This window comes from Microbispora amethystogenes, assembly GCF_016863015.1.
Lineage (GTDB): Bacteria > Actinomycetota > Actinomycetes > Streptosporangiales > Streptosporangiaceae > Microbispora > Microbispora amethystogenes.
Genome location: NZ_BOOB01000002.1, coordinates 1 through 57,671 on the forward strand (window position 1 = coordinate 1; position 57,671 = coordinate 57,671).

Here is a 57,671-nt window from a genome sequence, read left to right on the forward strand (position 1 = left end):
TGCGGGAGCTTCCGCCGGGGTTTCCCGGCCGCTCCAGGCTCCCGCCCGGGCGCCGTCCGGCGCAGCGACGGAGCCACTACTCCCGATCTTGGGTGAGCCCCCGCCTCCGGGGTGGGGCCTGCCCTACCATCCCGGCCCACAGGCGGCGGCCGGGCCTCGGCGACAGGGGGAGGATGAGGGCGCGGCGGGGGAGTTGGTACCGTTGCGTCCGACGCGCGCAGCGCAGCGAAGTCCGGTGTGAACCCGGCGCTGTCCCGCAACTGTGGTTCCCCTCCCCGGGGACAAGCCAGGTCGCCTGCGTTGTGCGCCGACGCCATCAACCCTCGTGGAAAAGGGTGATCCGTCATATCCCGCGGGTCTCTCGATTTCCCGGCTTCCCCCCCTTGGAGGACCCTCGTGAGGCCCCTGCGTACGGTCGTCGCGGGTGTGGTGCTGGGTGTGCTCGGACTGGCCGGCTGCGGCCAGAGCGACGGCGCCGCCACGTCCGCGTCCCCGCCACCGTCTGCCCCCTCGAACGCCGCCGCTTCGAACACCGCCGGTTCGAACACCGCCGCCTTCCCCGTCACCATCCAGGCGGGCAACGGCGCGGTGACCATCGACAAGCGGCCCGAGCACATCGTGTCGCTGTCCCCGACGGCCACCGAGATCCTGTTCGCGATCGGCGCGGGCGGCCAGGTGAGCGCGGTGGACGACCAGTCGACCTACCCGCCCGAGGCGCCGAAGACGTCGCTGTCGGGCTTCAAGCCCAATCTCGAGGCGATCGCCGCCGCCAAGCCCGACCTCGTCGTGCTCGCCAACGACCTGAAGGGCGTGGTCGCCGGCCTGGGGAAGGTGGGCGTGCCGGTGCTGCTGGAGCCCGCCGCGACCAAGCTGGAGGACACCTACGACCAGATCAGGGACCTCGGCGCGGCCACCGGCAACGTGGACAAGGCCGAGGAGGTGGCCGACGGTGTCAAGCAGAAGATCGACGCGCTCGCCGCGGCGGCGCCCAAGGGCAAGAGCCTGACCTACTACCACGAGCTGGACACCACGCCGTACGCCGCCACGTCGAGCACGTTCATCGGGCAGGTCTACGCCCTGTTCGGGCTGAAGAACATCGCCGACGAGGCGCCCGACGCGGCGGGCGGCTACCCCAAGCTGTCGGCGGAGTTCGTGGCCAAGGCCGACCCCGACCTGATCTTCCTCGGCGACACCAAGTGCTGTGGTCAGAACGCCGCCGCGCTGGCCAAGCGGCCGGGCTGGTCCGGCCTGGCCGCCGTGAAGCAGGGCCGCGTGGTGGAGCTCGACGACGACGTCGCCTCCCGCTGGGGGCCGCGCGTCGCCGACCTCGCCCAGGTCGTCAGCGACGCCGTCCAGAAGGCGGCGGGCTGAGCCGGTGGCGACGCGCACGCCCCCGGTGGCGGTGAGACCGCTGCCGTGGTGAAAGAGGTGTGGTGAAAGAGGTGCTCCGATGAGAGCGGTCCGGCGGCGGGGCCGGGTGGCGGGGTGACGGCGCCGGGCCGTCCGCGCCGGGCGCTCCTCGTCGTGTCCGTCGTGCTGCTGGTGAGCCTGATCGCCGGGCTGGCGGTCGGCGCGGCGGTCATCTCGCCCCGCGCCATCGCGCTGGCCCTGCTCGACCGGCTGCCGCTGGTGTCCCTGCACTCCGGCCTCCAGCCGAACGAGGAGGGGATCGTCTTCCAGCTCAGGGTGCCCCGGGTGCTGCTGGCCGCCGTCGTGGGCGGCCTGCTCGCCCTGGCGGGGGCGGGCTACCAGGGCGTCTTCCGCAACCCGCTGGCCGACCCGTACCTGCTCGGCGCGGCGGCCGGGGCCGGTCTCACGGTGACGCTCGTCGTGGTGTTCCTGGGCGGCGACGCGGGGGTGGCGGCCGTGCCGGTCGCCGCCTTCGCGGGGGCCGTCGGCGGGGTCGCCCTCGCGTACGCGCTGGGCCGCACGGCGGGCCGGGCCGGGGGCACCGCGACGCTCGTGCTCGCCGGGGTCGCGGTCACCTCGTTCCTCACCGCCATCCAGACCTTCGTGCAGCAGCTCAAGGTCGACGAGCTGCAGCGCATCTACTCCTGGATCCTCGGCGACGTCGGCGGCGGGTGGGAGCAGCTCCGCATGATCGCGCCGTACGCCGTGGTGTCGACGGTGGTCATGCTGCTGCACGGGCGGCTGCTCGACGTGCTGTCGGTCGGCGACGAGGAGGCGGTCAGCCTTGGCCTGCACGCGACGCGCGTGCGGTTCGCCGTGCTGCTGGCCGCCTCGCTCGCCACCGCGTCCGCGGTGGCCGTCAGCGGGCTGATCGCCTTCGTCGGGATCGTGGTGCCGCATGTCGTGCGGCGGCTCGCCGGGTGGTCCTACCGCGTCGTGCTGCCGCTGTCGTTCCTCGGCGGGGCGGCGTTCCTCGTGCTGGCCGACACCGTCGCGCGTACGGTGCTCGCCCCGGCCGAACTGCCCATCGGGGTGGTCACCGCGTTCGTCGGGGCGCCCTTCTTCGTCGCCGTCCTGCGGATGACCCGGCGGGTGGAGACGTGAGCGGCGACACCGCCCGCCCCGGCGCCCCGGCGGTGGAGACCCGCGGCCTGGGCGTCACGCTGGGCGGGCGGCAGGTGCTCGCGGACGTCACCCTGTCGGCCGCGCCGGGTCAGTGGCTGGCGGTCATCGGCCCCAACGGCGCGGGCAAGTCGACGCTCCTGCGGGCCGTCGCCGGGCTGATCCCGCGCCAGGGCGAGGTGCTGGTGAACGGCGCGGCCGTGGAGGGCCTGCGCCCGCGCCGGCGGGCCCGGCTGGTCGCCTACGCCCCGCAGACCCCGGCACTGCCGCCCGACATGACCGTGTACGACTACGCGTTGCTCGGCCGCACGCCGTACATCTCCTATCTCGGCAGCGAGAGCGCCCGGGACCGCGAGGTGACGCGGTCGGTGCTGGACCGGCTCGACCTGGACGGCTTCGCGGCCCGGCCGCTCGGGCACCTGTCGGGCGGCGAGCGGCAGCGGGTGGTGCTCGCCCGCGCGCTGGTGCAGCAGGCGCCGGTGCTGCTGCTGGACGAGCCGACCACCGCCCTCGACCTGGGACACCAGCAGCAGGTGCTCGAACTCGTCGACCGGCTGCGCCTGGCAGACCGCCTGACCGTCGTGACGACGCTGCACGACCTCAGCCTCGCGGGGCAGTACGCCGACGCGCTGGTGCTGCTCGCGGAGGGCCGCGCGGTCGCGGCGGGCCCGCCCGGGCGGGTGCTGGCCGAGCCGCTGCTGACCGAGCACTTCGGCGCCCGCGTCCGGGTGGAGCCCGGCGCCGACGGGCGGCCGGTCGTCCACCTGGTACGCCCGCCGCTGCCTGCACCGATCTCCGCGGTGGAGGAGGGGTGACCGGCCTGCCGCGGCCCTTGCTGACGCACCGTGCCGAGGACGGCGCGCGCCTCGGCACGCTGGTGTGGCGGTTCGGGCCGGGCTGGCGGATGATCTCCTCGGCGATGCTGGGCGGCGGGATCGGCCCCCGGGAGTGGGTGCTGAACGCGCAGGTCGCGAGCGGCTACGCGCGGATGGACCCGGTGGAGCACATGGCCTCGCTCGGCCCGGAGGGCCCCGGAGTGGGCATGATGACGGCGGCGCTGGTCGAGCGGTTCCGCGTGGCCGCCGACGGGGGAGCGGAGGCCGTCGCCACGGTCGGCCTGGGCGTGCCCACCTGGGCGGCGTCACCCGAGGGCGTGCCCGACCCCGGCCTGCCCACGGTCCCGGAGCCCGATCGGGGCCCCGCACGGGAGGCGGCGGCAGGCGGGGACGCTCCGGAGCGCGGGCCGGAGGCCGCGCGGGAGGCCCTCGGCGCGGGCGGCGCGGGGGCGTGCGTGCCGCGCCCGGGGACGGTCAACATCCTGGTGGCGGTGCCCGTGGCGTTCTCCGACGCGGCGCTGGTCAACGCCGTCATGACGGTGACCGAGGCCAAGACCCAGGCGCTGCTGGAGGCGGGCTTCCCCTGCACCGGCACCGCGTCGGACGCCGTCTGCGTGGCCGTACGGCGGGAGGACCCGGCGGAGCCGTTCGGCGGCCCACGCTCCGTCTGGGGCGCGCGGATCGCCCGGGCGGTCCACCGGGCCGTCCTCGACGGCGCGCGTGACTGGGGGGACCGTGCTACGGCGTGAAGGCCGCCGTCACGTGATGGTCGCCGTCATTTGAAGGTCACGGTGTTCACCATGTGGTCGATCAGGCCGCGGTCGCACTTGCCGGATGGGCAGAAGAACGTGATCAGGACCGCCTGGCCGGAGTCGCCCTGCCGCACGAGGTAGGCGTAGAAGTCGAGCCGGCCGCCCTGCTGGGGGTCGCTGAGCACGCCCTCGACGAGGAACGCCGGCTTGGCCCCGACCGTCGTGGGGGACGGGACGCCGGTGTAGGCGACCGTGCCGGGGAAGGCCGTCTGCAGGCTGTCCTGGAGCTCCATCGGTGAGTCGGAGAGGCTCAGGGTATTGCTGACCTGGGCGAACACCCCTCTGGCGCGATCCGGCTGACCGGTGATGATCGGGTCCACCTTCGACCAGTCGGTGTTGCCCGGCACCGCGAACAACGCGTCGAACTCGTCGACGGCGGGGGAGGCGATCATCCACTGGTCGGCGTTGGTCCTGGCCTCGCCCCAGGTCGAGGGGTAGGCCATGGTGAACGGCGCGGCGGTGCTGCCCGGGTAGGTGTTCCACGTCGCGGCGGTGTCCCCGCCCCGGGTGAGCAGCAGCGTGGCGGCGACGGCGATGGCCGTCAGGACCGCCAGGCCGCCGATCAGCGGTCCGAGCGGGAGCCTGCGCCGGGCCGGCGCCGCCCCCGCCGCGACCGTGGCCTGGGTGTGGGACGACCCCGGCGGATACGACCCGTGATGCGAGCCCTGATGGGAGCCCGCGGAGTGCGAGCCCGGAGGATACGACCCCTGATGCGAGCCGGGGTGAGAACCGGGGTGCGATCCGGCGGGGCCGCCGGAGTACGAGCCGGGGTGCGTGTCGGGGTACGAGCCGTGCTGGGCGCCGGGGTGCGTGCCCGGATACGAGCCGGGATACGAGCCGTGCTGGGCGCCGGGATACGAGCCCGGCTGCCCGGCCGAGGGCCGGGAGACCGGCGGCACCGAGGAGGGTGGCACCGACGACGGCGGGACGGAGGACGACGCCGGGGGATAGGACCCCGCCTGATGGGACTGTGCTGGATGGGACTGTGCTGGATGGGACTGCGCTGGATGGGACTGCGCTGGACGAGATTGGGCGGGATGGGAGCCGCCGGGATAGGAGACCGGTGGGTGGGAGGAGCCCGCTTCGGCCGGGCCGCCCGCCCCGCCGCTGATCGCGTCGCGCAGGGCCGACACGAAGGCCAGGCAGGTCTCGTACCGGTCCTCGGGCGCCTTGGCGAGCGCCCGCGTCAGCACGGCGTTCACCGCGTGCGGCAGGTCCGGCCGGTACGGCGTGAGCGGCGGCGGGTCGTGCGAGACGTGGGCGTAGAGCAGGGCGAGCTCGGTGTCCCGCTGGAACGGCGGCTGCCCGGCGAGCGCCTCGTAGACGACGCAGGCGAAGGCGTACAGGTCGCTGCGCCCGTCGACCGGCAGGCCGCGGATCTGCTCGGGGGCGACGTAGCGCGGGGTGCCCATGAAGTGGCCGTGGCTGGTCAGCCCGGCCTCCGCCGACGAGCTCTTGGTCAGCCCGAAGTCGGTGAGGTAGACGTGCTCGGACCGGGTGACCAGGATGTTGGCCGGCTTCACGTCCCGGTGCACCAGGCCGTTGGCGTGCGCGGCGTCCAGCGCGGAGGCGATCTGCGCGAACAGCGGATTGGCCCGCCCGACCGGCAGCGGCCCCTCCGACTGCACCAGCTTGCGCATGTCGCTGCCCTCGACGTACCGCATCGCGATGAACAGCAGCTCGTCGCGCTCGCCGGCCTCGTACACGGGGATGATGTTGGGGTGGTCGATGCTCGCCACCAGCCGCGACTCCCGTACGAACCGGTCGCGGAAGCGGTCGTCCTGGGCGAGCTGCGGCGCGAGAACCTTCAGCGCCACGGCCCGACCGAGCCGCTGGTCGCGCGCCCGGTAGACCGTGGCCATCCCCCCGCGACCGACGATCGCCTCGATCGTGTAGTCGCCGAGTCGCCGCCCGATGAGCGGAGGCATCACCGGCCCCTCCGTCATTCGGATTCCCCCCTGAACGTTCTTCGGATCACTGATCGACCGGGTTCCCGCAGAAGCCGCAGAAACGGTGTCCCTGGCCCAGTCGCATGCCGCACTGCGTGCAGAACTTCAGCTGTGCCTGCCCCCGTGGCGGCGAGAGGTCCGGCGGGTACGACCGCCCCTGCGGATGCGACGGGTCCGGGGGGTGGGAGTGCCCGCCGGCCGGGGACGGGTCCACCGGCGTATGGGCGGCCGGTCCGCTCGTGGGCGGCGGCTGCATGACCTCGGGCGACCGGGCGGCCTCGGCTCCGAAGACCCGGGTGACCGCGTACGGCGGCCACGAGGGCCCGGCGTCCCCGGTCCCGCCCGCCGGCCTGTCGCCGTGCTGGTGCGCGCCGGGATGGCTGACGGGATAGGCGTCGTGATGGGCGTCAAGGTGGGCGCCGTTGGCGTGGGCGAGGTCCTGGGCCTCGGGAGCGGCGCGGCCCGCGGCGTTCCTGCGGCGCAGCAGCACGACGCCCGCGACGAGCAGGACCAGGACCACGACGCCGCCCGCGGCCCAGACCAGCGGCGACACCGAGGACTTGCGCTGCTCGGCCTGCACGGGCTGAACCGACGGCTTGGCGCCCGAGTCCTCCGCCGTGCCCGCCTTGGCCTTCGCGACCCGCAGGTGGTCGGCCGCGACGGCGTGGTCGGGCCGGAGCTTGAGCACCTGCTCCAGCACCGGCGCCGCGTTCGAGTAGAGCTTGTTGTGGTAGGAGGCGAGCGCGTTCTCGAAGACCACGTCGACCGGGCCGCGGCGGGGAGTGATCCCGACGCCGACGAGCGCGGTGCGGATCTCGTCGGCGGGCGTGATGGTCAGCGGGACGTCGCCGCCTCCGGCGAGCAGCCCCACGACCTCGCTCCTGCCGTCGTCGATGAGGGCCGCGCCGGGCGCGCCCTCGGCGAGGAGCCCGGCGAGCTTCTCGCGCTCGTCGTCCTTGAAGGTCCGGCTGCCCGGCGGGTCGAGGTGCGCGGTGTCGAGCTTGGGCGGCAGCTTGGCCGACGGCCTGCCGGTCAGCGTCATCACGTCGAGCGACGCGATGGTGCCGGCGATCGCGGTGCCCAGCGGCGCCGTGGGCAGCGACTGCTTCTCGCCGCCCTTGGTGACCTTGAGCACGGCCGGGGCCGCCGGGGAGGTCCCGGTCGTCAGGATCTGCGCGGGCAGTCCTCCGGTCGGCGGGTCGAGGTAGGGGTAGACGGTGACATTGGTGGTGACCGTCGCGATGCAGGTCGAGTCGCTCTTCTGCGGGGGGTAGCACCCCTGGAGCCGCCGGTCGAGGTCGGCGTCGTCGAGCGTGTGCCGCTTGAAGTCCGCCGGCACCTTCACCTTGAAGTATTCGGCGAACACCCGGTTGGCGGCGTACACCCGGGGGTCCTGGGCGGACTGCACGACCTGGGTGGCGGTGACGATCACCCCGTCGGGGGTGACGGTGAAGCCGCTGCCTCCGTCGAGGTCCACGTCGTACTTCCGGGCGATCTGCTTGATGACGCCGCGGTCGTCCAGCAGCGTGATGGACACGGTGGAGGACGACTCGACGCGTACGGCACCCGGGGTGACGCGGTCGGTGGAACCGCTCGGGTGTGGGTGGAGCATGGGCGCCGCGAGCACGGCGAACGCGCCCAGCCCCGCGACAAGGGAGTGCAGGCGGGGCATTCTGCGTCTCCTCGGCCTTCTCGGATCGGTTTAAAGCGTCTCAGTGCGGACGGTGCTCGACAAGGTGAGCACCGTGACCGACATCCACTTGATACAGGCCAATGATCAGGCAGTCACTTGACAACCGCTTGCAGGGCGATTGCGGGGCAGATTCGACTGATGCGCGTTATGCCGGATAAGAGTTACGCTGCGCGTCATGCGCGTTTCCCCCCTCCGCTCGGTCCCCCGTGTCGACCTGTTGATCGGTCTGGCCATCATGGCACTGGGCACCCTTGAGGCGTTCACGGTCGCCGAGAGCTACGGCGCGGCCGAGACCCCCGAGCTGTGGTGGGTCGGGCAGGCGGTGGTCACCGGCGTGCTGGTCTGGTACCGCCGCCGGTCGCCGGTGACGGTCTTCATCCTGATGATCCTCGCGCAGTACATGTGGCACCGGCAGGGCTACGAGCAGTGCCCGGTCTGGCAGCTCGCCGCGCTGCTCATCGTCTTCCACACGATCGGCGCGCATCTGCCGGTGCGGCACGGCGGCCCCTGGGGGCTGGCGGGCATCCTGATCTTCGACTCGGGGGCCGTCGACCATCGGTTCCTGCCGTTCGACGAGGTCATCTTCCTCACCGTGATGTTCGGCTCGGCGTACGCCACGGGCCTGGCCCTGCGCGGCTATCTCCTGCGCGCGCACCGGATGGCCGAGCGGGCGGCGCGGCTGGAGATGGATCGGGAGCGCCGGGCCGCCGAGGCCGTCGCCGCCGAACGCAACCGCATCGCGCGGGAGCTGCACGACGTGGTGGCCCACAGCGTGAGCATGATGGTCATGCAGGCCGGGGCGCTGCGGCGCAGGATGGCCGTGGCGCGGGAGGACGGCCCCGGCCCCGAGGCGACGATCCTCTCCGGCATCGAGCAGGCGGGCCGCGACGCGGTGGAGGAGCTGCGGATCATGCTCGGCGCGCTGCGGATGCCGCAGGACGAGGCGCTGCCCCAGCCGGGGCTCGACATGGTGCCCAACCTCATCGCGACCGTCGCGTCCTCCGGCCTGCGCGTCACGCTGGAGACCGAGGGCGACCCCGTACGGCTCGCGCCCGGTCTCGACCTGTCGGCGTACCGCATCGTCCAGGAGGCGCTCACCAACGCGGTCAAGTACGCCGGGGAGGCCGACGCCCGCATCGTCGTCGCCTACCGTCCCGACCGGCTGGAGCTGGAGATCGCCGACAACGGCGGGCGGGCCGCGACGGCGCTGTCCACGGGCAACGGGCTCATCGGCATGCGGGAGCGGGCCGAGCTGTTCGGCGGACGCCTGGAGGCGGGGCCGCGGCCCGAGGGCGGCTTCCGCGTCCACGCGACGCTGCCGATCGCGCAGGCGGCGCCGATGAGCGAGGCGGCGAGTTGACGATCCGCATCGTCCTCGCGGACGACCAGGCCATGATCCGGGCGGGGCTGCGCATGGTGGTCGAGAGCGAGCCCGGCATGGAGATCGTGGGCGAGGCCGCCGACGGCGCCGAGGCCGTCGCCCTGGCGAGCCGGGTGCGGCCGGACATCGTGCTGATGGACATCTCCATGCCGCGCATGGACGGGCTCGCCGCGGCCAGGCGGGTGCTCGACGCGCCCCATCCGCCCAAGGTCATCATGCTGACCACCTTCGACACCGACGAGAACCTGTACGCCGCGCTGCGGGCGGGCACCAGCGGCTTCCTGCTGAAGGTGTCGCCGCCCGAGCAGCTCGTGGAGGCGATCCGGGTCGTCGCCGGGGGAGACGGCCTGCTCGACCCCGCCGTCACGACGCGGGTGATCGCCTCGTTCGCGGGCCGGCACGAGCCGGTGCGGCCCCCGCAGCTCGCCGAGCTCACCCCGCGTGAGCTGGAGGTGCTGCGGATGCTCGCCCGCGGCCTCACCAACGCCGAGATCGCCAAGGAGCTCTTCGTCGGCGAGGCCACGGTCAAGACCCATGTCGCCCGCGTGCTCATGAAGCTGAACCTGCGCGACCGCGCTCAGGCGGTCGTGTTCGCGTACGAGTCGGGCGTGGTGACGCCGGGGTCGGCGCTCGGGTAGTACGACCGCCACTGGGCGTTGGTCATCTTGAGCACCTTGAGGCCGAGGTAGCCCATCGCGATGACGGGGGCGACCCAGAACGGGATCGTCAGCGGGCCGTAGGGCACCGCCACCGCGCCGAGGTAGCCCACGGCGACCACGGCCGGTACCCACCAGTGGACGAACCCGGTGCGCGAGACGGCCAGCAGGAGCAGCGGCAGCCCGACCATGCCGAAGTAGATCCACGGCAGCGTGAAGCCGAAGATGACGCCGGGAAGCTCGAACACCTGGTCGAACATCTTCTGGCCCTGCTCGACCGGGTAGTGCTGCCCGAACCACCACTCCACGGGGTCCATGAGGAGCAGCGCCGAGACGCTCATGTACCCGATGACCGTCATGCCGCCGGCGACGTGCCCGAGGACGACGGACTTCCTGCGCACGAGGTGCAGCAGGCCGAAGGCCGCGATCGGGACGAGCAGCCAGCTCCAGTGGTAGAGCGCCGACTCCAGCTGGGCCAGGGCCGGGTTGTCGCCGTAGCTGACCATCTCGCGGTCGTCGCCCCACGTGCCGGGGTCGACCAGGAGCGCGACGAACTGCAGCAGCGGCGCGACGAACAGCAGGACTCCGGTGACGCTTCGCCGGAAGGCCACCGAGTCGGACAGTTTGAACATCGATCATTCCCCTTCGGGTCCGTCTTCCTACAGCCGGGACGGTAGGTGACGGAACGCGGGGGACTCGTCCGCCGTCCGGATGATGCCTCCTCATCCGCTGGGGCTACTTATCGCCACCAGGGTAGGTATGTGTATATTTTCCGGAAGACGGCTCACACAACGGGAGATTTTACATGAAGGCATTCCCGTCGGTCCTGTTCGACGAGGCGCACAGCGAGGCCTGGACCATCCGGCGGGAGGTCGCCGAGGCCATCAATCCCGCCCACCCCGACGACAACAGCTACGCGGAGGCCGCCGGGACGCTGCGGCGGCTCGGCCACACGGTCCGCGCGCACACCGAGGGCCCCGTCACCCCGGCCGTACTGGACGGGTGCGACGTCTTCGTGCTGGCGCATCCCTCCGACGCCCGATGGGAACGCACGACCGGCGCCGGCAGCCCGGTCTTCACCGACGGGGAGATCGACGCCGTCGAGGCGTACGTCGCGGGCGGCGGCGGGCTGATCGTGCTGGCCGAGCACGAGCAGGACAAGTACGGCAGCAACCTCGCCGCCCTGCTCGCCCGCTTCGGGGTCACGGTAGAGCACGCGACCGTGCAGGACCCCGGCAACTGCCACAACACCGTGGCCACCTGGGTCCTCGGCGTGCCCTCCGCGCAGGCCGTGAGCGAGCCCGGCGGCGTGGCCCAGGACCTGCTCGCCGAGGTACGCCGGGCCTGCTTCTACCGCGCCGGGACGCTCGGCGTCCCCGCCGGGGGGAGCGTGCTGTTCGCCGCCTCCGCGTCCGCCGACCCCGCGGGAGCCCCGCTCGCCGTCGCCGTACGGCACGGCAGGGGCCGGGTGGTCGTGCTGGCCGACTCCGACCTGTTCGGCGACGACTCGATCCGCGACTACGACCACGAGAAGCTGTGGGGCAACCTCGTGACCTGGGCCGCCCGGGTGCCGGAGGCGTCCGGCGCGGCGGCGCGCGGCGCGCGGCACGAGGAGGTCGCGGCCGGGTTCGCCGCGCTCGCGGCCGCCGTCGAGCGGCTGCGCCCGCTGCAGGCCAAGGACGGCTCGGTCACCGGCGACCACGACGAGGCCGTGGCGTGCATCAGCGAGATCGTCGACGGCGTCGCGCGGCTCGCGCCGCACTTCCCGCACGACGGCGAGTATCTCGACGCCGTCATGAAGGACTTCCGGGCGTGGGTGGCGGCGGGGCTGGGCGTGCCCGACTTCCTCGACTCGCTGAACGCCTTCCACCCCGACACCCAGCGGACCGACGGCCTGGAGCACCTGGTCGTCTTCCCGATGTACACCCAGAACGGCAACCCCAACCGGAACGTCGAGGCGGTCTGGATCCGGGTCGTCTGGCCGGAGTGGCTGGCCGCGCTGGAGCGGAACGGCTACGACAACCCGATGTTCGTGCCGATCGCGTTCGAGGGCTTCACCTCCGGCTACGACACCAACTCGGCCGTGCTGTTCCCCGAGACCGTCGCCGTGCGGCAGACGCCGCCGCGCTTCACCTGGGGCGGCATCTTCTGCGACCGCGAGGCGGCCCGGTTCCGCCGGGTCAGCGAGGCGGCCGCCGCCACGCTCAAGCTGGAGCTGCCGCCGGACGCCGCCCGGCTGCTGGCCTCCCAGGACCTCGCCCAGGACACGTTCGTGCTCTGGGACCTCGTCCACGACCGCACGCACAGCCACGGCGACCTGCCGTTCGACCCGTTCATGATCAAGCAGCGCATGCCGTACTGGCTCTACAGCCTGGAGGAGCTGCGCTGCGACCTCACGGCGTACGGCGAGGCCGTGAAGCTGGAGGCCGCGGGCGTGCCGCACGCGCGGTACGTGCAGTACGCCATCCTGTTCGACCGGCTGTTCCGGTTCCCGATCACCGGGGAGCGGGTGCGCAACTACGACGGGCTCGGCGGCCAGCTGCTGTTCGCCTACCTGCACCGGCAGGGGGTCGTCCGGTGGACGGACAACCGGCTCTCGATCGACTGGTCGAGGGTCGCGGACGGCGTCGCCGACCTGCGCGCCGAGGTGGAGAAGCTCTACCGGGACGGCATCGACCGGTCCAAGCGCGCCCACTGGCTGGCCGCGCACCGGCTCGTGGCCGCGTACGTCGAGCCCGACCCGGCCTCGGTGTGGCAGCGGGGCGCCGAGGCGCTGCCCGCCGAGCAGAAGGCCGCGGTCGACGCCGTGCTGCCCGACGAGTTCCCCCTGAGCATGTTCTACGAGGCGCTGCGCCGTAAGCTCACCGACGTGGTGGAGTCGACCCGGGGCATCCGGGCGTGAGCGCGGACAACGTGGACAGCGTGGACGAGATCGGGAGGCACGTGCGATGAGCAGGGTGATCGTGGTCACCGGGGCGGGCGGCCCGGCCGGACGCGCCGTCGTCGGGCGGCTCACCGCCCGGGGCGACACCGTCGTCTCCGTGGACAAGACCGGGGCCGACGGAGCCCTGGCCGTCGACCTGCTCGACCGGGAGGCCGTACGCGGCCTGGCCGAGCGGGTGCGGGCCGAGCACGGCCGGGTGGACGGCGTCGTCCACCTGGTCGGCGGCTGGCGCGGGTCGAAGAGCTTCGCCGAGACCTCGCTCGACGACTGGGACCTGCTGCACGACCTCCTGATCAGGACCCTGCAGAACGTCTCGCTGGAGTTCGAGCCGCTGCTGCGGGCGAGCGGGGACGGCCGCTTCGTGATCGTGTCGGCGCGGGCGGCGGGGAAGCCCACGAAGGGCGGCGCGGCCTACGCCGCCGCCAAGGCCGCCGCCGAGGCGTGGACGCTGTCGCTCGCCGACGCGTTCACCGGCACCTCCGCCGCGGCCGTGATCCTCGTCGTCACCGCGCTGGTACACGACGAGATGAGGGCGGCGAACCCGGAGAAGCCGTACCGTACCTTCACCGACGTGAAGGACCTGGCGGCGGCGGTCGCGGGCCTGTGGGACGAGGATGCGGCGGAGGTCAACGGCCGGCGCGTCGACCTCACGCCCGATCCGGCCGCCTGATCCGGGCTGCCGCTGTTCCGCCTTCGCTGAACTGTTGTGGGGAGAGATTTCGTGACAACCGATGCCGTGCGGCGGCACGACCCGGCGAGGCGCACCTTCGCGAGCGACAACTACGCGGGAGTGCACCCGGAGATCCTGGAGGCGATCGCCCTCGCCAACGAGGGGCACCAGGTCTCCTACGGCGACGACGTCTACACCGAGGCGCTGCAGGGGGTCTTCCGCCGCCACTTCGGCGAGCAGGCCGAGGCGTTCCCGGTCTTCAACGGCACGGCGGCCAACGTGGTGTCGCTGCGGTCGATGTGCGCGCACTGGGAGGCGGTGATCTGCCCGGAGACCGCCCATGTCAACAGCGACGAGGGCGGCGCCCCGGAGGTCGTCGGCGGGTTCAAGCTGCTGACCGTGCCCACCCCGGACGGCAAGCTGACCCCCGATCTTCTCGACCGGCAGGCGTGGGGCTTCGGCGACGTGCACCGGTCACAGCCCCGGGCCGTGACGATCTCCAACGCGACCGAGGTGGGCACCGTCTACACCCCGGCCGAGATCAGGGCCCTGTGCGACCACGCCCACGAGCTCGGCCTGGTCGTCCACCTCGACGGCTCGCGGCTCACCAACGCCGCGGCCGCCCTGGACGTGCCGCTGCGCGCCCTGACCACGGACGCCGGCGTCGACGTGCTGTCGTTCGGCGGCACCAAGATCGGGCTGATGCTGGGCGAGGCCGTCGTCGTGCTCAACCCCTCGGCGGCCCGGGGCCTGCCGTACCTGCGGAAGACGAGCATGCAGCTCGCCTCCAAGATGCGCTTCGTGTCGGTGCAGTTCGAGGCGCTGCTCGCGGGCGACCTGTGGCTGCGCAACGCGCGGCGGGCCAACGCGATGGCCCGGCGGCTCGCCGCGGCCGTACGGGACCTGCCCGGCGTGACCGTGCCGCGTCCGATCGAGGCCAACGGGGTCTTCGCGATCCTGCCCGCGGACGTGGCCGACCGGCTGCGCAAGCGGTTCCGGTTCTACAACTGGGACGAGCAGATCGGCGGCGGGATGATCGAGGTGCGGTGGATGTGCGCCTTCGACACCACCGAGGCCGACGTGGACGCCTTCGCCGCCGCGCTCACCGAGGAACTGCGCGCCTAGGGGAGTGCGTCCCCCCGGGATCAGGGCCCCGCACTGCCGGCCGACGGGAGATCCGGTCTGGCGGGAGTCTCCCGGCTGGGCCATGCGATGTCGTCGACCGCCAGAAACGGCTCGCCTGCCACGTTCGCCGGGGTCACCCCGACGAACTCCATGACGTCTCGATGCAGATGGGACTGGTCGGCGTAGCCGGCCTCCACCGCGACCCGGGCCGCGCTGCCGCCCGCGACCAGGCGGTGGGCGGCGTGATCGAAGCGGACCAGCTTCGCGGCGCGCTTGGGCGGCAGGCCGATCTGCGAGTGGAATCGGGACCACAGGCGTTTACGGCTCCATCCGAGCTCGGCGGCCAGCCGGTCGACCCGGACCAGGCCGCGACCTCCGGCGATCCGGCGCCAGGCCCAGGCCACCTCAGGGTCCACCGGCGGCCCCGCCTCATGCCGGCGGGCGAGCAGCGCGCCGGTCAACGCGAAGCGATCCTCCCAGGAGGAGACGCCGGCCAGCCGCTCACGGATCCGCGACGCCTCCCGGCCCCACAGGTCGTCGAGGGCCACCACGGCGCCGTCGAGGTCGGCGGGGGAGACGCCCAGAATCGCGCGCGCGGTGACCGGGGACAGGCGTACCTGCACGCACTCGACGTTCTCGCCCCGTGCCCAGGCCGCGCCTCCGGACCCGAGCCCGGGCCCCGCGACGAGGCTTCCGCGCTGCCGCCGCCCGGCGGCGTAGTCCACGACGGGCGAACCGGCGCCGAACTCCAGCAGCAGCGTCACGGCCGGGTGCGGGACCATCCGGAGCGCGTCCAGGTCGCCGACGCGGAACCCGGCCATGGTGACACCGGCCACCCGGCCGGGCCCCCGCGGGGAGGCGACGTCCCACACCGCCTCCCCGTGCACGAAAGTCGACACGGCCGCCAGGCTATGCGAGCGCCACGCGGAACGACCGAAGGGAACGACCGGAGGGAACGACCGGAGGGAACGACCGGAGGGAACGACCGAGGGGAACATTCGTTCAAGACGCCCGCGCGCACCGGCGGCGACAGTGGGCGCATGACTGTTTCCGAGGGTGATCGGCATGCGGAAGCCGAGACCACCGAAAGTTCGACGCTGTCCCTGGACGACGGCGACATCCACGTGTGCCAGGACGGCCCCCGCGACGCCCCGGCACTCCTGCTGATCCACGGGTCCGCCTCCTCGGCCCGCTCGTGGGACTCCCTGGTTCCGCTGCTGACCGGATCGCATCGCGTCATCCGGATCGACCTGCTCGGGCACGGGCGGTCGGCCAAACCGGCCGGCCCGAGCTACGCGACCCCGGACCAGGGACGCCGGGCCGGCGTGGCACTGGACCGGCTCGGCGTCGAGCGCGCGATCGTGGTCGGTCATTCCAGCGGCGGCGCGGTCGCCACCGCTCTCGCCGAGCGACGACCCGACCTGGTGATCGCGCTCGCGCTCGTCAACACCGGACCCGGCATGGCCGCCTTCATCGCAGCCGAGTCCGCTCCGATCACACCGTCGCAGTGGCCGCCTGCCGACGAGCGGATCTGCCGGTTCGCCAGCACCGGTTTCAGCCGCGCGGGCTATCGGATCCCACAGGAGCTTCTGGACGAGGTGCGCATGATGACCCACCACACGCTCACCGCGACGATGGCGGGCACCCGCGCCTACCTGGAGGAACAGGCGCTTCCGGAGCGGCTGACGGCCCTCGGCAAGCCGCTTTTGGTGATCTTCGGCGAGGACGACCGCAGATGGCGATCCTCGTCCGCCGCCGACTACCGGACGGTTCCAGGCGCGAAGGTCGAGTTGCTGCCCGGCCTCGGGCACTCGCCCATGCTCGAGGACCCTGTGAGGACCGCCGGCCCCCTGCTGGCCTTCACCGCGATCCACGCCGAGAGGGGCTGACGGCCCGGCCCGCCGTCACCCACAGCCGACGGTGGGCCGGCCGGAGAGGGTCACGGCGCGGGCAGGGGCTGGGCGCCGCGGGCGGCCAGGAACTCCTTCATCGTGCGGATCTCGGCGTTCTGGCTGTCCACGATGTGCTGGGCGAAGGCCCGCACCTCGTCCCGGGACGACAGCCGGAGCAGGCCCTCGGCCATCTCCACCCCGCCCTGGTGATGCCGGATCATGAGCTGGAGGAAGAGGATCTCGGCGTCCCTGCCGGCGGCCGCCTTCAGCTTGTCCATCTCGGCGGGGGTGGCCATGCCGGGCATGGTCCCACCGGGCGCCGTCGCGGTGGCGGCCCCGCCGCCGTGACCGTGCCCGGACATCCAGGCCATCGGGGGGCGGCTCGCGCTCTGGTCCAGCCCCCACTGCTGCAGCCAGCCCATGAAAATTCCACGCTGCGTGCTCTGCGTCGTGATGATGTCGTACGCCAGGCCGCGCAGCGCCTGGTCGGAGGTCTTGTCGCGGAGGACGAAGGACATCTCGACCGCCTGGGCGTGATGGACCCCCATGTCCCGCGCGAACCCCGCCTCGGGGGAGGAGTCCGAGGGCGTTCCCGACCTGGTGAAGAACAGCACGAGCACCGCCGCCGCGAGCAGTACGGCGATCAGCCCGAGCAGGGGGAAGGAGCGCCGGGGCGGGGAGGCGGTCTCCACCGCGGCGTCGAGGTCAGTGCTCATCGCCCACAGGGTACCGCCGCCAAACAAGATCTACCCGAAGTGGTAGGTATAACCACTATTCTCCATACCCAGCGGGGGCGTCAGTGATCAGTGCTTGGAGGAGCGATGACCAAGGAGAAAGCGCAGGCGAGGCGTGAGCACCTCGCCCGCATGCGCGCCGACCAGAAGCGCAAGGAGCGGCGCGCCGCGCTTCTCATGTGGGGCATAGGTGGCCTCGTCATCGTGGTCCTGGTCGCTCTTGTCGCCGTCTGGGTGGTGAAGGACCGTTCGGGCAAGTCGCTCGGCGCGGTCAAGTCCTTCAATTACAAGGGCTCCGACCACTCCTGGACGAAGGTGGACTACAAGGAGAACCCACCCGTCGGCGGCCAGCACAACTACTACTGGCAGAACTGCGGCATCTACGACAAGCCCATCCACAACGAGCACGGCGTCCATTCGCTGGAGCACGGCGCGGTGTGGATCACCTACCGCCCCGACCTGCCGAAGGCGGAGGTCGACAAGCTGAAGACCATCGCCTCGGCCGACTACATGCTGCTGAGCCCGTACCCGAACCTGCCGGCCAAGGTCGTCGCCTCGTCCTGGGACCACCAGATCACCCTCGACGGCGCGGAGGACCCCCGCCTGCCGGAGTTCGTGAAGAAGTACAAGCAGAACCCGACCTACACCCCCGAGTACGGCGCGTCCTGCACGGGCGGCATCGGCACCACCTCCGACCAGCCGCTCCCGCCGCCGCAGGCGGAGACCAGCCAGGAGCCGATGCCGAGCGCGTCCCCGGCCTCCTGACCGGAAGGGCTCAGGGAACCAGCACGCGGTCCACGGGCACGGCCTCGAGCCCGTGGGCCTCGGCCACCGGGCGGCTCGTGAGGTGGCCCTGATGGGTGCTCAGGCCGAGGGCGAGCGCGGGGTCGGCGGTCAGCGCCCCGCGCCAGCCCAGGTCGGCGATCGACAGCGCGTACGGAAGCGTCACGTTGGTCAGCGCGTACGTCGAGGTGTGCGGCACCGCCCCGGGCATGTTGGCCACGCAGTAGAACACCGACCCGTGCACCCGGTAGACCGGGTCGGCGTGCGTGGTCGGCCGGGAGTCCTCGAAACAGCCGCCCTGGTCGACCGAGATGTCGACGAGCACCGACCCCGGCTTCATCCGGGCCACGAGATCGTTGCTCACCAGGGTCGGCGCCTTGGCGCCCGGCACGAGCACCGCGCCGACCACCAGGTCGGCGTCCACCACCGCCCGCTCGACCTCGTACGCGTTGGACGCGATGGTCTGGCAGTTCCCCCGGAAGACCAGGTCGGCCTGGCGCAACCGGTCCACGTCGCGGTCGAGCAGCAGCACCTGGGCCCGCATGCCGACCGCGACGGCGGCGGCGTTCATGCCGGACACGCCCGCGCCGATCACCACGACCTTGGCCGGATAGGTGCCGGGGACGCCGCTCATCAGCACCCCCCGCCCGCCGCCCTGCCGCATGAGGTGGTAGGCGCCCACCTGGGGGGCCAGCCGTCCGGCGACCTCCGACATGGGCGCGAGCAGCGGCAGTGTGCGGTCGGGCAGTTGCACGGTCTCGTAGGCGATGCCCGTGACGCCGGACTCCAGCATGGCCCGGGTGCACGGCTCCGAGGCGGCCAGGTGGAGATAGGTGAACAGCACCTGGCCCTCGCGCATCCGGGGGTACTCCTCCGGTTCGGGTTCCTTGACCTTCAGGATCAGGTCGCCCTCCGCCCACACCTCGTCGGCGGAGTCGAGGACCACCGCCCCCGCGGAGGCGAAGTCCTCGTCGGGGATCGCCGACCCCCTTCCGGCGTCCTGCTCCACGACGACCTGGTGGCCCTTGCGGACGAACTCGTTGACCCCGGCGGGGGTGAGCGCGACGCGGTACTCATGGGTCTTGATCTCTCGGGGCACTCCCACCTTCATGTAGTCCACTGTCCGCTCCCCGTGTTTGCCCTGGCAGCGGACAACGAGCACCATTTTGTCGGGCATTCATGACAAATGGTCAAGGTTGGACGGTGCTGAACCGCGTAGGGTCACCCGGTTACCTACCGTTGGCATAGGTCGGTAGGCTCTGCGAGCGATGTCAGGGATCGAGGTGGGGATGCAGAACGTGCCCGTGCCGGGAGACGAGGAACCCGGTCCGCGGCCCGGCGGACCGACCCCGGGGACTGAGACGGCACCGTTGTGGGGTCCGGCCGGCCCGGACGACGCCGGCGGTGTGCCCGCCGAGACGTACGACCGGCCCGGCGGCAGCCACGCCGCGACATACGGCGTGCCCGGAGACGGAGCGAGTGCGGCAGGCGCCCCGTACGGGCCGCCCGGTGGTAGCCATGCCGCCACATACGGCGTGCCCGGAGACGGAGCGGGTGCGGTAAGCGACCCGTACGGCCCGCGGGAGATCCCGCCGGACGGCTTCGGGCAGACCGAGGTGATCGGCGCCGTACCCGGTGCGGGCAGTGGCGTGTACGGTCCCGGCGCGGCCGACGACCCGTACGGGGTCGCGGGCCTGCCCGGCGGCGACCCCGGCGTCGCGGACGCACCCGCGGGACTCGGCGCGCCCGGGCTTCCCGGCGCCGGCGGGCCGGGCGACCTGTCTTCCGGCGCGTTCGCGGACGTTCCTCCCGGCGTTCCCGTCGACGTTCCAGTCGGCGTTCCGGCCGACGTTCCTCCCGGTGTTCCGGTCGAGGTGCTCGCCGACCTTCCTCCCGTGCCGTCCGACGTCGTGGTCGAGGTGGTCGAGGAGGTTCCGGGTGACGTGCCCCTCGACGCGCCCGCCGACCCGGCGGCGCCGGAGGGGCCCTCGGAGCCCCGCGCGGCGAGGGGGACGACGATCGCCCTCGTGGTGGCGCTCGTGACGGTGGTCGTGATGTCCGGAGTCCTCGGGGCGGTCGCCGTGCTGATGACCCGCAATCCGGACGCGCCGCCGCTCAAGCAGACGCCCGTCCACACGCTGGGCACTCCCGTGCACTTCGCCCCGGTCACCGGGGTGCGGCCCGCGCCCTGCGAGGGGACCGACGCGATTCCGGACGACAAGGGGACCACCTGCTACCTGCTCGACCCGGGGGTCACGGTCAAGACCGTGCAGAAGATCGAGGAGGTGCCCGACAACGACGGCACCTATACGGTCCGGCTCGTGCTGTCGCCGCCGAGCCGCGAGGAGATCGCCCAGCTCACCCGGGACACCGTCAAGCAGCAGCTCGCGGTCGTGGTGGGGGAGAAGGTCGTCGCGGCGCCCCGCGTCGCCCAGGAGATCACGCAGGACAGCCTCGGCATCGCGGGCTTCGACAAGGCGCAGGCGGACGCGATCATCGGCCTGCTGACCGGAGGATCGGCCCCCGCGGGCCAGCAGCCGAATCCCTCTCCCGGCGCCGGTCAGCCGGACGGGACGCAGCAGGGCGGCACTCAACCGGGTGGAACCCAGCCGGACGGCACCCAGCAGGGCGGGACCCAGCCTGGTGGCACGCAGCCGGACGGCACCCAGCAGGGCGGGACTCAGCCTGGTGGCACGCAGCCGGGCCTCGACCAGTCCGGCACGAACCAGAACGCCCCCCAGCCCGGCTCGACCCCGCCCGGCGTCTCTCAGCAGAACGGCGGGCAGGGCACGATCAGCTCCGGCTCCGGCTCCGGCTCCGGGACCGGCGCCGCCCAGCCCGGCGCCGCCCAGCCCGGCGCCACACAGGCCACGCTCACCTCCGGCGGCGCGGCCGGAGGGAACGGCGGCCGGTACGCCTCGTGCAAGGAGGCGAAGGCCCACGGCGCTGGGCCGTACACGAAGGGCCGCCACCCCGAGTACGCCTGGTACGTCGACGTCGACCACGACGGCGTCGCCTGCGACCCCGACGACATGGTCTGACCCTTCACCGTCGCTGGGCGGCGGAGCGGTGCGGCGGCGTGCGGCATGACGGCAGACGCCGCGTCCGCCGACGGCCCGTGCCCACCGTCGGCCCGTGCCCACCGTCGGCCCGTGCCCACCGTCGGCCCGCGTCTACCGATGGCCCGTGCCCGCCGTCGGCCCGCGTCTACCGTCGGCCCGTGCCCGCCGACGGCCCGCGTCGACCGACGGCCCGTGCCCGCCGTCGGCCCGCGTCCGCGCATGGGCGCGGCGCCGATGTGCGGCCGGCGGGGCCGACCGGTGGACGTGCAAGCGGTGGGCAATCGGGGTGCAAGCAGGGGCCGATAATGTGCGGGGCGTGTCAGCACCATGGTTGCGAGGCGTGGCCGGTTCGGCCGCGGCCGCCGCGTTGCTTCTCCCCGCCGCTCCTGCCCTCGCGCACTCCGCATCTTCTGCGCAGTCCGCGCACTCCGCATCCTCTGCGCAGTCCGCGTACTCCGCCGCGCAGGCCTCGGCTCCAACCGCCGCACAGGCGGCGTCCGCGCGCGTGAAGCCCGCGCCCGCGACGGTCGCCAGGAAACTGTTCGACGCCTGGCTGCGCCGGGACCGCCACGCGGCCTCCCGGGTCGCCACCGCCGGCGCGGTCTCCACGATCTTCGCCTACCCCTTCCGGGCCCCGAACCGGTTCGCGGGCTGCACCGGAGGGCGTGACTGCCGGTTCGTCCACACCAGTGTGAACGTCCCGGGCGGGCTCGACGGCATCCTGATGGTCGTCTCGGGCTCCAAGGTCGTGAAGGTGTACGAGTCCCGCCACCTCGTCACGCCGTCCGCCGCCGCCACCCGCCTGTTCCAGGCGTGGCGCGCGGGCGACCGCTACCGGGGTCTGGAGGCCGCCACGAACAAGGCCGTCACCAAGCTCTTCTTCCACAGGTACGACCCCAGGGGCGTGGCCTACATGTTCCAGGGCTGCAACCGCGATGCGAAGGGCTACAGCTGCGCCTACTCCTACGAGGGCGGCGCCATGTTCATGCGGGTCGGCGGTTCGAAGGCCCGCGGCTACGAGGTGACGTCCATCGGCTACATCGCCGACTGACCCCGTCGGCCGGCCCGCTCGGGAGCCGGCTGAGCCCGCACCGGACGATCCCGCCCGCCCGCCCGCCCGCACGGACGGGCTGGCGGCCGCGGCTCTTCGGCGGCTCACCGGAACACCCACAGCGTGGAAGCCCGGTCCTTCGGTTCAGGGCCGGGAAGCCGGCACGAGGGCGATGTCCTCGGGCCGGATCGGCACGCGGGGGAGATCCAGCCCGGTCGCGGCCCTGACGGCGGCGGCCACGGCCGGGGTCGACGACAGCGTGGGCGGCTCGCCCGCCCCGCGCAGCCCGTACGGCGCGTGCGGGTCGGGGTTCTCCAGGATCGACAGCCGCATCGGCGGCATGTCGAGGATGGTGGGGATCAGGTAGTCGGTGAACGAGGGGTTGAGCACCCGGCCCTCCCTGACCTGGATCTCCTCCATCAGGGCGAGCCCCAGGCCCTGCGCCGAGCCGCCGTGGATCTGCCCTTCGAGGGCGAGCGGGTTGAGGATCTTCCCCACGTCCTGCACGGCGGCGAGCTCGACCACCCTGACCAGGCCGAGGTCCACGTCCACGTCGACCACCGCGCGGTGCACGCACAGCGCGAGCTGGGTGTGGGAGTTCCCCTGGCCGGTGACCGGGTCCATCGGGAAGGTCGGCCGGTGACGGAACTCCCGGGTCTCCTCCACCGGCCCGCACCGCTCCAGCACCTCCACGAGCGACAGCTCCGGATGCGCGGCGCGCAGCGCGCCGAGACGTTCCCGCACCGCCACGCAGGCGGCCCGGACGGCCCCGCCCGTGACGTACGACTGCCGGGAGGCCGAGGACGACCCGGCCGAGCCGACCCCGGTGTCCGCCGGGGCGACGGTGACCCGTTCGACGCCCAGTTCCGTACGGGCGATCTGGGCCTGCACGGTGACGAGGCCCTGGCCCACCTCGGCGGCGGCGGTGCGCACGAGCACGTGGGGCTCGTCGCCGGCGGCCTCGATCCGCACCCGCGCCGTCGAGTAGTCGTCGAAGCCCTCGGAGAAGCAGATGTTCTTGATGCCGACGCCGTAGCCCACGCCCCGCCGCACGCCCTCGCCGCGCGTCGCCTGGGCGACGCCGCCGGGCAGCAGGCGCAGGTCGGGCCCGGCGCCGTCCATCCCGGCGCCTGCCGGGTCCGTGGGTAGCGGCATCGCGGCCAGTTCGGTGAGCATCTCCGCGAGCGGCGCGGGGCTGTCGATCAGCTGCCCGGTGGCCAGTCGCGACCCCTGCGACACCGCGTTGCGGACCCGGATCTCCACCGGTGACAGCCCGCAGGCCGCCGCGAGGCGGTCCATCTGCGACTCGTACGCGTAACAGGCCTGCACCGCCCCGAACCCGCGCATCGCGCCGCAGGGCGGGTTGTTGGTGTAGACGCCGTACGCGTCGATCCAGACGTTGTCCACCTCGTACGGCCCGACGCCGAGGGAGGCGGCGTTGCCGACCACGGCGAGCGTGGACGAGCAGTAGGCCCCGCCGTCGAGCAGGATCTCGGCCCGCACGTAGACGAGCCGCCCGTCGGCCGTCGCGCCGTGCTCGTACCGCATCCGGGCGGGATGCCGGTGGACGTGGCCGAAGAACGACTCCTCGCGGCCGTACACCATCTTGACGGGGCGGCCGGTCCGCAGCGCCAGCATCGAGGCGTGAACCTGCATCGACAGGTCCTCTCTCGCGCCGAACGCGCCGCCGACCCCGGCGAGCGTCAGGCGCACCTTCTCCGGCGGCAGGCCGAGACACGGCGCCACCTGTCCCTGGTCGACGTGCAGCCACTGCGTGGCGACGAACAGGTCCACCCCGCCGTCCTCGGCGGGCACGGCCAGGCCCGACTCCGGCCCGAGGAACGCCTGGTCCTGCATGCCGACCTCGTACTCGCCGGTGACGACCACCTCGGCCGCGAAGGTGCTCCCCACCCTGACCGGCTGGTGCCGTACGAGGTTGCCCCCGGGGTGGACGGCCGGGCAGGACAGGTCGAAGGCGGCCCGGCGGGGGTCGGTGACGGCCGGCCGCACCTCGTAGTCCACGACGATCGCGGCGGCGGCCCGGCGCGCGGTCTCCGGATGGTCGGCGGCCACGATCGCCACGGGCTCGCCCTGGTAGCGGACCTGGTCGATCGCCAGCACCGGCTGGTCCCGGTGCTCCAGCCCGTAGAACCTCTCGCCGGGAACGTCCTCGTGGGTCAGCACGGCGAACACGCCGGGCATCGCGAGGGCGGGGCCGACGTCCATCGAACGGATCCACGCCGACGGGTGCGGGCTGCGCAGGGTGGCGCCCCAGAGCATGCCTTCCAGCCACAGGTCCGAGGAGTAGGCGAACTCACCGCTCACCTTCAGGTTGCCGTCCGGGCGCGGCACGCTCTCGCCGATCCCCGAAGGCATCCCGGAGGGCCGCTCTGTGTCCGTCGTCAATGGCCGCGTCACCCTCGTAGTACAGCAACCCGGCCGGGCCGGGCCTATCGGCGTGGTCATGGGAAACGGCATGGCGGGCGGGGTCGATGCTTGTACATACCTCCAAATAGGCTGTCGGTCGTGCTGCTGCGTGATCTGCTCTCCGCTCCGGAGCTGCGGCTCGTCCTGCTGACCGGAGACGAGACGCCGGACCGTGAGATCAGCGGGGTGCTCATCACCGATCTGCCCGACCCCCGGCGCTACCTGTCGGGCGGCGAGCTGGTGCTGACCGGCCTCATGTGGCGGCGGTCTCCCGGCGACTCCGCGCGGTTCGTGGCCGCCCTGGCCGAGGCGGGGGTGGCCGCGATCGGCGCGGGCGACGCTCGGCTCGGGATGGTGCCCGACGACCTGGTGGCGGCCTGCAGGGAACACGGCCTGCCGCTGCTGGAGGTGCCCGTCGAGGTGTCGTTCGGCGCCGTCACCGACTTCGTGGGCCGGCGCGTCGCCGCCGTGCAGGCGGGTGACCTGCGCGGCGCTCTCGGGCGGCACCGCAGGATCGTCGCGGCCGTGGCCGAGGGAGCAGGGCTGGGGGAGCTGTTCGCCCTCGTGGAGACCGAGCTCGGCGTCACGGCCGCCGTGGTGTCCGCCTGCGGCTCGGTCGTCGCGGGCGCCCTGCCCGAAGACCAGGCCGTACGGCTGGCCCGCGACTACCTCGCCGCCGTACGCCTGCCCGTGGTGGTGGACCGTGGCGGTGCGTTCACGCTGTTCGCCGTGGACCGCGCGCACCGGGCCGCCGGCTGGGCCCTCGTGTGCCGGGGGGAGGTCGACGCGGAGATCGGCTTCGAGCTGGCGGCGTGCGTCGCCCTGGAGCGCACCCGTGCGGAGGCGGGCCGGCGGGTGGAGCGGCGGCTGGCCGAACAGCTGATCGCCCTGGCCTGCGCCGGAGGGGAGCCGACGGAGCTGTCGGCGCGGCTGCGGACCTGCGGCGTCGACCCGGCGGAGCCGTACGCGGTGGTCGCCGCGGCGGCGAGCCGGCGTGGGGCGACCGACGGCCCCGACCCCGCCCTGCTGGGCGGCCGGATCGTGGAGGAACTGCTGGACCGGCGGGTGGTGGCGGTGGCCGGCGCCGACGCGTCGGTGACGCTGGTCCCGCTGCGCGGCGACGCGTACGGGGACGACCGCGACGCCCTCGCGGAGCGGCTGCGCGACCGGGCCGCGGTGATCGCGGACGGGCTGCCGGCGCTCACGGTGTCGATGGGAGTGAGCGGGGCGCTGACCGGGCCGCAGGCGATCCGGGGCGGGGTGGAGGAGGCGGGCCACGCCCGGCGGCTGGCCGAGGCGCGCGGCGGGGGAGTCGTCACCGGCGACGAGATCTACACGCACGCGCTGCTGCTGGCGACCGCACCGGGCGAGGTGCGGTCGTCCTTCGCCGAGCGGCTGCTCGGGCCGCTGTTCGACTACGACCGGCGGCACGGCGCCGATCTGGTGCGTACGCTCGGCGCGTTCCTCGACTGCACCGGTTCGTGGAACGCCTGCGCCGAGCGCCTGCACGTCCACGTCAACACGGTGCGCTACAGGATCAGGCGGGTCGAGGAGCTGACCGGCAGGGACCTGTCGTCCATGGCCGACCGCGTCGACCTCTTCCTCGCCCTGCGCGCCGGTTAGCCCCCCCGCCGCCCTCAGTGGCTCAGCGCATCCTCCGCGACGCGCGGCGGCGAGACCTCCACACGGGGAACGCCTCCCCGATCTCGCGCAGCTCGTCCTCCGCCTGACGGCACAGATGCTCGTCCCCGGACCGCTGCCCGATGGCCAGGGCCTCCAGCGCGCAAGCCAGGGCAGGCTCAGGCGCGCGCAGCAATCGGTGAGCCCTCGCCAACATGATGAAGGCTTCGCACTCATTCTTCACGTGGCTCAGTTCTCGGGCGTGCGACAGGGCGCGATCGAGGTGACGCTGCGCGGTGAGTGGTTCACCGCGTTCCAGGTAGATCCTGGCCAGCGTCAAGAGGCCGTCGCATTCGTGGTAGTGATCTCCCGCCGCCTCCGCAAGAGTGACGGCCTCGCCGAGAAGGGCGATGGCTGCGGACATCTCGCCCAGGCCCAGGCAGGCACTTCCCCCTGTGAGCAGCGAATGACGCTCCCCGACCTGGGAGCCGATCTCCCTCGCGATCACACGCTGTGCCTCGGTGCACTCACGTGCCTCGGCGTACCGCTCCAAATGGAGATGAACGAGGCCCAGGTTGCCCAACGCGCGCATTTCGCCGAACCGGTCTCCCTGCGCACGTCTCAGTCCTAGCTCGGCCTCCTGGTGGGGTAGCGCCTCGGCCGGTCGGTTCACTGCGATCAGGGCCCACATCAGCTGCATGTGGGCGAGAGGCAGGATCTCCTGGTCACCGATTCGTTCACCCACTTTCAGCGCCTGCCGGCTCAGGCTGAGGTGCTCGCGAAGGTGAGTACCTCTCGTCAGCTCCCAGATGAGGGCGAACCCAACGTAGGCCCCCAGACGCGCGATCTCGTCGTCCTCGCTCGCCATCGCCTGTGAGGCGGCGGAGATGACATGTGGCAGTTCCTTGTTCAGCCAGGCTCTGGCCTCGGCGGGAGTGCCCAGCGCCAATGGACGCTGCGGCACGTCGGGCCAGGGAGAATGCACGCGGTGCGGATCGAGCAGGGTGCTGGCGTGACGTGTGGTCGCGCCATAGAAGCCGAGCGCCCGCATGAGCGCGTCCTTACGGGACTGCGGCGTGAGATGCGTGTTCGCGAGTTCGATCGTGAAGAGCCGCACGAGGTCATGCGGCTGGTATCGGCCGACTTCGCCGGTCTCCAGCAGATGCGCCCGAACCAGGCGGTCGAGGGCCCGTTCGGCGGCGTCGGCGGGTTCGCCGACGAGGGCGGCCACCACATCGGCGGTCACGCTCGCCACGGGCAGGACGCCGAGATGACACAGCGTCCGCGCGGCCAGCCGATCGAGCGCGCCGCCACGGGCGAGCGCCTCATAGCTCAGTTCTAGACTGGAGCGAACGGCGATCTGGCCCGCCTCCAGCTCGTGCAGCGTGCGCCGCCGGTCCTCCAGCCTCCCCCCGAGGTCGCGTACGCTCCAGTCCGGCCGCTCGCCGAGCCGCGCGGCGGCCAGACGCAGGGCGAGCGGCAGCCCGCCGCACAACTCGACCAGATGGGATACGGCGGCCGGATCCGCCGAGATCCGCTCCGCGCCGACGAGCTTCGACAGGACGGTGACCCCCTCGGACCGCCGCATCCTACGGAGGACGAGCCGGACGCAGTCGTCGGCCATGGAGAAGGACTCCCGGCTCGTGATGAGCACGGTGTTGCCCGACGGCAGGTCCAGCAGGGAACGGACCTGCTCCGGCCCGGCCGCGTCGTCGAGCAGGATGAGGGTCCTGCGGCCGTCCAGCCGGTCGCGCAGCACCGCCGCGGCCTCGTCCTCCTCGGACGGCACGGCCTTGCCCTCCAGCCCGAGCGCACGTAGCAGCCTGCCGAGCACACCGATCGGCTCCAGGCGTTCCACCCCGGGCGTCGCTCCCAGGAGATTCACGTAGAGCTGGCCGTCGGGGAACGCGTGGGCCGCGGTGTGTGCGGCCTGGACGGCCAAGGCGGACTTGCCCGTTCCGGGAGCACCGGTGATCGCGACCACGGCCTGCGGGACGCCGCCGTCCCACGGGGTGAGCAGCGATCGCAGGCGGACCAGCTCCTCGACCCGGCCCACGAAGCCGGTGGCCGCGCGCGGAAGCTGACGCGGCGGACGAGGCTGCGTGCCCCCAGGGGTCGTTTCGCTCTGAGCCGGGTCAAGGGAGGGGTCGGCCCGCAGGATCAGTTCGTACCGCTCCCGCAGGGCCTCGCCGGGGTCCACACCGAGCCGCTCGGCGAGCAGCCGCTTGACGTCGAGATAGGTGTCGAGCGCGTCGGCCTGCCTGCCCGACCGGTAGAGCGCCAGCATGAGCAGGTCACGCGTCCGCTCCCGCAGGGGAGCCTCCGCGACCAGTTCGGTGAGGGTGGTCACGGCCTCCTGGTGCAGGTCCAGGTCGAGCAGCGCGCCGGCCCGGTCCTCCATCGCCGTCAGGCGCAGTTCCTCCAGCCGGACCCGCTCGGCCTCGGCGAAGGGGCCGGGGACGCCGCAGAGGGCGGGCCCCGACCAGCACTCGGTGGCGGCCTCCAACGCGCGCAGGACCCCGCGCGGATCCCCTGTGGCCTGGAGCCGCCGAGCCTCGGCCAGGTGGCGTTCGAAGTCGCCGACGTCCGCCTCAACCGTCCCGCGCTCCAGCACATAGCCCCGCGACCGGGAGATCAGGGTGCTGTAGGGGCCGCGCCGGCCCGGCTCCGCCTCCAGCACCCGTCGCAGACCGGCGATGTAGGTGTAGATGCTCTGCTCGGCGGTGTTCGGCGGACGATCCCCCCAGAGTCCGCCGATCAGTGTGTCCTTCGTGATGATCCGCCCCGCGCGGACGGCGAGGACGCACAAGGCCGCACGCTGCAGCGGCGGCCCGAGGTCGACGGTCCGGCCCTCACGCCACGCCGCCACAGGCCCCAGAAGCTGCAGACGATAAGGTGAGTGTTGCGGCGTTCCGTGCTCTTTCGCGTTATCCATACGTCGCCGGACTCCATAGGGTAACGACACAGACGCGATCTGTGGAAGCCTGTCAGGATCGTTTGAAGGCGCCGGGCGCGCGACAAGCGGTGACCGCCCTCATCGAGTCCCCCGGCGTTCCTCCAGTACTAGGTGCATTACGAAGTCATCCCCGTGTCCGCCGTACTGGCGGACCCTTGCCCCCCAGTTTGGTGGAACTCTAAATATGCCATCACATATCTAGATTCTGTCTAGATGTGAGGACGGCATGGGTCAGTCCGTGTCCGGACGCGAGGTGGGGTGCTTCCCGTGGTGATGGAGCGCCGGTCGGCGGGAGCGTATGGCGCTCTGGGCTCGGAAGCCTGCTGGGCGACGGTTTGATGGCCTTTGTGTCACTACGGGAACTAAGACCAGAGTAGGGCGCTTCGCGGGAAGCTGTGGCCCGATGGCCCGGCCCCGGAGGGGGCGGCGGCGGGGTGGGAAGGCCTGCGCGGCGGCCGCTCTTGCGATTGAGGGACGGGAGATGCTTCCCATTCGCAGTCCGCTGAATACATCGAAGCCGGGCTGGAGAATATGGCGCCGAAATCGGTGCCGGCCCCGCAGGGAATGGTGACGGCAACGCCCCGTGAAAGTGATTCACTTCTCCGGAATCGGTAAGGGGCCCTCCGGGGTTGACTTATACGACCGCATATGGCGTTCGGTATATCCCCGAAAGTGTCGGCATGAAGACGGCCTATATTTTCCGCGGAGGGTGCCGGGACGCCGGAGAGAGCGCGTGATGCCGGACGACGCGTGATCTTCGTCGCCGGCGTCCCGGGCGCAGAGGCCGAACGGTTGCCGTGGTCAGCAGCACTCGCACGCTGCGGTGTATTTCGATGGCACAGGAGACGTAGCGGCACTGGCTAGCGTAGCATCGGCTCCAACGGCCAGTAGGGCCGAAATGATGACGGTAAGAACGAGTAGGGCAAGGCGGCGCACGGTGGATCTCCCATCAGCTCTGACTGCCGGGCCTACAATATTCCAGGAGTTGCCAATGGCCGCGCAAGATCTGGTCGGACAGCGCATCAAGGCGATTCGCCGGCAGCGGGGGCTCTCGCAAGCGCAGTTGGCACATCCTGAACTCTCCGATAGTTACGTATCACTGATCGAAAGCGGTAAGCGCACCCCCACCCCCGCCGTTCTGGAACTGCTCGCGCAGAAGCTCGACTGCTCGCTGACCTATCTCGTCAACGGCGTCACCGCCGAGCAGATGGAGGACCTCGAGGTCGGCCTCAGCTTCGCCCGCATGGCTCTGGAGAACGGCGAGGTCGCCGAGGCCCGCCGCCGGTACGCCGAACTGCTCGCCGACGGCAACCTCCTGGGTCTCCCCTCCCTTCGGGTGGAGGCCCGCTACGGCTACGCGCTGGCCTCCGAGGCGTGCGGAGAGGTCGCCGAGGCGATCTCCGTTCTGGAGGAGCTCGGCAAGTCCGAGACCGAGGTGATCAGTCAGGAACGCAAGGTCGCCGTGGCCCTGGCGCTGTGCCGGTGCCATCGGGAGCGGGGCGACTACTCGGCCGCCGTCCAAGTCGGCGAGCACGCGCTGGAGACGATGTCCCGGTCAGGGTGGAACGACGCGTTGGTCGAGCTCGGCGCCACGCTGCTGAGCGTCTATCTGCGCCGGGGCGACATGCTGCGGGCCAGGCATTTCGCCGCTGAACTGCTGGCGGCCGCCGAGACCCTGGGCTCCCCGCGGGCCGCCGTCGCGTCCTCCTGGAACGCCGCTCTCGTCGCGGAGCAGACGGGACGCGGCGAGGAGGCTCTCTCCCTGATCGAGCGAGCGCTCGCGATCCAGTCCGAGACCGGCGAGCCGCGCAACCTGGCGCGCCTCCGGCAGGCGTACGCGAACATGGTTCTCAGGCTGCACCCCGAGGAGTCGGAGAAGGCGCGCGATCTCCTGCTGCGGGCGCAGCTGGAGATGGAGGGGGCGGCCACCAGCACCTTCGACAGAGCCCTGTGCGCGCTGGCTCTTGCCTGGGCGGAGATCGTTCTTCACTATCCCGAGAGGGCCGTCGAGTACGCCGAGGCCGCCGTCGACCTGGTGCGCGGCACCTCGGGGTGGCTGGAGACACGAGCCGCCCTCCTCCTCAGCCAGGCGCGTTTCCTGCTGCACCAGGATGACGAGGCGGCGAGCGAACTGGACACTGTGAGCGACTGGCTGGAGACCGCGCTGCCCACACGGAAGACGGCCGAGGACTGGATGACCATCGGCGAGATGCGTCGGCGGATCGGTGACGAACAGCAGAGCGTGGCCGCCTACCAGCGGGCCCTCGCCTGCGCCGGGCTGTGACGGACGTCCCGTCGCATCGCTCGTCTACGGGGCCTCATATATAGGCCCCGTGTAGACCTGACGTACCGGGCCGGAGCGTATGGCGCTCCGGCCCGGCTCCGTCTGTGCGCCCGGGCCTGTGAGCAGGGGATAGCACAGGTCGTTCCCGTCTTCCGGTGCGGGGGTATGGACCGGACACACGCGTCGGTAGCCTGGGACTGTCATGAAGAGACCCATCCTCGCCGCCTTCGCCGGCCTCGCCGCGTTCCTGGTGGCGCTCCTGCTGTGCGCGGCCCCGGTCCTGCCGGCCCAGGCGCACACCTCGCTCAAGAGCAGCGACCCGCAGAAGAACGCCAAGGTCACGACCTTGACCAAGGTCACCCTGGAGTTCGCGGAGTCCGTGCGCTTCCCGGTCGTGGTCGTCCGCGGTGAGGACGGCAAGCGCTACGAGAAGGGCGCTCCGGCCGTCAACGGCCCCAAGGTCACCGAGGCGGTGGCCGACCAGGTGCCGCCGGGCCGGTACACGATCGCCTGGCGGGTGGTCTCTCCGGACGGTCACCCGCTGGAGGGGGAGATCCCCTTCACCGTGGTGGGCGACCAGGCGCTGGGCAGCGCGACCTCCGTGGCCGAGCCTCAGGACACTGCCTCCGCGGCCGCCGCCGTGCCCGGCGCGTCGTCCGCCGCCGCATCGGACGCCACGTCCGACCTGGCACAGGCCTCCCACACGGCCGACGACCAGGGGGGCGGCGTGCCCGGCTGGTTCTGGGCCGTGGTCTTCGGCATCGCCGGGATCGGCATCGGCATGTTCCTGAGCCTGCGGAAGAAGCCGTGAGCAGGGTCGCGCGCCTGACCGTCGCGGCGCTGTGCGCGGCGGCGGGCGCGCTCGTGGTCGCGATGGTGGTCGGCGGCGCCGCGACCCCGCGGATCATCCCCGGCCTGCCCGACGAGGGCACGCTGACGCGCTGGATGCTTCCGCTGTCGAAGCTCGCGATGGACGTCTCCGGCGTCGTGACCGTGGGACTGCTGGCCGTGGCCGCGGCCTTCCTGCCCAGCGACAAGGGGTTGCTCGGCAGGCAGGCCCAGAGCTACGTGAAGGGCGCCTCGTGGTCCGCGCTGGCCTGGGCGGTCGCCGCGGCGGTGGCGCTGGTCTTCAGCCTGTCGGAGACCCTCGGCGCGCCGGTGGGGGAGATCCTCGCCGGCAACGAGCTCACCAGCTACGCCAGTCAGGTGCCGCAGGGCATCGCGCTGACCCTGGTCGTGCTGTTCGCCGTCGCCATCGCGTTGTTCGCGCGGGGCGCGATCACCGCGGGCGCCGCCGCCGGGTTGCTGGTCTTCGCGCTGGTCACGCTCCTGCCGCCCGCGCTCACCGGGCACTCCTCCTCCGCGCCCAACCACGGCCTGGCCACCACCTCCGTCGGCATGCACCTGCTCTTCCTCGCGCTGTGGGTCGGGGGCCTCGCTGCGCTCTGCTTCCACGCGCTGCGCGGGCAGGCGCAGATCGACGTCGCCGCCACGCGCTTCTCGCGGATGGCGCTGTGGTGCTTCATCGGGGTCGGCGTCTCCGGCGTCGCCGCCGGCGCCTCGCGCCTGGCCACGATCGGTGACCTGTTCACCTCCACCTACGGCCTGCTCCTGCTCGTCAAGGTCGCCGCCTTCGCCGCGCTCGGGTTCCTGGGATGGCGCCACCGGGGCGGCACGCTGCCGAGGCTGTCGGCGGGAGAGCCGCACGCGTTCCTGCGCCTGGCCCTCGGCGAGATCGTGCTCATGGGAGCGACGATGGGGGTCGGCGTGGCGCTCTCCCGGACCGCCCCGCCGCCCGTCAGGACGCCGATCGACCGCGCGTTCGAGCTTCTCGGCTACCTGATCCCGCCTCCGCTGTCGCTCGCGAACCTGCTCACGCTGTGGTGGTTCGACCTGTTCTTCGCCGTGCTCGCCGCGGTCCTGGCCGGTCTGTACGGCGCGGGGGTCATGCGGCTGGCCCGGCGGGGTGACAAGTGGCCGGTGGGCCGCACCGTGAGCTGGTACCTCGGCGTCGTCATCCTGGTGCTCAGCACCCAGAGCGGCATCGCGCGCTACGCGCCCGTGCTGTTCAGCGTGCACATGACCGAGCACATGATCCTGTCGATGCTGGTCCCGATCTTCTTCGTGCTCGGCGCGCCGGTGACGCTGGCGCTGCGCGCGCTCAAGCCCGCCGTACGGCGCGGTGACCGCGGGCCCCGCGAGTGGATCACGGTGATCCTGCACAGCAGGGTGATGAAGTTCGTCAGCCACCCCGCGATCGCGACGGCGATCTTCGTGGTGTCGACGTTCGCGCTCTACTTCACCCCGCTGTTCGCCGCCGCGATGGAGGAGCACCTCGGGCACATCGCGATGACGACCCACTTCCTGCTGAGCGGCTCCCTGTTCTTCTGGGTGATCATCGGTGTGGACCCGGCGCCGCACAAGCTGCCGCACGCCGGGCGGCTGCTGCTGCTCATGGTGACCATGCCGTTCCACGCGTTCTTCGGCATCGCCCTGATGAGCATGGGCACGGTGCTGGCCGGCGCGTACTACGACCAGCTCGGGCGCACCTGGGGCGCCTCGTCCCTGGCCGACCAGCAGACCGGAGGCGGCATCGCGTGGGGCTTCGGCGAGATCCCCACCCTGATCGTGCTGCTCGCGCTGGGCTTCCAGTGGTGGCGCGCCGACGAGCGCGTCGCCCGCCGGGCCGACCGCCGGGCCGACGCCGCCGCGGCGAAGCCGGGCGGCGGTACTGGAGACGCCGAGCTGGACGCCTACAACGACTATCTGTCCAAGCTGAACCGGCGCGACCGGTCCCGCTGAAGCTGACCACGCGGGCTCACGTGGGCCGGCGCGGGGCGCGGCCTCAGGGCAGGGTCAGGATCTCGTGGCCGGTCTCCGTCACCACGATCGTGTGCTCGAACTGGGCGGTGCGCTTGCGGTCCTTGGTGACGGCGGTCCAGCGGTCGGGCCAGATCTCGTAGTCGATCGTGCCCAGCGTGAGCATCGGCTCGATCGTGAACGTCATGCCGGGCACCAGCGTCACCGACAGCGACGTGTCCTCGTAGTGGGGGACGATCAGCCCCGAGTGGAACGACGTCGCGATGCCGTGACCGGTGAAGTCGCGGACGACCCCGTAGCCGAAGCGCTTGGCGTACGCCTCGATGACCCGGCCGACGATGTTGAGCTGCCGGCCCGGCGCGACCGCTTTGATCGCCCGCATCGTCGCCTCACGGGTCCGCTCGACCAGCAGGCGCGACTCCTCGTCGACGTCCCCGACGAGGAAGGTGGCGTCGGTGTCGCCGTGCACCCCGCCGATGAAGGCGGTGATGTCCACGTTCACGATGTCGCCGTCGCGCAGGACGGTGTCGTCGGGGATCCCGTGGCAGATCACCTCGTTGATCGACGTGCAGAGCGACTTCGGATAGCCGCGGTAGCCGAGCGTCGAGGGATACGCGTCGTGGTCGCAGAGGAACTCGTGGCCGATGCGGTCGAGCTCGTCGGTCGTCACGCCGGGGGCGACGTGCCTGCCGACCTCCTCCAGAGCCTGCGCGGCGATCCGGCCCGCGATCCGCATCTTCTCGATGGTCTCGGGGGTCTGGACGTCGCTGCCGCCCTTCCTGGGCTCGGCCCTGCCCACGTACTCGGGGCGGGGGATGTGGGCGGGGACCTTGCGGGTGGGCGAGATACGCCCGGGGCGCAGCAGCGTGGACATGCCGCCAAGTCTAGTTGCGCTTCCGCTGGGCACGATTAGTGCCGTGAGCGATCAATGGTGGTTCTGCCTGAAGCACATGACCGTCGAGCCGGAGAAGGGCTGCCCCAACAAGGACCGGCTCGGGCCCTACGACTCCCAGGACGCCGCCTCCCACGCCCTGCAGACGGCGGCCGAGCGCAACAAGAAGTGGAAGGAACAGGACAAGGAGTGGGACGACTGACCCCGATCCCCTGACGTACGGGGGTTCAGCCGGCCGGGGTGTCGGCGGCCTGGACCCCGCCCGCCTGGCCACCGCCTGCCTGGACCCTGGCGGCAGGGGGTGCAGAGGCAGGGGGCGCGGCGCTCGCGGACCCGGCCGCCCGGCGCCGCGCCGCCCGGCGGGCCACGAGCCGGCCGAGCGCCCACACGCCGATGCCGCTCCACACCAGGTTGAGGATCGCCGAAGGCCAGGCCGAGTGGTAGGCGCTGTTGACCATCAGCGCGGCCGCCCCGCCCAGGTTGAGGAGCTGGTAGGGCAGCCCGTCCCCGGACATCCGGCCCGACGACACCATGGCGTACGCCGCCAGCAGGACGACGGCCCCCACGGTGCCGATGATCGTGATGAAGGCGGACATCAGGACTGCCCTCCGTCCGGAGAAGTGCTCATGCCCAATGATCCCGCCGTTCGCGTCAGTCGCTCACGCGCGGGCCGGTGATGCGGTCGGCCAGCAGGGCCAGGCGTTCCCGCAGGCCGGCCCGGCGGCGTACCTCACCGGCCGCGCTGCTCACGAGGTGCTGGGCCGCGTCGAAGCTGAGCACGCCCCCCTCGGGCGGTACGGCGATCGCGTCGTGGGCGAGCGACTCCAGCTCCGGATCGCCGCCGTCGACGGCGAGGATCGTGGCGCCGGTGCGGCGGGCGTCGTCCACGCGCTCCAGCAGCGGCACGGGGGCCCGCTGCTCGGCCACCACAAAGAGCGTCTCGCCCCGCCCCGCGCTCCGCAGCCGGTCCATCCCGACGCGCAGATGAGGGGGAGCGCCGGGCGGCGGCGCCCAGCGGACGAGCGTGGGGGAGAGCTGGGCGAGGCCCGACAGCCGGGCCTCGTCGGCGAGATGGGCGGTGACGTGCCAGGGCTCGTCCTCGGGGGTGCCGACGACCAGGAGCCCGCCGGGCGACCTGGTGGCCCGGAGGGCGAGGCCGAGCTCGCGCGTGCGTTCCAGCCAGCCGGAGGAGGCGAGCACCTCCCGCAGCAGATTCACCGATGCGGCGTCCATGAACGTCATGGTGCCTGACAGACACGAGTGAAGTCCCGCCGATCCGGTTCTTGACACACCGTTACCGGAGGATGACGATCAGCCCACGGCGCTGAGATCGTCATGTGCACCCAACGGCCGGAAGGCGGCTCGATGAACCTGCGCGTTCGCGCCCTCGTGTCCATGATCGGGGTCTTCCTCCTGCTGCCCGCGCTGGGCGGCACCGCGCGGGCGACCTCGGCCGGGGAGGTCGTCGAGGCCCGTGCCACCACCGTCTACCTCGCGCCGGGCAGGCTGCTGGAGGTGCCGGTGAAGGCGTGGCACCTCCGCTACCGCTCCACCTCCGCGACGGGTCAGCCGAACGTCGTCTCCGGCACCCTCCTCGTGCCGGCCGCCCCCTACCTCCTGGGCAGGCGGCCCGTCGTCGGCTACGCCGTCGGGACCCACGGCCTGGGCGACCAGTGCGCCCCCTCGGCCGCCATGGCGAACGGCACCGAGGCCGAGCTCGCGATCATGAGCCTGATGCTGCTCAAGGGCTGGGCCGTCGCGGTCACCGACTACGAGGGCCTCGGCACGCCGGGCGACCACACGTTCATGGCGGGCCTCTCCCAGGGGCACGCCGTGCTCGACTCGATCAGGGCCGCGGTCCGGGTGCCGGACGCGAACCTCTCCGACGCCGCGCCGGTCGTGGTCATGGGCTACTCCCAGGGCGGCTCGTCGGCGGCGTGGGCGGCGCAGCTCCAGCCGTCGTACGCGCCCGAGCTGCGGCTCAGGGGGGTTGCCGCGGGTGGGGTCCCGGCCGACCTGCGGGCGGTGGCCGATCACCTGGACGGCACGGGGAACTTCGGGCTGGCCGCCGCGGCGGGCCTCGGGCTGGACGCCGCCTATCCGGAGCTGCGCCTGGAGAGCCACCTCACCCCCGAGGGCGCCGCGCTGTTCGGCGACGCGCGGGACGACTGCGTGAGCGACCTGCGGGCGAAGCTCGGCGGCCGGCGCCTGTCGGAGCTGACCACGACCGACGTGCTGAACCTGCCCGACTGGCGGGCCCGCCTCGCCGAGAACCGCCTCGGCGCGTCCGCGCCGAAGGCGCCGCTGTTCCTGTACCACGCGACGGGCGACGAGATCATCCCGTACGAGCTGGGCCGGACGCTGCGGCGGGACTACTGCGCGCGTGGGGCGAACGTCCTGTGGACCGGCGTGCCGGCCGGCAGCCACGTGCTCGGCGTGGTGGAAGGAGCGCCGCTGGCGGTGGCCTGGCTGGCGACCCGGGTCGCCGGGCTGCCCGCAGTCGGCAACTGCTGAGCCGTTCGCGTCCCCGGACGCGCCCCGCCCGGGCGGTTCCCCGCCCCCGGCCTGCTGGCATGATCTGAGGCATGGCTGAGCACACCACAGACGTTCCCGACGTGTCCGGGCTGACCATCGGCATCCTGGGCGGCACCGGAGACCAGGGCAAGGGGCTGGCCCGCCGGTTCTCGCTCGCCGGTCACACCGTGCTGATCGGCTCGCGGAGCGCCGGGCGCGCGGAGGAGGCCGCACGGGAGATCGGCGTGCGGGGGGCCGCGAACGCCGACGTGGCGGCCGAGGCCGACGTCGTGATCGTCGCCGTGCCCTGGGAGGGGCACAGGGAGCTGCTGGAGTCGCTGCGCGAGCCGCTCACCGGCAAGATCGTGGTCGACTGCGTGAACCCGCTCGGCTTCGACAAGCAGGGGGCGTACGCGCTGCCCGTGGAGGAGGGGAGCGCGGCCCAGCAGGCGGCGGCCGTGCTGACCGGCAGCCGCGTGGTCGCGGCGTTCCACCACGTGTCGGCGGTGCTGCTGCTCGACCCCTCGGTGGCGGAGATCGACCTCGACATCCTCGTGCTCGGCGACGACCGGGAGGCCACCGACGTCGTGCGGGCGCTCGCCGCCCGCATCCCCGGCGCGCGCGGAATTTACGCGGGACGGCTGCGGAACGCCCACCAGATCGAGGCGCTGACCGCCAACCTCATCTCGGTCAACCGCAGGTACAAGGCCCACGCCGGCATCCGGGTCACCGATGTGTAGCCATCCGGGCTTCACCTGATCTTCACGGTGGAGACGTGGTCGTTCACTACCTTCGGGCGCTGTCGTCGCTCTCTGAAAGGTCTCCAGTGCCACGTCACGTCTTCGCCGGTCTGGCCGTCGCCGCCGCGCTCACCCTCACCTCCACCGGTACGGTCGCCGCCACCCCGGCCAGGGGCCCGGTCGTCGTCGCCGACGTCACGCTGCCCGCTCCCGCGCTGAAGCGGCTGCAGCCGTCCATCGCCGACGACCGCGGCGTGCGGTTCGGCGGGGCCGGCAGCGGCCTGTTCCCGGCCGGCCGGGCCGGTGAGTTCTGGCTCGTCACGGACCGCGGGCCGAACGGTCAGCCGACCGTGGACGGAGAGAAGCGCCGCACCTTCCCGGTGCCCGACTTCGCGCCGGCGATCGTCCGGGTCGCCCTCGGGCGCGGCACGGCCACGATCAAGCAGTACATCCCGATCAACGGGGCCTCGGGCAGGCCCGTGACCGGCCTGTCGAACCAGGCGGGACACGACGAGACGCCGTACACCTGGGACGGCCGCACGGCTCTGCCGTACAACCCGAGCGGGCTGGACGTCGAGGACCTGGTGCGCACCCGTGACGGCGACTTCTGGCTGGTCGACGAGTACAGCCCGTCGCTGGTGCGGGTGTCGCGTGACGGCCGGGTGCTGGAGCGCCACGTCCCGGCGGGGCTCGGACTGACCGGCGCGGACTATCCGGTGAAGGAGACGCTGCCCGCGATCCTGGCGAGCCGCCAGCAGAACCGCGGCTTCGAGGGCCTCGCGATCTCGTCCGACCAGCGCACGCTCTACCTGGCCGTGCAGAGCCCGCTGGCCAACCCCGACAAGAAGACGGCCAAGAAGTCGCGGATCGGGCGCATCCTCACGTTCGACCTGCACCGCCGGAAGGTGACCGGGGAGTACCCGTACCAGTTCGAGGACGTCACGACCTTCGACCCGAAGGTGAACGGCGACCAGAGCGAGATGAAGATCTCCGGCCTGGCCTACGCCGGCCCGGGCCGCCTGCTCGTGGACGAGCGCACCGACAACGTCGCGCGGGTGTACTCGATCGACCTGACCCGGGCGGCGAACCTGCTCGGCGGGTCCTACGACGACCCGAAGACCAGCCCGTCGCTGGAGGAGGGGACGGGCGCCGGCCTCATGCTGCCTTCCAAGTCGCTCGTGCTGGAGCCGAACGCGCTGGTGCCGTCGCTGCCCGGCAAGATCGAGGGACTGGCGGTGCTCGACCCCCACACGATCGCGCTGGCCAACGACAACGACTTCGGCCTCGGCGACTTCGGTCCCGACGGCAGGCTGGTGGACAGCGGCGTGCCGAACCGCCTCGTCGTCGTCCGGCTCCCTCGCCCGCTCGGCGCCCGCTGAGGCCACCCGCTGAGGCCACCCGCTGAGGACGCCTGCTGAAGACATCCACTGAAGACACCCACTGAGGGCGCCTGCTGAGGGCGCCCGCTGGAGGCGCCCGCCCGTCACATGGCGGTGGCGACGAGCCAGTCGGCCACCGCCTCGGGGGCGACGAGCTGGTGCAGGTGCTCCCCGGGGATGCGCGCGACCGGCCAGCCGCGCTCGCCGGCCTCCCCGGCCAGGGCGGCGTACGCGTCCCCGAACCACAGGTAGCCGCTCCTGACGTGGTCCCAGCGGGCGGGCACGGGGATCTCCTCCTGGTAGTACGCGAGCGGCAGGCGCGGCTGCTCGGCCACGACCACCTGGCGTGTCACGGGGTCGGGCAGGAGGGCGGCGACGTCCCCCTCGGGCCACCAGTCGGTCCACCGCGGCAGGACGCCCGCGTCGTCGGCGAGGGAGCGCAGGAAGCCGAGGTGCTCCGGCTCCGCCGTGTGGCACACGCCGTCGCGCGGCGGCAGGGCGGCGTCCACGAACAGGCACGCGGCGACCTGCCCGGCGAGTGCCTGGGCGATCAGCGGCACGAACAGCCCGGCGTTGCTGTGCGCCACGACCGCCAGCGGCCCGCGCGGCGCGCTCGCCGTGACCTGCCGCACCAGGCCCGGCCAGTACGGCGGCGGGCCGGCCGTCACGTCGGTCAGCGGCGGCACGACCGCGAGGTGGCCCCGCGCCCGGAGGGCCTCGGCGACCGGTGCCCAGGTCGAGGGACCGACGGAGGGGCTGTGCACCAGGAGGAAGCTGACGTCCATTCCCTCATCTTCGCCGTGGGCGGCGGCGACGGGATCGGTCTCCGCTCGCCGCGTAACCGGTCGTCGGCGGCCCAAACTGACAAGAGCCTCTTTTGTGGGTCATTCTGGACGACATGAGCTCCCTGCGTCCGGAAACGCGTGTCGTCCACCTGCCCCGGCCCGTGCCCGAGGGCAGCATCCCGATCTCCATGCCCATCTACCAGACCTCGGGGTTCGTCTTCGACGACCCGGCCGTCTTCGCCGACGGCATGGGGCGGCCCGACGGGGCGTACGTCTACGGCAGGCTCTCCAACCCGACCGTGCGGGCCCTCGAGGAGGCGGTCGCCGGTCTGGAGGGCGGCGTGGCCGCCGTGGCCACCGGCTCCGGCATGGGCGCGATCAACGCCGTGCTGCTCGGGCTGCTCAAGTCGGGCGACCACGTGATCGCCCAGTCGGCGCTGTACGGGGCCACCGCCCAGACGCTGGCCGACCTCGCGCGGCGCTTCGGCGTCGAGGTGACCCACGTGCCGCAGGACGACCCCGCCGCCGTGCGCGCCGCCGTGCGGCCGACGACGCGGCTGCTGTACCTGGAGACCATCGCCAACCCGATGACGCAGGTGGCCGACCTGCCGGGGATGTGCGCGGCGGCGCGCGAGGCCGGGATCCTGACCGTCGTCGACAACACCTTCGCCTCGCCGATCCTGTGCCGTCCCATCGAGCACGGCGCGGACGTCGTCGTGCACTCCGTCACGAAGTACCTCTCCGGGCACACCGACGTCGTCGGCGGGATCGCCGTCTTCGCCGACGCCGACCTGCACCGCGAGGTGTGGTCGTACGCCGTGGAACTCGGCGCGACGGCCGACCCGTTCGCCGCGTGGCTGACCCTGCGCGGGATCCAGACGCTGCCGCTGCGCATGGAGCGGCACTGCGCCAACGCCCGCCTGCTCGCGACGCGGCTCGCGGATCACCCGGCCGTGGCCGCGGTCCACTGGCCGGGCCTGCCGTCGCATCCGTCGTACGAACTCGCGGCCAAGCTGCTGCCCGACTTCGGCGGGGTGTTCTCCTTCGACCTCGCCGGAGGACGCGCCGCCGGCGAGGCGTTCATGCGGGGTGTGCGGCTCGCGCTGCTCGCGCCGTCGCTCGGCGGCGTCGAGACGCTGATCCTCCACCCGGCCACCACCTCGCACCGTACGGTGGACGCCGCGGGCCTCGCCGCGGCCGGCATCGGCGAGGGGACGGTGCGGGTGGCCGTCGGCATCGAGCACCCGGAGGACCTGTGGGCCGACTTCGCCCAGGCGCTCGACGCCGTCTGACCGGCTCGTGAAACGGCTCGCGAGGCGGGTCGCGAGGCGGCTCCGGAGGGATTACCGGTAGCTGTGCTCCGGCGTGGGGAACACGCCGGAGACGACCTCGTCGGCGTAGGCCCGCACGGCGCGGTCCATCTCGCCCGCGAGGTCGAAGTACTTCTTCACGAACTTGGCCGGCTGGGGCGTGAGGCCCATCAGGTCCTGCCAGACGAGCACCTGGGCGTCGGTGCAGGGCCCGGCGCCGATGCCGACCGTGGGGATGCTCAGCGAGGTGGTGACCCGCGCGGCGAGGTCGCTCGGCACGCACTCCAGCACCACGGCGAAGGCGCCCGCGTGCTCCAGGGCCTTGGCGTCGGCCATCAGCTCGTCGCCCGCCTGGCCGCGGCCCTGCACCCGGTAGCCGCCGAAGGCGTTGACGGACTGCGGGGTCAGGCCGAGGTGGGCCATGACCGGGATGCCGGCCGACACGAGCATCTCCACCTGCGGGAGCACGCGGTGGCCGCCCTCCAGCTTGACGGCGTGCGCGCCGGCCTCCTTCATGAAGCGGGCGGCGGTCTCCAGCGCCTGCTGCGGCGAGGCCTGGTAGGAGCCGAACGGAAGGTCGGCCACGACCATCGCGCGTGACGAGCCGCGCACCACGGCGGCCGTGAGGGGGATCAGGTCGTCGACGGTGACCGGCAGCGTCGAGTCGTAGCCGTACACGACCATCGCGGCGGAGTCGCCGACGAGCATCACCGGGATCCCGGCCTCGTCGAACACCCTCGCGGTCATGGCGTCGTACGCCGTGACCATCGGCCACTTCTCGTGCCGCTCCTTGGCGGCCGCGATGTCGCGGACGGTGACCCTGCGACCCGCGGCACCCCCGTAGAGGGCGGAAGTGGACACAGCTGTAACAGAGGACATGGCTACCTCCAGGCCTCGTGGCGCCCCTGTGGCGTCCCCGGACAGTCCGATCATTGCATGCCGACATGGCATGGAACACCCCGGATCGGCGGCGTAATCCAGGGGTGTGACGGGTGGGACGCATGGGGCCCCGGCGCCGAAGTTGTCGGACCCACCAGGCACAATGCCTCCGGAGGTAAGGAACCACAATGGCTTTTGATCGTTACCGGCGGGTGCTCGCCCTGCCGGGCGTGCGGGCACTGCTGCTGGTCGGCATGATCGCGAGAATCCCCCTGACCGGCACCGGGATGACCCTGACCCTGCACGTGGTGAACCACCAGAAGCTGGGGTTCCTCCAGGCCGGCCTCATCGGCGCGGCGTCCATGGCGGGCGCCGCGGTCGGCTCGCCGCTCGTCGGAAGGTTCGTCGACCGGCGCGGGCTGCGGCCGGTCATGGTCGTCACGACGGTGGTGCAGCTGTGCCTGTGGTGCGCCGCGCCCGCGATGCCGTACGCCGTGCTGCTGCCGGGCGCGCTCATCGGCGGGCTGTTCAGCCAGCCCGTCTTCGGGGCGGTGCGGCAGTGCATCGCCGCGATGGTGCCCAGGGAGAACCACCAGACCGGCTTCGCCCTCGACTCGATGGGCGTGGAGCTGTCGTACATGGTCGGGCCCGCGCTCGCGGTCACGTGCGTGACGGCGTTCGGCAGCACGGCGACGATGTACGGCCTGGCGGCCGGGCTCGTCGGTGCGGGAGTGGCGTTCTACCTGCTCAACCCGCCCACGCGCTCCGCCGAGGAGGCCGCGGGGCGCGAGGGGGCCGTCCCCCGGCGGCAGTGGCTGCGGCCCGCGTTGTTCGCCCTGTTCGGGATGGTGACGGGGCTGACCTTCGTGCTCACGACGACCGAGCTGGCCGTCGTCGCGATGCTGAAGGCCGGTGACGCGACCGCCTGGACCGGGCTGGTCGTCGCGCTGTGGTGCGCGTACTCGCTGGTCGGCGGCTTCGTGTACGGCGGGCTGCCGCGGGGGCTGTCACCCGTGCTGCTCGCGGGCGGCCTGTGCGCGCTGACCGTGCCCGTCGGGCTGGTCGGCGGCGGCTGGTGGTGGCTCTGCCTGGCGCTGGTGCCGTCCGGGCTGCTGTGCGCGCCGGCGCTGTCGTCCACGGTGGACGCGGTCAACCGGCGCGTCCCGGCGGCGGCCAGGGGAGAGGCGATGGGCCTCCACGGCGCCTCACTGACGATCGGCGGGGCCCTGGCCGGGCCGATCGCCGGCGGGATCCTCGACGCCCACGGTCCCGCCTGGGCCTTCGCCGTGTCCGGAGCGGCCGGTCTCGTGCCGGCCGTGATCGCCGCGCTGGTCTGGCGCAGGGCGCCGGCCGCCGCCCCCGGCGCGGCCGTTTCGGTCATGCCGGTTTCGGACGTGCCGACTTCGAACGTGTCGGCGTCGGATGCGGCGGCCGCCCTGGAGGTCCCGGGCGCCGGTGGCACCGTCGCGGGGGCGGAGGCCGCCGCCTCCCTGCGCGCGTCCGCCGAGTAGAAGCGGGGAATAGAACCCGCTCCCGGGCGCTTGGTACGGAGGTATCCGGCGATTATGAAACGGTGCCGTTGCGTATCGGAACCGCCTAGCGCTACGCTGGCGTTGCGAAACTCAAGCGTATCGAAATCAAGCGTGCCGCAATCATGGGGGATTCCTTGGAAGCGCATACCGGTCATCCACGCCGCTGGCAGATCCTCGGCGTGATGGTGTTCAGCCTGCTGGCCGTCGTCCTCGACAACACCATCCTCAACGTGGCGATCAAGACGATCGCCGATCCCGTCCACGGGCTGGGCGCAACCCAGAGCGAGCTCGAATGGGCGATGAACTCCTACACCCTGGTGTTCGCCGGCCTGCTGTTCACGTTCGGGGTGCTGGGCGACCGCTACGGGCGCAAGCGGATGCTCCTCGTCGGCATGGTCCTGTTCGGCCTGGCCTCCCTGGCCAGCGCGTACGCCCAGGACCCGATGCAGCTCATCGCGGCGAGGGCGCTGATGGGCCTCGGGGGCGCGGCCATCATGCCGGCCACGCTGGCGGTCATCTCGAACGTCTTCCCGATCCACGAGCGGGGCAAGGCGATCGGGATCTGGGCGGGCGGCGTCGGCATCGCCGTCGCGATCGGCCCGATCACCGGGGGCGTGCTGCTTGAGCACTTCTGGTGGGGCTCGGTCTTCCTCGTCAACGTGCCGATCGTCATCATCGGCCTCGTGCTGATCGCCGCGCTCGTCCCCGACTCCAGGGACCCGAGCAAGAACAGCCTCGACCCGGTCGGTGTGCTGCTGTCCATCGCCGGTCTGATCAGCCTCGTCTACGGCATCGTCCGGATCAGCGACCTCGGCACCGTCGCGGACGTCTCGGTCATCGCGCCGTCGCTGCTGGGGCTCGCGATCCTCGCCGCGTTCGTGTGGTACGAGAGCCGCATCGAGCACCCGGCGTTCGACGTGCGCAACTTCCGCAACGCGGGCTTCTCCACCGCGATCGCCAGCGTCGGCCTGGTGTTCTTCGCGGCCATGGGCGTCATGTTCTTCCTGGCCTTCTACTGGCAGATCGTGCGCGGATACTCGCCGCTGCAGTCGGGCGCGCTCGTGCTCCCGTTCGCCGCGGCCCAGCTGATCTTCGCGCCGCAGAGCGCGCGCATGGTCCAGAAGTACGGCGCGCGGGCCGTCGGCACGGTCGCGATGCTGGTCATCACGCTGGCCCTCGCCTCCTACGCCTTCGTGCAGGTGGACACCCCGGTCTGGCTGCTGCTCGTCATCACGTTCGTCCAGGGCGCGGCGATGGCCAACATCATGCCCCCGGCGACCACTGCCATCATGAACGCGCTGCCGAGGGAGAAGGCCGGTGTGGGCTCCTCGATGAGCAACGTCGTCCGGCAGGTCGGCGGCACGCTCGGCATCGCGATCCTGGGCGCCGTCCTGTCCGCGAGCTACCGCGGTGACATGGAGGGCAAGGCCACCGCCCTGCCGGAGGAGCTCCGCCATGTCGTCACCGAGTCCATCTCGGGCGCGGCGGGGGTCGCCGGTCACCTGGGCGCGCGGGGCGCGAGCCTGCTCGACACGGCCAACGCCGCGTTCGTCACCGGCATCCACTGGGCGGCTCTCGGCTCGGCCCTCGTCGCCCTCCTCGGCACCCTCGTGGTGGCCCGCTGGATGCCGGGCAAGGCTCCGGCCGAGGTCACGGCCGACAAGGCCGGGACCGAAAAGGAAGCGGCGGTAGTCTGAGCACGCCATGAATACGCAGCAGACGGCTGAAGGGGCGGCCCGTCCGGCGGGCCGCCCGCGCAGCGAGAAGGCGGAGCGGTCGATCATCGAGGCCACCCTCGATCTGCTCGGCGAGGGCATCGGCGTGTCGGAGCTGTCCATCGAGTCGATCGCCAGCCGCGCCGGTGTCGGCAAGACCACGATCTACCGCAGGTGGTCCAACAAGGAAGACCTCGTGGTGGACGCCCTGGCGACCCTCAAGCCGCCGATCCCGTTGCCCCAGGGCGGGACCGTCCGGGACGACCTGGTGACCTACCTCCGGGTGATCCAGGAGGAGACACGCCACGCCCGCACCCGCTGCATCATGAACATCGCCATGAGCGACTCCGAGCGGCATCCCCGGCTGGCGGAGCGGTTCCGCGAGCTGGCCGTGGAGCCGCGCAGAGCGGTGGTGGCGGCCGTCCTGCGCCATGGCATGGACACCGGTGAGCTACGGGCGGACCTCGACGTCGACATGGCGCTGGCGCTGCTCAGCGGCGCCATGGTGTGGCTCACGAAGTGGTCCGACGGGCACTCCCCGGCCGACCTGCCCGAGCGGATCGTCGACGAGGCGCTGAAGGGCTTCCGCCCCCGCCCCGCCGAGTAGCCCGCCGAGTCACCCCCGCGCGGCCGGCCACCCCCGGCCGCGCGAACCGCCATTGCGCTCTCCACAACCTTCACCGGGGGAGCGGAGCGGAAGGAACCGAGTACCGCGGCTAAAGCCCGGCGAAGCGGGCTTCGCGAGGACCGGAGGTTCCTTCCGGCTCGGTGACCGGCCCGGCCAAGGTCGTGGTCATTCCGCTACAGACGCTCGCGCCAGCGGTTGGTGATGGGCAGGCGGCGGTCGCGGCCGAAGTTCTTGGGCGTGATCTTCGGGCCCGGCGGGTACTGGCGGCGCTTGTACTCGGCCAGGTCCACCAGGCGGATCACCTTGGTGACCAGCTCTGGGTCGTGCCCCGCCGCGATCAGTTCGTCGCGTCCCATGTCCCCCTCCACGTAGTCGCGCAGCAGGGCGTCGAGCACCTCGTACGGCGGCAGCGAGTCGGTGTCGCGCTGGTCGGGCCGCAGCTCCGCGCTCGGCTCCTTGGTGATGGAGTTCTCCGGGATCGGCGGCCGTCCCGGCTGGGCGTTGCGCCACTCCGAGAGCTTCCAGACGACGCTCTTGAGCACGTCCTTGATCGGCGCGTAGCCGCCCGCCGAGTCGCCGTACAGCGTGGAGTAACCGGTGGCGAGCTCGCTCTTGTTGCCGGTGGTCAGCACCAGGTGGCCGTGCTCGTTCGACAGGCTCATCAGCAGCATGCCGCGCACCCGGGCCTGCAGGTTCTCCGCGGCCAGGCCGGTCAGCCCGATCTCCTTCTCGAACGCCGAGACGATGTCGGCGATCGGCACGACCTGCGCGTGCACCCCCTGGCGGCGCACCAGCTCCTCGGCGTCGGTGATCGAGTGGTCCGAGGAGTACCGCGACGGCATCAGCACCGTGTGGACCCGCTCGGGCCCGATGGCGTCGGCCGCGATCGTGGCGGTCAGGGCCGAGTCGATGCCGCCGGAAAGACCGAGGATGACCGACTTGAAGCCGTTCTTCCGCACGTAGTCGCGCACTCCGGTCACGAGTGCCTGGTAGATCTCCGCGAGGTCGTCCAGCCGCTCGGCGACGACCGGCGGCTCCGGCTCGTACGGCTCGACCGGGGCGGCCGACAGCAGCACCCGCTCGACCGTGATGACCGTCCCGTCGTGGGCGTCGTAGGCCTCGTGACGCGGCTCGCCGGGCTCGCCGGGCTCGGCCGCGGCCTCCGGCAGCTCCAGATCGGTGACGAACAGCTCCTCCCGGAACTGGGACGCGCGGGCGACCAGCGCGCCGGAGGCGTCCACGACGAGGGAGTCGCCGTCGAAGACCAGCTCGTCCTGGCCGCCGACCATGTTCACGTACGCGAGGGCGCAGCCCGCCTCGCGGGCCCGCCGCGCGCACAGCTCCAGCCGCACGTCGTCCTTGTTCGTCTCGTACGGCGAGCCGTTGGGCACGACGAGGAGCCCGGCGCCCGCCTCGGCGACCACCGAGACCGGCCCGCCCTCCTGCCACAGGTCCTCGCAGAGGGCCACCGCGACGTCCACGCCGTGCAGCCGGAAGATCGGCAGCCGGTCGCCGCGCACGAAGTAGCGGTACTCGTCGAACACCCCGTAGTTGGGCAGGTGGTGCTTGGCCGACTTCGCCACGACCCTGCCCCGGTAGAGCACGGCGGCGGCGTCGAGAGGGGCGCCCTTAGGCTGCCCGACGCGGGGGGCGAGGTCGGCCCGGTCGAGATATCCCACGACGACGGGGAGATCGCCGAGCCCCTCGCCGGCGAGCCGCGCCGCCACCTCGGACAGCGTCGCGATCGACGCCTCGGCGAACGACGACCGGAGCACCAGGTCCTCGGCCGGGTAGCCGGTCAGGAACATCTCGGGGAAGACGACGAGGTGAGCGCCGCGCCCGGCGGCCCGGCGGGTCCACTCGACGAGGGTCTCCGCGTTGCCGGCGATGTCTCCGACGACGGGATTGGTCTGGGCGAGAGCGATACGCAGTTGAGCCACGCCCCCACCCTAAGGTGTCCGAATTTTTGTCGTCAAACTGACGATAAGTGGTTCAGGCTCCGGGTGACCCCGGGCTGACCAGACCTCTCTCGTACGCGAGGACCACCAGTTGGGCGCGGTCGACCAGCCCCAGCGCGCGCAGCAGCGCCGTCACGTCGCCGGCGACCTCGGCTTCCGGCACGTCCAGGGTCATCGCGATCTGCCGGTTGGTGAAGCCCCGGGCGACGAGCTTGATCAGGTCGATGTCGGCGTCGGACAGGCCCTCCGGCGCCGACGGGTCGCGCCGCCCGGCGAAGGCGGAGATGAGGTGGGTCGTGACCGCCGGGTCCAGCAGCGCGTCACCCGCGACGGCGGCCCTGACCGCCGCGATGAGCTGCTCGGGCGCCGAGGTCTTCAGCACGAAACCGCTCACCCCGGCCCGCAGTGCCGCGTACAGATTCTCGTCGGTGCCGAAGGTGGTCATCATGATCACCTTGGGCGGGGCCTCCGCCGCGAGGATCCGCCGGGCCGCCGCCAGGCCGTCCAGGCGCGGCATCTGGATGTCCATGAGCACCACGTCGGGCCGTGCGTCCCGGACGAGCGCGATGGCCCGCTCGCCGTTCTCCGCCTCTCCGACGAGGTCGAGCCCCGGCTCGCTGTCGAGGATCACCTTCAGCCCGGTGCGCACCAGCGCCTGGTCGTCGGCGATCAGCACGCGCAGGGCCCGCGTGCCGGCCCGTGCCGGCTCCGTTCCACGCGACCCGTCGGGCGCGTTGGGAACGGGGGAAGCGGCCCGCGCGAGGGCCGGAGCGCCCGCATCGGGAGCGTCGAGGTGCCCCGCCTGCGCGAGGATGTCCTGCTCCAGACGCTGCAGGGTGGGGCCGAGGTCGAGGCCGAGTTCGTCGCGCAGCGCCTCCCTGGCCCGCCGCAGCGCGCCGAGCGCGTCGCCCTGCCGCCCCGCGCGGTAGAGCGCGAGCGCGAGCAGCCGCCAGGCCTCCTCCCGCAGCGGGTGCGCCGAGGCGTGCGCCTCCAGGTCCGGGATCAGGGCGCCGGTGCGGCCGAGCCGCAGGGCGGCGTCCGCGCGACGCTCCACGGCGAGGAGACGCAGCTCGTCCAGCCGCATCGCCTCGGCCTGCGCCCACATCAGCTCCTGGAACCCGGCGAGCGCGGGCCCCCGCCAGAGCCCGAGGGCCGTCTCCATCCGCTCCAGCGTCGCCGCCGGGCCGTCGTGCTCGTTCTTGACGAGGTGCTCGAAGTGCCAGGAGTCCACGTCCTCGACGCCGGCGCGCAGCGCGTACCCGGGGGGAGCCGAGACCAGGATGCCCGCCTCCTCGCGCGGCGCGCGGCCGGGTTCGAGCGCCCGCCGCAGCCGCGAGACGTACCCCTGGATGGTGGACAGCGCCTGGGCGGGCGGCTCGCCGGGCCACAGCTCGTCGATGAGCGCGCTCACCGGCACCGCGCGCCCTCCGGCCACGAGTAGCCGGGCGAGCACGGCCTGCTGCCGTTGCCCGCCCAGATCGAGCGTCTCACCATCGGAAATAGCCTCGAACGGCCCCAGAGCACGAAAAATCACCATCGCACGGGTAAGCGTAAGGGCAGCGACCGCCGAAGACGCGCCGAGCGCCTCTCGGTTGTGTCACGAGGTCGTGACATGCCTGCTCCCGGCCCACTTCCGCTCTGCTCCCGCCGGTCGGGGAAGCGCCACCCGGCACAGCGCGAACGCCACCCGGCACAGCGCGAACGCCGCCTGGCAGAGGGCGGACGCGGCCGGTGTGCGGCACAAGCGGCTCTCCCAGGGGTGGGGCACCGCCCGGGAGCGGAGCCGGGGGTTTCTGTCGCGACGAGGGTCAGGCGGTGAGCGGGAACCGGGCCTCGACGACCGTGCCGCCGATGTCGGGGGCGGTGACCGTGCAGCTGCCGCCGAGCTCCGCCGCGCGTTCGCGCATCGAGGACATGCCCACCCCCGCGCGCAGATGGGCGGGCAGGCCGATCCCGTCGTCGGCGATCCGCACCCGCAGCTCGCCGCCGCCGTCCTCCGCCCCGGCTCCCGGTCCTGCCGCTGCCCCGGCTCCTGGCCTCGCTTCCGCTTCCGGCCCTGCCGCCGCCTCCGTCTCCGCCTCGGTTTCCGGCCCCGCTCCGGTCCGGGTGACCTCGACCTGGACCCGGGTGGCCCGCGCGTGCCGGCGCACGTTGTTCAGCGCCTCCTGCACGATGCGGTAGACCGCGACCTCCACGGCGGCGGGCAGCCCGGCGAGGTCGCCCTCGACCCGCACCGCGACGTCCACCGGCGCCTGAGCGCCCTCCTCGTGCCCGGAATCACCGGCGGGCAGCGTCTCCTCCGCGAGGGCACGGACGGCCCCCGCCAGCCCTAGGTCGTCGAGGGCGGGCGGGCGCAGGCCGTACACGACCTCGCGGATGTCGCCGGCCACGGCGTCCATGCCGACCCGCAGGTCCCGCAGCAGGCCGTCGGCGGCGGCGGGCGACCGGGTGAGGCTCACCCGCGCCATGTTGATCGTCATCGCCATCGCCCCGAGGGTCTGGCCGAGCCCGTCGTGCAGGTCGCGGCGCAGCCGCCGGCGCTCCTCCTCGCGGGCGGCCAGGATGCGCTCCCGCGACCGCTGCAGGTCGGCGGCCATGCGTACGGCGTGGGCCACGTCGGCCACGTAGGGGAGCAGGGTGGCGAGCACCCGCTCGTCGTGCGCGGCGGCGAACCTCGTGGCGCCCGGGCGGCCCACCAGCAGCCGGCCCACCGGCTCGCCGTGCCAGACCAGCGGCACCTCGCGGGGCGAGGGACCGATGTGGCCGCTCTCGACGTACCGCGGCCTGCCATCGGTGATCTCGACGGCGACCCCGCTCACGGCGAGGCCCTCCCGCACGACCGTCACCACCGAGGCGAGCGCGTCGGCGGGGTCGGCCCGCCGCACCTCCTGGGTGAGCCGCTCGGCCAGCAGCGCCGGGTCGCCCACCGGCCCGTACAGCGCGCGGTCCACGACGCGCTGCAGCGCCCGGCGCAGCGGCTGGAAGAACGCGCCCGCGAACAGCGCCGCGGCGAGCCCGGCCACCTGGTGATACCCGGAGACGAACAGGCTGGAGGCGGCTCCGACGCCGAAGTACACGGCGCCGACCACGACGAGCAGCCCGGCCGTGACGAACGTCCGGCTGATGACGGTGTCGATGCCGTACAACCGGTAACGCAGGGCCGCGAAGAGGATCGTGAACGGGATGAACGCCGTCACGACGGTCGCCGGAACCCACATCGCCGGGCCGAGCAGGTACAACACGACGTAGAGCGCGAAGGCGGACAGCGGCCAGGCGATCTGCCGCCGGGTCACGGGGTCGGCGCGGCGCAGCCGGAGGGCGAGCGAGGCCAGCGCCGCCACCACGCAGATCTGCACCGCGTACTGCAGGACTCCCCACACCGTGCCGTAATAGGGAGCGAGGGCCCTGACCTGCAGCGGGTTGTGGATCACCGCGGGCCAGGGGTAGTCAGCGGGGTCGGGGTCGGGCCGCAGCAGGCCCAGGGCGATCTCCGTGAGGGTGACGACGACGCCGAGGACGACGACGACCCGCCAGCGGCGGGACGAGAGGGTCCCGGTGGGGGAGTAGAGCGGGACCAGGACCGCCAGCATCAGGCCCGCCACCGCCCAGCACACGAGCTGGACCGCCCGGGCCGCGATCGCCGCCCGCATGTCGCCCTGGGAGGCCCAGTGGAACATCAGCGCCTCGGAGGCGACGTTCCCCGAGCCCAGCAGGCCGCCGGCGCAGATCAGCCAGGCGATGCTGAGCCGGGGGCGCTGGGACACCAGGAACGCCCCGGTCAGCGGAAACGTCAGCGCGACGCCGAAGTCCGGGCTCAGCGGGGTCTGCGGCTGCCATTCGGCCGGGAGCCGGAGCTGGACCAGCACCCCCACGAGGGTCAGGACCAGCGCCACGGCCGCCATGACCCAGGCCGCCGCCCGCCCGGAGAAGCCGGAGAAGCCGGAGAGGGCCGGGGGATTTGTGTCCATCCTGAAAGGGATTATCACCCCTTTCGCTGGATGCTGTGACCGTCCGCCACCTTACGTATGGGGAACTACACGGTCACTTCGAAGGAGCGGCGGCGGACCGCGCGGCCGAGGAGAAGCTGGGCTCCCGCCGCGAGCAGGCCGAGGCCGCCCAGCACCGGCCAGACCAGGCTCGGCGCGTCCGCCAGCAGCCGGGTGCCGACGAGGGGCGCGAGCAGCGCTCCGGCCGACCACGACAGTCCGTACAGGCCGGAGTAACGTCCCCGCAGGTGCGCGGGGGCGAGCGTCGCGACGATCGCCCCCGGGATCCCGGCGGTCAGTGCCTCGCCGAGCGTCCAGACGGCCACGGTCGCCGCGTACCCGGCTCCCGACGACACCAGGGAGGTCAGCGCGAACCCGAGCCCGACGAGCGCGAACCCGGCCGCGAGCACCCTGGACGGGTCGAACCGGGCCAGCCAGACGGTCGTGACCGGCTGCACGACCACGATCAGCAGGCCGTTCACCGCCATCGCCATGCCGTACGCGCTGGTCGGCAGGCCCTGCCCGGTCATCGCGAGCGGCAGTGTGCTGTGGACCTGCAGGTAGACCAGCGCGTACCCCAGGTTGGCCAGCACGAAGGCCACCATCACCCGGTCACGCAGCACGTCGGCGAACCGTCCGGGCGGCGCGTCGTCACGGGACGGGCGGGTCTCCGGGATCGCCCGCCACACGAGGACGCCGAAGACCAGGCAGGTGACGGCGTCCACCCAGAACAACACCGTGAAGCCCGAGCGGGCGAGCCAGCCGCCGGCCACCATCGCCACCGCGAACCCGAGGTTGACCGCCCAGAACAGCAGCCCGAAGGCCCGGGGCCGGTCCTCCGGCGGCACCAGGTCGGCGACGATCGCCTGCGACGCCGGGCGGTAGGCGTCCACCACGATCCCCAGCACGAGCATCCCCGCGACGAGCCCCGGCACGCTCGTGGTGTAGCCGAGCGCGAGCATGGTGACGGCCGTCGCGACCATCCCGCCCGTCAGGGTGGCGCGGCGTCCGAGGTGGTCGCTGAGCCACCCCGCGACGGGCTGCGCCAGCAGCGACCCCACCCCGAACATGGTCATCACCAGTCCGGCGGTCGCCAGCGGCAGGCCCCGCGCCTGCGTGAGGTAGACGCCGATGAACGGCTCCACCATCGTGCCGAGACGGTTCACGAACGAGCCGCCGAACAGCACCCAGAACGGCCGGGGCAGGCCGCCGGCCCTCGACCGGAGGAACCCGGTCCCGCCTGCCCTGCCGGTGAAGGTTGTCACGCCGATCACTGTTGGACATGCCGGGTCCGCCGTGCGAATGTTTTAGGCCTCGCTGAAACATGGGGCACTGGAACATGGGGGCGCGCGGTGCCGGTGGAGTGGCGGTTCACGCCGGACGACGTGGCGCGGCTGAGGTTCGCCTTCTCCCCGATGTGGGAGCTCGTGGCCAGCCTCAGGGTGCTGCGGGCCCCGGACCGCCACTCGCCGCACCTGCCGTGGCTGCGAGCCGTACGGCCGCGCCTGCGGGGGCTCGACCTCACCGACCTGTTCGCGCTGGTGCCGGTGAGCGGCTATCTGCCCGACTTCCTCACGCCGCCGCCGGACACGCCGCTGCCCGGCTTCCCCGCCGAGCTGGAGCGGGTCCGCGCCACGCCTCCCGGCACGGCGTACGAGGAGGCGGCGTGGGTGCAGACGCCCGATCCCGCGGCCCTCGCGCGGTTCACGGCCGACCCCGCCGCGGGCGTACGGCGGGCGGCGGACCTGCTGGAACGGTACTGGACGGTCGCCCTGGAGGAGTTCTGGCCGGCGGTCCGCGCGCTGCTGGAGGCGGACGTGATGTGGCGCGCCCGCACGCTCGCGGCCGGGGGAGTGCGTGAGCTGTTCGCGGACCTGCACCCCGAGGTCGCCTGGCACGGCGACCGGCTGGTGACCGCCAGGAGATGCGCCTACGACGGCGACCTCGGCGGCGACGGCCTCGTCCTGGTGCCGAGCGCCTTCTCCCGGCCGGGCGTCGCCGTCATGTACGAGCCGTACCGGCCCATGCTGTGTTACCCGGCGCGCGGGGTGGGCACGCTGTGGTCGGCCGGCGTGCCCTGCACCCCGGAGCTGGCCGCGCTCATCGGCCGCACCCGGGCCCAGGTGCTGACCGCGCTGGCCGAGCCCGGCACGACCACCGCGCTCGCCCGGCGGCTCGGCCTCACACCGGGCGCGGTGAGCCAGCACCTCACCGTGCTGTCCGGCGGCGGGCTCGTGACGCGGCAGCGGCTCGGCCGCGAGGTGCTCTACCGGCGGACCCCGGTCGGGGACGCGCTGACCGGGGTCCGCTGATCCGGCCCCATCGACTTGAGCTCGCCGACTTGGGCTCGCCGACTTGGGCTAGCCGGCCTGTGCTCGCCGACCCGTGTCCGCCTGTTCGGCGCGGCCGTCAGGACCACGCGCCGCCGAGGGACGGCCCGGGTACGGCCGGCAGACGGGCCGTGACGGTCGCGCCCCGGCCGGGCTCGGAGGTGACGGTGCAGGTGCCGCCCAGCTCGGCCGCCCGCTCCGCCATCGAGCACAGGCCGACCCCCGCCCTGCGGTCGGCCGGGAGCCCCACGCCGTCGTCGGACACCGTCACCCGCAGCTCGCCGTTCCGGTGCAGGGCCACCCGCACGCGCCGCGCCCGCGCGTGCTTGCGCACGTTGGTCAGCGCCTCCTGCACGATCCGGTAGGCCGCCACCTCCGCGGCGGCGGGCAGCCCGGCGAGGTCGCCGGTCACCTCGACCTCGGCGACCGACTCCGCCCCGGCCGCCAGGCCCGGCCGGGCCTCCTCCACCAGGGCCCGTACGGCTCCCGCCAGCCCGAGGTCGTCGAGCGCGGGGGGACGCAGGCCGTACACGAGCTGGCGGACGTCGGCGGTGACGGTGTCCATGCCTTCGCGCAGGCCGCGCAGCAGCGTGTCGGCGGCGTCGGGGGAGCGTTCCAGGCTGACCCGCGCCGCGTTGAGCGTCATCGCCATCGACGCCAGCGTCTGCCCGAGCCCGTCGTGCAGGTCGCGGCGGAGCCGCCGCCGCTCCTCCTCCCCGGCGGTCAGGATGCGTTCGCGGGAGCGCTGCAGCGCGGTGGTCAGCAGCACCGTGTGCGCGGCGTCCGCGACGTACGGCGCCAGCACCGCGATCACCCGCTCGTCGTGGGCGGCGGGGAACCGGCGGCGGCCCGGCGGCCCGATCAGCATCCGGCCGACCGGCTCGCCGTGCCACACCAGCGGCATCTCGCGCGCCACCGGGCCGACCCGGCCGCTGGTCGTGGTCTTCCCGTCGGGGTCCCCGTCGATCTGCACCGCGATGCCGGTGACCGACAGGCCGTCGCGCAGCACGTCCAGGGCGGTGAGCAGGGCGTGCGCGGGGTCGGTGTGCGGCAGTCGCCGCCGGAGACCGGCGGCCAGCGCGTGCGGGTCGCCGCCCCTGCCGTACAACGCGTGGTCGGCCAGGCGCTGCAGGCCGCGGCGGATCGGATGGAAGAACGCCCCGGCGAACAGGGCCGCGGCCAGCCCGGCGAAGCGGTCGACGCCGGACAGCACCAGGCTGGAGCCCGCGCCCACGAGCACGTAGACGGCGGCGACCACGCCGACCAGTCCGGCGCCGACGAGGGTGCGGCTGATCAGCGTGTCGATGCCGTAGAGCCGGTAGCGCAGCACGGCGACCGCGATCGCGGCCGGCACCAGGGGCAGCGTCAGGGTGGCCGTCCACCAGACCGGATAGCCGATCACCCACGGGACGACCAGGCCGGCCATGGCGACCAGCGGCCAGAGGATCTGCCGGCGCTCGATCCCGTCGGCCCGGTGGAACCGCACGACGAGCGAGGAGAACGCCAGCGCCATCCCCACCGCGACGACCATGTGCAGGCCCTGCCGGGTGTGGTCGTAGTAGGGCGCGAAGGCCGCCACCTCCAGCGCGTTGCCGCCGGTGCGGACGCTCGACGGGGCGATCCACGAGCACAGCCAGTCGAGGCCGAGGGCCGTCGCGGTGATCGCCCCGGGCACGCACCACCGCTTGGAGAGGATCCGCCCGGTCGGATACAGCAACGGCAGCAGCACGCCGAGGGCGTACGTCGTGAGGTTCCACACCCCGTCGGCGAACACCCACAGCGGGTGGACCAGCGGATGCCCCCCGTTCAGGACGAGCAGGGCCGCCGTGTTGGCCGCGAGGATGTTGGCGGCCGAGCCCAGGCCGCCCAGGCACAGCAGCCAGCCGAGCAGCAGCCGGGGCCGGGAGATCACCAGCAGCGCCCCGAAGATCGGGAACGTGGTGCCGGCCACGTCCTCCGGGGCGAACGGCAGCGGGTTGTAGGGGGACGGCGGCAGTTGCGCGGTCACCCAGATGTCGCCGATCTCCAGGGCGATCGCCGCGCACGCGATGGCCACCGCGACGGCCGGGCCGTACGCCCGCACCCGGCCGGGCCAGTCGGGGGCGCGCGTGTCGAGCGGCGGTCGTGCCACGGGTGGGAACTCCTTCTGGTCGTGCACCGGCATGCGGGGACCGTAGAACGCGCGGGTCGATGCTCACTGGACGCCGGATCAACACCGGATCAATGGCATCGACGACGCGTGGGCCCGGTTGGTTCGCTCTCACACCCCCTCGTAACCCCTGTGAAACACTGACGAGGCAGACTGGTAGACACGCCGTTCTGTGAACTCCGAGAGGTACGCCTTGGACCGCCAGCAGGAATTCGTCCTCCGCACGCTCGAAGAGCGAGACATCCGGTTCATCCGGCTGTGGTTCACCGACGTGCTCGGCTTCCTGAAGTCGGTGGCGATCGCCCCGGCCGAACTGGAGGGCGCCTTCGCCGAGGGCATCGGGTTCGACGGCTCGGCGATCGAGGGCTTCTCGCGGGTCTACGAGTCGGACATGCTGGCCAAGCCCGACCCCTCGACGTTCCAGATCCTGCCGTGGCGCAGCGAGACGCCGGGCGCCGCCCGCATGTTCTGCGACATCCTGATGCCGGACGGCTCGCCGTCGCACGCCGACCCGCGTTTCGTGCTCAAGCGGACGCTGGCCAAGGCGGCCGACATGGGCTTCACCTTCTACACCCACCCCGAGGTCGAGTTCTTCCTGCTGCGCAACCGGCCGGAGAAGGGCAGCAGGCCCGAGCCGATAGACGAGG

General features: G+C 72.6%; 45 protein-coding genes and 1 riboswitch (1 of these 46 running past the window's edge). Of the genes, 27 read left to right on the forward strand and 18 right to left on the reverse strand.

All coding sequences use genetic code 11. The features are described 5' to 3' along the window. Positions 1-200 precede the first annotated feature (200 nt). Positions 201-344, forward strand: a riboswitch (adenosylcobalamin (AdoCbl) riboswitch). A gap of 52 nt (positions 345-396) precedes the next feature. The 4 genes from Mam01_RS00710 (at position 397) to Mam01_RS00725 (ending at position 4,117) form a co-directional block, all read left to right on the forward strand. Next, positions 397-1,371, forward strand: coding sequence for an ABC transporter substrate-binding protein (locus Mam01_RS00710; protein WP_204283349.1), 975 nt, complete (start codon positions 397-399; stop codon positions 1,369-1,371). 114 nt (positions 1,372-1,485) lie between these two features. Next, entirely contained in the window at positions 1,486-2,514 is a 1,029-nt protein-coding gene (locus Mam01_RS00715) for a FecCD family ABC transporter permease (protein ID WP_204283350.1), read from the forward strand. Further along, positions 2,511-3,347, forward strand: a complete 837-nt coding sequence (locus Mam01_RS00720) for an ABC transporter ATP-binding protein (protein ID WP_239100918.1) — start codon at positions 2,511-2,513, stop codon at positions 3,345-3,347. The genes Mam01_RS00715 and Mam01_RS00720 overlap by 4 nt, the downstream gene beginning before the upstream one ends. Beyond that, on the forward strand, positions 3,344-4,117 hold the full coding sequence (locus Mam01_RS00725; RefSeq protein WP_204283352.1) for an adenosylcobinamide amidohydrolase: 774 nt from the start codon (positions 3,344-3,346) through the stop codon (positions 4,115-4,117). The genes Mam01_RS00720 and Mam01_RS00725 overlap by 4 nt, the downstream gene beginning before the upstream one ends. Before the next feature lie 26 nt (positions 4,118-4,143). Here the strand turns inward: Mam01_RS00725 and Mam01_RS00730 are convergent, their stop codons facing one another. Together Mam01_RS00730 and Mam01_RS00735 are read right to left on the reverse strand one after the other, a co-directional pair. Further along, positions 4,144-6,108 (reverse strand): serine/threonine-protein kinase, encoded by a 1,965-nt coding sequence (locus tag Mam01_RS00730; RefSeq protein ID WP_204283353.1) that lies wholly within the window; start codon positions 6,106-6,108, stop codon positions 4,144-4,146. A gap of 46 nt (positions 6,109-6,154) precedes the next feature. Further along, positions 6,155-7,801 (reverse strand): zinc ribbon domain-containing protein, encoded by a 1,647-nt coding sequence (locus tag Mam01_RS00735; RefSeq protein ID WP_204283354.1) that lies wholly within the window; start codon positions 7,799-7,801, stop codon positions 6,155-6,157. 196 nt (positions 7,802-7,997) lie between these two features. Between Mam01_RS00735 and Mam01_RS00740 the strand changes: the two genes are divergently transcribed. After that, a complete protein-coding gene (locus Mam01_RS00740) occupies positions 7,998-9,182 on the forward strand; it encodes a sensor histidine kinase (RefSeq protein ID WP_204283355.1) in 1,185 nt (394 codons plus the stop codon). Further along, positions 9,179-9,841 carry a response regulator gene (locus tag Mam01_RS00745; RefSeq protein WP_204283356.1) on the forward strand — a complete coding sequence of 221 codons (663 nt, stop codon included), beginning with the start codon at positions 9,179-9,181 and terminating at the stop codon, positions 9,839-9,841. The genes Mam01_RS00740 and Mam01_RS00745 overlap by 4 nt, the downstream gene beginning before the upstream one ends. Here the strand turns inward: Mam01_RS00745 and Mam01_RS00750 are convergent. Beyond that, positions 9,781-10,491: a hypothetical protein gene (locus Mam01_RS00750; RefSeq protein ID WP_204283357.1), complete on the reverse strand. Its 711-nt coding sequence runs from the start codon at positions 10,489-10,491 to the stop codon at positions 9,781-9,783. The genes Mam01_RS00745 and Mam01_RS00750 overlap by 61 nt on opposite strands. A gap of 173 nt (positions 10,492-10,664) precedes the next feature. On the opposite strand from Mam01_RS00750, the gene Mam01_RS00755 reads away from it, so the two are divergent. From Mam01_RS00755 to Mam01_RS00765, 3 genes are read left to right on the forward strand one after another with little or no spacing between them, the layout of a single operon-like run. Then, entirely contained in the window at positions 10,665-12,761 is a 2,097-nt protein-coding gene (locus Mam01_RS00755; RefSeq protein ID WP_204283358.1) for a DUF6421 family protein, read from the forward strand. Positions 12,762-12,807: 46 nt separating this feature from the next. Beyond that, positions 12,808-13,473 carry an SDR family NAD(P)-dependent oxidoreductase gene (locus tag Mam01_RS00760; RefSeq protein WP_204283359.1) on the forward strand — a complete coding sequence of 222 codons (666 nt, stop codon included), beginning with the start codon at positions 12,808-12,810 and terminating at the stop codon, positions 13,471-13,473. Between the two features lie 51 nt (positions 13,474-13,524). Next, on the forward strand, positions 13,525-14,598 hold the full coding sequence (locus Mam01_RS00765; protein WP_204283360.1) for a threonine aldolase family protein: 1,074 nt from the start codon (positions 13,525-13,527) through the stop codon (positions 14,596-14,598). Positions 14,599-14,618: 20 nt separating this feature from the next. Here Mam01_RS00765 and Mam01_RS00770 read toward each other — a convergent pair whose 3' ends face one another. Further along, entirely contained in the window at positions 14,619-15,497 is an 879-nt protein-coding gene (locus Mam01_RS00770) for a helix-turn-helix domain-containing protein (RefSeq protein ID WP_239100919.1), read from the reverse strand. Positions 15,498-15,638: 141 nt separating this feature from the next. Between Mam01_RS00770 and Mam01_RS00775 the strand changes: the two genes are divergently transcribed. Next, complete coding sequence (locus tag Mam01_RS00775) at positions 15,639-16,487, forward strand: alpha/beta fold hydrolase (protein ID WP_204283361.1); 849 nt, start codon at positions 15,639-15,641, stop codon at positions 16,485-16,487. 50 nt (positions 16,488-16,537) lie between these two features. Here Mam01_RS00775 and Mam01_RS00780 read toward each other — a convergent pair whose 3' ends face one another. Further along, positions 16,538-17,206: a DUF305 domain-containing protein gene (locus Mam01_RS00780; protein ID WP_204283363.1), complete on the reverse strand. Its 669-nt coding sequence runs from the start codon at positions 17,204-17,206 to the stop codon at positions 16,538-16,540. 105 nt (positions 17,207-17,311) lie between these two features. On the opposite strand from Mam01_RS00780, the gene Mam01_RS00785 reads away from it, so the two are divergent. After that, positions 17,312-17,989 (forward strand): thioredoxin-like domain-containing protein, encoded by a 678-nt coding sequence (locus Mam01_RS00785; RefSeq protein WP_204283365.1) that lies wholly within the window; start codon positions 17,312-17,314, stop codon positions 17,987-17,989. Between the two features lie 10 nt (positions 17,990-17,999). Here Mam01_RS00785 and ald read toward each other — a convergent pair whose 3' ends face one another. Beyond that, entirely contained in the window at positions 18,000-19,118 is a 1,119-nt protein-coding gene (gene ald / locus Mam01_RS00790) for an alanine dehydrogenase (protein WP_204283470.1), read from the reverse strand. 157 nt (positions 19,119-19,275) lie between these two features. On the opposite strand from ald, the gene Mam01_RS00795 reads away from it, so the two are divergent. Continuing rightward, the gene (locus tag Mam01_RS00795; RefSeq protein ID WP_204283366.1) at positions 19,276-21,048 is read left to right on the forward strand and encodes an excalibur calcium-binding domain-containing protein; all 1,773 of its coding nucleotides are present in this window, start codon (positions 19,276-19,278) and stop codon (positions 21,046-21,048) included. A gap of 526 nt (positions 21,049-21,574) precedes the next feature. Next, positions 21,575-22,120, forward strand: coding sequence for a hypothetical protein (locus tag Mam01_RS00800; protein WP_204283367.1), 546 nt, complete (start codon positions 21,575-21,577; stop codon positions 22,118-22,120). A gap of 144 nt (positions 22,121-22,264) precedes the next feature. On the opposite strand, the gene Mam01_RS00805 is transcribed toward Mam01_RS00800, so the two are convergent. Further along, on the reverse strand, positions 22,265-24,496 hold the full coding sequence (locus Mam01_RS00805) for a xanthine dehydrogenase family protein molybdopterin-binding subunit (protein ID WP_204283471.1): 2,232 nt from the start codon (positions 24,494-24,496) through the stop codon (positions 22,265-22,267). Between the two features lie 150 nt (positions 24,497-24,646). On the opposite strand from Mam01_RS00805, the gene Mam01_RS00810 reads away from it, so the two are divergent. Continuing rightward, the gene (locus Mam01_RS00810; RefSeq protein WP_204283368.1) at positions 24,647-26,170 is read left to right on the forward strand and encodes a PucR family transcriptional regulator; all 1,524 of its coding nucleotides are present in this window, start codon (positions 24,647-24,649) and stop codon (positions 26,168-26,170) included. A gap of 22 nt (positions 26,171-26,192) precedes the next feature. Here the strand turns inward: Mam01_RS00810 and Mam01_RS00815 are convergent, their stop codons facing one another. Next, entirely contained in the window at positions 26,193-29,036 is a 2,844-nt protein-coding gene (locus tag Mam01_RS00815) for an AfsR/SARP family transcriptional regulator (RefSeq protein WP_204283369.1), read from the reverse strand. Between the two features lie 1,078 nt (positions 29,037-30,114). Here Mam01_RS00815 and Mam01_RS00820 point away from each other — a divergent pair. From Mam01_RS00820 to Mam01_RS00830, 3 genes are all read left to right on the forward strand, one after another. Beyond that, positions 30,115-31,407 carry a helix-turn-helix domain-containing protein gene (locus Mam01_RS00820; protein WP_204283370.1) on the forward strand — a complete coding sequence of 431 codons (1,293 nt, stop codon included), beginning with the start codon at positions 30,115-30,117 and terminating at the stop codon, positions 31,405-31,407. 202 nt (positions 31,408-31,609) lie between these two features. Then, the gene (locus Mam01_RS00825) at positions 31,610-32,218 is read left to right on the forward strand and encodes a copper resistance CopC family protein (RefSeq protein WP_204283371.1); all 609 of its coding nucleotides are present in this window, start codon (positions 31,610-31,612) and stop codon (positions 32,216-32,218) included. Further along, positions 32,215-34,209 carry a bifunctional copper resistance protein CopD/cytochrome c oxidase assembly protein gene (locus Mam01_RS00830; protein WP_239100920.1) on the forward strand — a complete coding sequence of 665 codons (1,995 nt, stop codon included), beginning with the start codon at positions 32,215-32,217 and terminating at the stop codon, positions 34,207-34,209. Before Mam01_RS00825 ends, Mam01_RS00830 begins: the two co-directional genes overlap by 4 nt. A 43-nt stretch (positions 34,210-34,252) precedes the next feature. Here Mam01_RS00830 and map read toward each other — a convergent pair whose 3' ends face one another. Next, on the reverse strand, positions 34,253-35,101 hold the full coding sequence (gene map / locus Mam01_RS00835) for a type I methionyl aminopeptidase (protein WP_204283372.1): 849 nt from the start codon (positions 35,099-35,101) through the stop codon (positions 34,253-34,255). 43 nt (positions 35,102-35,144) lie between these two features. On the opposite strand from map, the gene Mam01_RS00840 reads away from it, so the two are divergent. After that, positions 35,145-35,321 carry a hypothetical protein gene (locus tag Mam01_RS00840; RefSeq protein ID WP_225311275.1) on the forward strand — a complete coding sequence of 59 codons (177 nt, stop codon included), beginning with the start codon at positions 35,145-35,147 and terminating at the stop codon, positions 35,319-35,321. Between the two features lie 25 nt (positions 35,322-35,346). Here the strand turns inward: Mam01_RS00840 and Mam01_RS00845 are convergent, their stop codons facing one another. Further along, a complete protein-coding gene (locus tag Mam01_RS00845; protein ID WP_204283374.1) occupies positions 35,347-35,715 on the reverse strand; it encodes a CBU_0592 family membrane protein in 369 nt (122 codons plus the stop codon). Positions 35,716-35,770: 55 nt separating this feature from the next. Next, positions 35,771-36,352 (reverse strand): hypothetical protein, encoded by a 582-nt coding sequence (locus tag Mam01_RS00850; RefSeq protein ID WP_204283376.1) that lies wholly within the window; start codon positions 36,350-36,352, stop codon positions 35,771-35,773. Between the two features lie 132 nt (positions 36,353-36,484). On the opposite strand from Mam01_RS00850, the gene Mam01_RS00855 reads away from it, so the two are divergent. The 3 genes from Mam01_RS00855 (at position 36,485) to Mam01_RS00865 (ending at position 39,752) form a co-directional block, all read left to right on the forward strand. After that, positions 36,485-37,633, forward strand: coding sequence for a lipase family protein (locus tag Mam01_RS00855; RefSeq protein WP_204283378.1), 1,149 nt, complete (start codon positions 36,485-36,487; stop codon positions 37,631-37,633). A gap of 71 nt (positions 37,634-37,704) precedes the next feature. Next, positions 37,705-38,373 (forward strand): NADPH-dependent F420 reductase, encoded by a 669-nt coding sequence (npdG, locus tag Mam01_RS00860; protein ID WP_150932714.1) that lies wholly within the window; start codon positions 37,705-37,707, stop codon positions 38,371-38,373. 86 nt (positions 38,374-38,459) lie between these two features. Continuing rightward, positions 38,460-39,752, forward strand: a complete 1,293-nt coding sequence (locus tag Mam01_RS00865; RefSeq protein WP_204283380.1) for an esterase-like activity of phytase family protein — start codon at positions 38,460-38,462, stop codon at positions 39,750-39,752. A 104-nt stretch (positions 39,753-39,856) separates the two neighbouring features. On the opposite strand, the gene Mam01_RS00870 is transcribed toward Mam01_RS00865, so the two are convergent. Continuing rightward, a complete protein-coding gene (locus Mam01_RS00870; protein WP_204283382.1) occupies positions 39,857-40,537 on the reverse strand; it encodes an alpha/beta hydrolase in 681 nt (226 codons plus the stop codon). A 113-nt stretch (positions 40,538-40,650) separates the two neighbouring features. On the opposite strand from Mam01_RS00870, the gene Mam01_RS00875 reads away from it, so the two are divergent. Continuing rightward, positions 40,651-41,829 carry a trans-sulfuration enzyme family protein gene (locus tag Mam01_RS00875; RefSeq protein WP_204283384.1) on the forward strand — a complete coding sequence of 393 codons (1,179 nt, stop codon included), beginning with the start codon at positions 40,651-40,653 and terminating at the stop codon, positions 41,827-41,829. Between the two features lie 51 nt (positions 41,830-41,880). On the opposite strand, the gene panB is transcribed toward Mam01_RS00875, so the two are convergent. Further along, the gene (gene panB / locus Mam01_RS00880; protein WP_204283386.1) at positions 41,881-42,726 is read right to left on the reverse strand and encodes a 3-methyl-2-oxobutanoate hydroxymethyltransferase; all 846 of its coding nucleotides are present in this window, start codon (positions 42,724-42,726) and stop codon (positions 41,881-41,883) included. 188 nt (positions 42,727-42,914) lie between these two features. Here panB and Mam01_RS00885 point away from each other — a divergent pair, with 188 nt between their 5' ends. From Mam01_RS00885 to Mam01_RS00895, 3 genes are all read left to right on the forward strand, one after another. Continuing rightward, the gene (locus Mam01_RS00885; RefSeq protein ID WP_204283388.1) at positions 42,915-44,237 is read left to right on the forward strand and encodes an MFS transporter; all 1,323 of its coding nucleotides are present in this window, start codon (positions 42,915-42,917) and stop codon (positions 44,235-44,237) included. A 155-nt stretch (positions 44,238-44,392) separates the two neighbouring features. Then, positions 44,393-45,955 (forward strand): MFS transporter, encoded by a 1,563-nt coding sequence (locus Mam01_RS00890; RefSeq protein WP_204283390.1) that lies wholly within the window; start codon positions 44,393-44,395, stop codon positions 45,953-45,955. Positions 45,956-45,962: 7 nt separating this feature from the next. After that, the gene (locus Mam01_RS00895) at positions 45,963-46,580 is read left to right on the forward strand and encodes a TetR/AcrR family transcriptional regulator (RefSeq protein WP_150932723.1); all 618 of its coding nucleotides are present in this window, start codon (positions 45,963-45,965) and stop codon (positions 46,578-46,580) included. A gap of 194 nt (positions 46,581-46,774) precedes the next feature. On the opposite strand, the gene Mam01_RS00900 is transcribed toward Mam01_RS00895, so the two are convergent. The 4 genes from Mam01_RS00900 to Mam01_RS00915 form a co-directional block, all read right to left on the reverse strand. Continuing rightward, a complete protein-coding gene (locus Mam01_RS00900; RefSeq protein WP_204283392.1) occupies positions 46,775-48,541 on the reverse strand; it encodes an NAD+ synthase in 1,767 nt (588 codons plus the stop codon). A 52-nt stretch (positions 48,542-48,593) separates the two neighbouring features. Next, positions 48,594-50,096, reverse strand: a complete 1,503-nt coding sequence (locus Mam01_RS37505) for a BTAD domain-containing putative transcriptional regulator (protein WP_204283393.1) — start codon at positions 50,094-50,096, stop codon at positions 48,594-48,596. A gap of 271 nt (positions 50,097-50,367) precedes the next feature. Next, complete coding sequence (locus tag Mam01_RS00910) at positions 50,368-52,527, reverse strand: sensor histidine kinase (RefSeq protein WP_239100921.1); 2,160 nt, start codon at positions 52,525-52,527, stop codon at positions 50,368-50,370. Between the two features lie 65 nt (positions 52,528-52,592). Further along, complete coding sequence (locus Mam01_RS00915) at positions 52,593-53,810, reverse strand: MDR family MFS transporter (protein WP_239100922.1); 1,218 nt, start codon at positions 53,808-53,810, stop codon at positions 52,593-52,595. An 87-nt stretch (positions 53,811-53,897) separates the two neighbouring features. Here Mam01_RS00915 and Mam01_RS00920 point away from each other — a divergent pair, with 87 nt between their 5' ends. Then, positions 53,898-54,857 carry a DUF5937 family protein gene (locus Mam01_RS00920; RefSeq protein ID WP_239100923.1) on the forward strand — a complete coding sequence of 320 codons (960 nt, stop codon included), beginning with the start codon at positions 53,898-53,900 and terminating at the stop codon, positions 54,855-54,857. Positions 54,858-54,954: 97 nt separating this feature from the next. On the opposite strand, the gene Mam01_RS00925 is transcribed toward Mam01_RS00920, so the two are convergent. Beyond that, on the reverse strand, positions 54,955-57,039 hold the full coding sequence (locus tag Mam01_RS00925) for a sensor histidine kinase (RefSeq protein ID WP_204283397.1): 2,085 nt from the start codon (positions 57,037-57,039) through the stop codon (positions 54,955-54,957). A gap of 178 nt (positions 57,040-57,217) precedes the next feature. On the opposite strand from Mam01_RS00925, the gene glnA2 reads away from it, so the two are divergent. Then, positions 57,218-57,671, forward strand: partial view of a gamma-glutamylpolyamine synthetase GlnA2 gene (glnA2, locus tag Mam01_RS00930; RefSeq protein ID WP_150933360.1) — the start only. The gene runs 908 nt beyond the window's last position; only the first 454 of its 1,362 coding nucleotides appear in the window; its start codon is at positions 57,218-57,220; its stop codon lies off the right edge, out of view.

What these genes read in the sequence shown, in the direction of transcription:
- Mam01_RS00805 (WP_204283471.1), bottom strand. Translation starts at nt 24,496, where the DNA reads ATGCCTTCGGGGATCGGCGAGAGCGTGCCGCGCCCGGACGGCAACCTG.
- panB (WP_204283386.1), bottom strand. Translation starts at nt 42,726, where the DNA reads ATGTCCTCTGTTACAGCTGTGTCCACTTCCGCCCTCTACGGGGGTGCC.
- Mam01_RS00750 (WP_204283357.1), bottom strand. Translation starts at nt 10,491, where the DNA reads ATGTTCAAACTGTCCGACTCGGTGGCCTTCCGGCGAAGCGTCACCGGA.
- Mam01_RS00760 (WP_204283359.1), top strand. Translation starts at nt 12,808, where the DNA reads ATGAGCAGGGTGATCGTGGTCACCGGGGCGGGCGGCCCGGCCGGACGC.
- Mam01_RS00780 (WP_204283363.1), bottom strand. Translation starts at nt 17,206, where the DNA reads ATGAGCACTGACCTCGACGCCGCGGTGGAGACCGCCTCCCCGCCCCGG.
- Mam01_RS00885 (WP_204283388.1), top strand. Translation starts at nt 42,915, where the DNA reads ATGGCTTTTGATCGTTACCGGCGGGTGCTCGCCCTGCCGGGCGTGCGG.
- Mam01_RS00850 (WP_204283376.1), bottom strand. Translation starts at nt 36,352, where the DNA reads ATGGACGCCGCATCGGTGAATCTGCTGCGGGAGGTGCTCGCCTCCTCC.
- Mam01_RS00870 (WP_204283382.1), bottom strand. Translation starts at nt 40,537, where the DNA reads ATGGACGTCAGCTTCCTCCTGGTGCACAGCCCCTCCGTCGGTCCCTCG.
- Mam01_RS00895 (WP_150932723.1), top strand. Translation starts at nt 45,963, where the DNA reads ATGAATACGCAGCAGACGGCTGAAGGGGCGGCCCGTCCGGCGGGCCGC.
- Mam01_RS00820 (WP_204283370.1), top strand. Translation starts at nt 30,115, where the DNA reads ATGGCCGCGCAAGATCTGGTCGGACAGCGCATCAAGGCGATTCGCCGG.
- Mam01_RS00755 (WP_204283358.1), top strand. Translation starts at nt 10,665, where the DNA reads ATGAAGGCATTCCCGTCGGTCCTGTTCGACGAGGCGCACAGCGAGGCC.
- Mam01_RS00925 (WP_204283397.1), bottom strand. Translation starts at nt 57,039, where the DNA reads ATGCCGGTGCACGACCAGAAGGAGTTCCCACCCGTGGCACGACCGCCG.
- Mam01_RS00875 (WP_204283384.1), top strand. Translation starts at nt 40,651, where the DNA reads ATGAGCTCCCTGCGTCCGGAAACGCGTGTCGTCCACCTGCCCCGGCCC.
- Mam01_RS00735 (WP_204283354.1), bottom strand. Translation starts at nt 7,801, where the DNA reads ATGCCCCGCCTGCACTCCCTTGTCGCGGGGCTGGGCGCGTTCGCCGTG.
- Mam01_RS00730 (WP_204283353.1), bottom strand. Translation starts at nt 6,108, where the DNA reads ATGCCTCCGCTCATCGGGCGGCGACTCGGCGACTACACGATCGAGGCG.
- Mam01_RS37505 (WP_204283393.1), bottom strand. Translation starts at nt 50,096, where the DNA reads ATGGTGATTTTTCGTGCTCTGGGGCCGTTCGAGGCTATTTCCGATGGT.
- Mam01_RS00795 (WP_204283366.1), top strand. Translation starts at nt 19,276, where the DNA reads ATGTCAGGGATCGAGGTGGGGATGCAGAACGTGCCCGTGCCGGGAGAC.
- ald (WP_204283470.1), bottom strand. Translation starts at nt 19,118, where the DNA reads ATGAAGGTGGGAGTGCCCCGAGAGATCAAGACCCATGAGTACCGCGTC.
- Mam01_RS00785 (WP_204283365.1), top strand. Translation starts at nt 17,312, where the DNA reads ATGACCAAGGAGAAAGCGCAGGCGAGGCGTGAGCACCTCGCCCGCATG.
- Mam01_RS00845 (WP_204283374.1), bottom strand. Translation starts at nt 35,715, where the DNA reads ATGTCCGCCTTCATCACGATCATCGGCACCGTGGGGGCCGTCGTCCTG.
- map (WP_204283372.1), bottom strand. Translation starts at nt 35,101, where the DNA reads ATGTCCACGCTGCTGCGCCCCGGGCGTATCTCGCCCACCCGCAAGGTC.
- Mam01_RS00855 (WP_204283378.1), top strand. Translation starts at nt 36,485, where the DNA reads ATGAACCTGCGCGTTCGCGCCCTCGTGTCCATGATCGGGGTCTTCCTC.
- Mam01_RS00910 (WP_239100921.1), bottom strand. Translation starts at nt 52,527, where the DNA reads ATGGACACAAATCCCCCGGCCCTCTCCGGCTTCTCCGGCTTCTCCGGG.
- Mam01_RS00775 (WP_204283361.1), top strand. Translation starts at nt 15,639, where the DNA reads ATGACTGTTTCCGAGGGTGATCGGCATGCGGAAGCCGAGACCACCGAA.
- Mam01_RS00740 (WP_204283355.1), top strand. Translation starts at nt 7,998, where the DNA reads ATGCGCGTTTCCCCCCTCCGCTCGGTCCCCCGTGTCGACCTGTTGATC.
- npdG (WP_150932714.1), top strand. Translation starts at nt 37,705, where the DNA reads ATGGCTGAGCACACCACAGACGTTCCCGACGTGTCCGGGCTGACCATC.
- Mam01_RS00825 (WP_204283371.1), top strand. Translation starts at nt 31,610, where the DNA reads ATGAAGAGACCCATCCTCGCCGCCTTCGCCGGCCTCGCCGCGTTCCTG.